The organism is Nostoc sp. CALU 1950 (genome assembly GCF_051172895.1).
GTDB classification, from domain to species: domain Bacteria; phylum Cyanobacteriota; class Cyanobacteriia; order Cyanobacteriales; family Nostocaceae; genus Nostoc; species Nostoc edaphicum_A.
This window is the reverse complement of record NZ_JBDNJQ010000052.1, coordinates 1-46,879: the sequence shown is the minus strand read 5'-3', so window position 1 is coordinate 46,879 and position 46,879 is coordinate 1. Positions and strand designations below refer to the sequence as shown.

The 46,879-nt window shown below is 41.2% G+C and carries 41 protein-coding genes; 20 read left to right on the top strand and 21 right to left on the bottom strand.

Translation table 11 applies throughout. From position 1 onward, the window contains the following. Positions 1–93: 93 nt before the first annotated feature. From ABF638_RS16065 to hemE, 4 genes are all read right to left on the bottom strand, one after another. The gene (locus tag ABF638_RS16065) at positions 94–1,692 is read right to left on the bottom strand and encodes a B12-binding domain-containing radical SAM protein (RefSeq protein ID WP_435023790.1); all 1,599 of its coding nucleotides are present in this window, start codon (positions 1,690–1,692) and stop codon (positions 94–96) included. Between the two features lie 155 nt (positions 1,693–1,847). Next, entirely contained in the window at positions 1,848–2,672 is an 825-nt protein-coding gene (locus ABF638_RS16060) for an Rpn family recombination-promoting nuclease/putative transposase (RefSeq protein WP_435023789.1), read from the bottom strand. Between the two features lie 3 nt (positions 2,673–2,675). Next, positions 2,676–3,641, bottom strand: coding sequence for an NAD-dependent epimerase/dehydratase family protein (locus ABF638_RS16055; RefSeq protein ID WP_435023787.1), 966 nt, complete (start codon positions 3,639–3,641; stop codon positions 2,676–2,678). A gap of 189 nt (positions 3,642–3,830) precedes the next feature. Next, positions 3,831–4,892, bottom strand: a complete 1,062-nt coding sequence (gene hemE, locus ABF638_RS16050) for a uroporphyrinogen decarboxylase (protein WP_435023786.1) — start codon at positions 4,890–4,892, stop codon at positions 3,831–3,833. A gap of 594 nt (positions 4,893–5,486) precedes the next feature. Between hemE and ABF638_RS16045 the strand changes: the two genes are divergently transcribed. After that, a complete protein-coding gene (locus tag ABF638_RS16045; protein ID WP_435023784.1) occupies positions 5,487–6,224 on the top strand; it encodes a hypothetical protein in 738 nt (245 codons plus the stop codon). 34 nt (positions 6,225–6,258) lie between these two features. Then, positions 6,259–6,882 (top strand): hypothetical protein, encoded by a 624-nt coding sequence (locus ABF638_RS16040; RefSeq protein WP_435023782.1) that lies wholly within the window; start codon positions 6,259–6,261, stop codon positions 6,880–6,882. A 54-nt stretch (positions 6,883–6,936) separates the two neighbouring features. Here ABF638_RS16040 and ABF638_RS16035 read toward each other — a convergent pair whose 3' ends face one another. The 4 genes from ABF638_RS16035 to ABF638_RS16020 all read right to left on the bottom strand — a co-directional run bounded on the left by ABF638_RS16035 (position 6,937) and on the right by ABF638_RS16020 (position 11,169). Continuing rightward, positions 6,937–8,256 (bottom strand): ABC transporter substrate-binding protein, encoded by a 1,320-nt coding sequence (locus ABF638_RS16035; RefSeq protein WP_435023780.1) that lies wholly within the window; start codon positions 8,254–8,256, stop codon positions 6,937–6,939. A gap of 18 nt (positions 8,257–8,274) precedes the next feature. Continuing rightward, positions 8,275–8,928: a glycosyltransferase family 2 protein gene (locus tag ABF638_RS16030; protein WP_435023778.1), complete on the bottom strand. Its 654-nt coding sequence runs from the start codon at positions 8,926–8,928 to the stop codon at positions 8,275–8,277. A gap of 129 nt (positions 8,929–9,057) precedes the next feature. After that, positions 9,058–10,026, bottom strand: a complete 969-nt coding sequence (locus ABF638_RS16025) for a glycosyltransferase (protein WP_435023776.1) — start codon at positions 10,024–10,026, stop codon at positions 9,058–9,060. A 36-nt stretch (positions 10,027–10,062) separates the two neighbouring features. Next, positions 10,063–11,169, bottom strand: coding sequence for a class I SAM-dependent methyltransferase (locus tag ABF638_RS16020; RefSeq protein ID WP_435023774.1), 1,107 nt, complete (start codon positions 11,167–11,169; stop codon positions 10,063–10,065). 558 nt (positions 11,170–11,727) lie between these two features. On the opposite strand from ABF638_RS16020, the gene ABF638_RS16015 reads away from it, so the two are divergent. Continuing rightward, complete coding sequence (locus tag ABF638_RS16015) at positions 11,728–12,507, top strand: class I SAM-dependent methyltransferase (RefSeq protein ID WP_435023772.1); 780 nt, start codon at positions 11,728–11,730, stop codon at positions 12,505–12,507. A 111-nt stretch (positions 12,508–12,618) separates the two neighbouring features. Here ABF638_RS16015 and ABF638_RS16010 read toward each other — a convergent pair whose 3' ends face one another. Both ABF638_RS16010 and dacB read right to left on the bottom strand, forming a co-directional pair. Next, positions 12,619–13,524: a S66 peptidase family protein gene (locus ABF638_RS16010; RefSeq protein ID WP_435023771.1), complete on the bottom strand. Its 906-nt coding sequence runs from the start codon at positions 13,522–13,524 to the stop codon at positions 12,619–12,621. 30 nt (positions 13,525–13,554) lie between these two features. Continuing rightward, positions 13,555–15,024: a D-alanyl-D-alanine carboxypeptidase/D-alanyl-D-alanine endopeptidase gene (gene dacB / locus ABF638_RS16005; RefSeq protein WP_435023769.1), complete on the bottom strand. Its 1,470-nt coding sequence runs from the start codon at positions 15,022–15,024 to the stop codon at positions 13,555–13,557. 213 nt (positions 15,025–15,237) lie between these two features. On the opposite strand from dacB, the gene ABF638_RS16000 reads away from it, so the two are divergent. After that, positions 15,238–15,843 (top strand): hypothetical protein, encoded by a 606-nt coding sequence (locus tag ABF638_RS16000; protein WP_435023792.1) that lies wholly within the window; start codon positions 15,238–15,240, stop codon positions 15,841–15,843. A 270-nt stretch (positions 15,844–16,113) separates the two neighbouring features. Here the strand turns inward: ABF638_RS16000 and ABF638_RS15995 are convergent, their stop codons facing one another. Then, on the bottom strand, positions 16,114–16,575 hold the full coding sequence (locus ABF638_RS15995) for a tellurite resistance TerB family protein (protein ID WP_420761815.1): 462 nt from the start codon (positions 16,573–16,575) through the stop codon (positions 16,114–16,116). A gap of 565 nt (positions 16,576–17,140) precedes the next feature. Here ABF638_RS15995 and ABF638_RS15990 point away from each other — a divergent pair. Further along, entirely contained in the window at positions 17,141–17,698 is a 558-nt protein-coding gene (locus ABF638_RS15990; protein ID WP_435023767.1) for a hypothetical protein, read from the top strand. Here ABF638_RS15990 and ABF638_RS15985 read toward each other — a convergent pair. Both ABF638_RS15985 and ABF638_RS15980 read right to left on the bottom strand, forming a co-directional pair. After that, positions 17,695–18,228, bottom strand: a complete 534-nt coding sequence (locus ABF638_RS15985) for a hypothetical protein (RefSeq protein ID WP_435023766.1) — start codon at positions 18,226–18,228, stop codon at positions 17,695–17,697. The genes ABF638_RS15990 and ABF638_RS15985 overlap by 4 nt on opposite strands. Before the next feature lie 334 nt (positions 18,229–18,562). Beyond that, on the bottom strand, positions 18,563–19,186 hold the full coding sequence (locus tag ABF638_RS15980) for an exopolysaccharide biosynthesis protein (protein ID WP_435023764.1): 624 nt from the start codon (positions 19,184–19,186) through the stop codon (positions 18,563–18,565). Positions 19,187–19,463: 277 nt separating this feature from the next. On the opposite strand from ABF638_RS15980, the gene ABF638_RS15975 reads away from it, so the two are divergent. The 3 genes from ABF638_RS15975 to ABF638_RS15965 are packed head-to-tail and all read left to right on the top strand — an operon-like array spanning position 19,464 to position 22,369. Next, positions 19,464–20,246, top strand: a complete 783-nt coding sequence (locus ABF638_RS15975) for an ABC transporter permease (RefSeq protein ID WP_435023763.1) — start codon at positions 19,464–19,466, stop codon at positions 20,244–20,246. Between the two features lie 6 nt (positions 20,247–20,252). Next, positions 20,253–21,566, top strand: coding sequence for a cytochrome P450 (locus ABF638_RS15970; protein ID WP_435023760.1), 1,314 nt, complete (start codon positions 20,253–20,255; stop codon positions 21,564–21,566). An 8-nt stretch (positions 21,567–21,574) separates the two neighbouring features. Then, a complete protein-coding gene (locus tag ABF638_RS15965) occupies positions 21,575–22,369 on the top strand; it encodes a hypothetical protein (RefSeq protein WP_435023759.1) in 795 nt (264 codons plus the stop codon). Positions 22,370–22,408: 39 nt separating this feature from the next. Here ABF638_RS15965 and urtE read toward each other — a convergent pair whose 3' ends face one another. Next, a complete protein-coding gene (urtE, locus tag ABF638_RS15960; protein ID WP_435023758.1) occupies positions 22,409–23,107 on the bottom strand; it encodes an urea ABC transporter ATP-binding subunit UrtE in 699 nt (232 codons plus the stop codon). Positions 23,108–23,232: 125 nt separating this feature from the next. On the opposite strand from urtE, the gene ABF638_RS15955 reads away from it, so the two are divergent. The 4 genes from ABF638_RS15955 to ABF638_RS15940 all read left to right on the top strand — a co-directional run bounded on the left by ABF638_RS15955 (position 23,233) and on the right by ABF638_RS15940 (position 25,545). Then, a complete protein-coding gene (locus tag ABF638_RS15955) occupies positions 23,233–23,376 on the top strand; it encodes a hypothetical protein (protein ID WP_435023756.1) in 144 nt (47 codons plus the stop codon). Then, complete coding sequence (locus tag ABF638_RS15950) at positions 23,377–23,877, top strand: DUF1772 domain-containing protein (RefSeq protein WP_435023755.1); 501 nt, start codon at positions 23,377–23,379, stop codon at positions 23,875–23,877. Positions 23,878–23,946: 69 nt separating this feature from the next. Further along, a complete protein-coding gene (locus tag ABF638_RS15945) occupies positions 23,947–24,570 on the top strand; it encodes a class I SAM-dependent methyltransferase (protein WP_435023753.1) in 624 nt (207 codons plus the stop codon). Between the two features lie 360 nt (positions 24,571–24,930). Continuing rightward, complete coding sequence (locus ABF638_RS15940) at positions 24,931–25,545, top strand: hypothetical protein (RefSeq protein WP_435023751.1); 615 nt, start codon at positions 24,931–24,933, stop codon at positions 25,543–25,545. A 1,211-nt stretch (positions 25,546–26,756) separates the two neighbouring features. Here ABF638_RS15940 and ABF638_RS15935 read toward each other — a convergent pair. The 4 genes from ABF638_RS15935 to ABF638_RS15920 form a co-directional block, all read right to left on the bottom strand. Further along, complete coding sequence (locus ABF638_RS15935; protein WP_435023750.1) at positions 26,757–27,176, bottom strand: response regulator; 420 nt, start codon at positions 27,174–27,176, stop codon at positions 26,757–26,759. Positions 27,177–27,453: 277 nt separating this feature from the next. Beyond that, positions 27,454–27,831 (bottom strand): response regulator, encoded by a 378-nt coding sequence (locus ABF638_RS15930; RefSeq protein WP_435023748.1) that lies wholly within the window; start codon positions 27,829–27,831, stop codon positions 27,454–27,456. An 82-nt stretch (positions 27,832–27,913) separates the two neighbouring features. Then, entirely contained in the window at positions 27,914–30,469 is a 2,556-nt protein-coding gene (locus ABF638_RS15925) for a PAS domain S-box protein (protein ID WP_435023747.1), read from the bottom strand. Beyond that, positions 30,466–32,319 carry a response regulator gene (locus ABF638_RS15920; RefSeq protein WP_435023746.1) on the bottom strand — a complete coding sequence of 618 codons (1,854 nt, stop codon included), beginning with the start codon at positions 32,317–32,319 and terminating at the stop codon, positions 30,466–30,468. The genes ABF638_RS15925 and ABF638_RS15920 overlap by 4 nt, the downstream gene beginning before the upstream one ends. Positions 32,320–32,831: 512 nt before the next feature. Between ABF638_RS15920 and ABF638_RS15915 the strand changes: the two genes are divergently transcribed. Then, positions 32,832–33,089 (top strand): hypothetical protein, encoded by a 258-nt coding sequence (locus ABF638_RS15915; protein ID WP_435023745.1) that lies wholly within the window; start codon positions 32,832–32,834, stop codon positions 33,087–33,089. Then, positions 33,079–33,504 carry a type II toxin-antitoxin system VapC family toxin gene (locus ABF638_RS15910; protein WP_435023744.1) on the top strand — a complete coding sequence of 142 codons (426 nt, stop codon included), beginning with the start codon at positions 33,079–33,081 and terminating at the stop codon, positions 33,502–33,504. The genes ABF638_RS15915 and ABF638_RS15910 overlap by 11 nt, the downstream gene beginning before the upstream one ends. Positions 33,505–33,567: 63 nt before the next feature. On the opposite strand, the gene bchB is transcribed toward ABF638_RS15910, so the two are convergent. Continuing rightward, a complete protein-coding gene (gene bchB, locus ABF638_RS15905; protein ID WP_181930833.1) occupies positions 33,568–35,094 on the bottom strand; it encodes a ferredoxin:protochlorophyllide reductase (ATP-dependent) subunit B in 1,527 nt (508 codons plus the stop codon). 567 nt (positions 35,095–35,661) lie between these two features. Here bchB and ABF638_RS15900 point away from each other — a divergent pair. Then, positions 35,662–36,354: a Uma2 family endonuclease gene (locus tag ABF638_RS15900; protein WP_435023743.1), complete on the top strand. Its 693-nt coding sequence runs from the start codon at positions 35,662–35,664 to the stop codon at positions 36,352–36,354. A gap of 376 nt (positions 36,355–36,730) precedes the next feature. On the opposite strand, the gene ABF638_RS15895 is transcribed toward ABF638_RS15900, so the two are convergent. After that, on the bottom strand, positions 36,731–37,813 hold the full coding sequence (locus ABF638_RS15895; RefSeq protein WP_435023742.1) for a DUF6745 domain-containing protein: 1,083 nt from the start codon (positions 37,811–37,813) through the stop codon (positions 36,731–36,733). Continuing rightward, entirely contained in the window at positions 37,800–38,093 is a 294-nt protein-coding gene (locus tag ABF638_RS15890) for a hypothetical protein (RefSeq protein WP_435023741.1), read from the bottom strand. Before ABF638_RS15890 ends, ABF638_RS15895 begins: the two co-directional genes overlap by 14 nt. A 503-nt stretch (positions 38,094–38,596) precedes the next feature. Between ABF638_RS15890 and topA the strand changes: the two genes are divergently transcribed. From topA to ABF638_RS15865, 5 genes are all read left to right on the top strand, one after another. Beyond that, positions 38,597–41,248: a type I DNA topoisomerase gene (gene topA / locus ABF638_RS15885; protein ID WP_435023739.1), complete on the top strand. Its 2,652-nt coding sequence runs from the start codon at positions 38,597–38,599 to the stop codon at positions 41,246–41,248. Between the two features lie 542 nt (positions 41,249–41,790). After that, complete coding sequence (locus ABF638_RS15880; protein ID WP_012410890.1) at positions 41,791–41,931, top strand: hypothetical protein; 141 nt, start codon at positions 41,791–41,793, stop codon at positions 41,929–41,931. Between the two features lie 7 nt (positions 41,932–41,938). Then, positions 41,939–42,406 (top strand): type II 3-dehydroquinate dehydratase, encoded by a 468-nt coding sequence (gene aroQ / locus ABF638_RS15875; RefSeq protein WP_435023738.1) that lies wholly within the window; start codon positions 41,939–41,941, stop codon positions 42,404–42,406. A 92-nt stretch (positions 42,407–42,498) separates the two neighbouring features. Next, positions 42,499–43,443 (top strand): ADP-ribosylglycohydrolase family protein, encoded by a 945-nt coding sequence (locus ABF638_RS15870; protein WP_435023736.1) that lies wholly within the window; start codon positions 42,499–42,501, stop codon positions 43,441–43,443. 246 nt (positions 43,444–43,689) lie between these two features. After that, a complete protein-coding gene (locus tag ABF638_RS15865) occupies positions 43,690–46,437 on the top strand; it encodes an HD family phosphohydrolase (RefSeq protein WP_435023735.1) in 2,748 nt (915 codons plus the stop codon). Positions 46,438–46,879 lie beyond the last annotated feature (442 nt).

The window sequence follows — 46,879 nt, the reverse complement described above, 5'->3', positions numbered from 1 at the left end:
CGCCGTCTCTACAAAAGACCGATTATTGTAGAGACGGCGATTCATCGCGTCTTTTGCCTTAACCGAACCGTATTGGGACTATTATCCATTACCTTAACTTACTGCTGCTTCAGCTTTTTCCTCAGCTTTCTCATTCACTAGCACATAAGGCTTTTCTACACCTTGTGCTAAATACTCAGCCAGCTGACTTTCAATTTCATCGCGGACAATTTGGCGATACTCTAGAAAATGCTCGTTGTGGGCACAAGCAGCGAGGTAATGCTCAAAAACTCCAGGATTCCGCTTGAGAATGCTAAACAAATGATGCCAGAATTTCCAGCGGGTTTCCCGTTTGATTCCTTGTCGCCAAATCACAATTAGCAACGCTTTCACAACTATCCACTCTGGCATTTTCGCTGGCGCTTTCCAACTTGGCAAACCCATCATCAAGAAACAGCGATAAGTGCGATCTAAGTACTGTACTGGGTCGTATAAAGTACAAAATGCCTCAATATATTCTCGTGCAAGTTCTTCCAGAGGACGGGTGGGCAGGAAGTTCATCAATGTTGTTTGGTTGATGTTGCCATCTTGATTTTCCCGTAATCGTCCTTCCTTTTTCAGGCGATGCCAAAGCGCAGTGTTAGGTAACGCTTGTAACATGGCAAAGGTAGTTGAAGGAATTGCTGCTTGTTCTGCAAAGCGGACAATGCGATCGCCTGCACCTGCTTTTTCGCCATCAAAGCCGATAATAAACCCAGCCATTGGGCGCAATCCCGCTTTGATGATGGTTTGCACTGCCTCAGTTAGAGAACTGCGAGTGTTTTGAAACTTTTTGGTCATTTGCAAACTATCTTCATCCGGCGTTTCGATTCCCAAAAACACCGCCGCGAAACCACACTCAACCATCAACTCCAACATTTCTGAGTCTTGTGCCAAGTCAATTGAAGCTTCAGTGTCAAATTTGAAGGGGTACTTGTGTTCTGCCATCCAGACTTTTAACTCTTTCAGCAACAATTTCACATTCCGCTTGTTGCCAATGAAGTTGTCATCCACCATGAACACACCCCGCCGCCAACCCAATTCGTAGAGGTAATCTAACTCTGCTAAAAGTTGTGCCGGGGTTTTGGTGCGAGGTTTGCGCCCGTAGAGAACAATAATGTCGCAAAATTCGCACTGGAAGGGACACCCACGCGAAAACTGCACCGACATCATGTCATAAGCATCCAATTCTAATAAATCAAAACGGGGTATTGGTGTATTTGTGACATCAGGTTTTTCTGTGGCGCGGAAAGTCCCAGATGTGTCTCCTCTTTTGATTGCCTCAATAAACATGGGTAGCGTGATTTCCCCTTCATCCAGAATCAGAAAATCTGCGCCAACATTTTCAACTTCATGAGGTACAGAGGTGGGGTATGGGCCGCCAACTGCGACTAGCTTGCCACGTTTTTTTGCTTCCTGAATTTGGTCAAGTAAATCTTGTTTCTGGACAATCATCGCGGAGAGAATTACTACATCTGCCCATGCCCATTCTTCTTCTGTTGCTGGGCGGATGTTGCGATCAACCAGCTTAAATTCCCATTCTTGGGGCAGAATCGCCGCCACTGTTACTAAACCTAGAGGTGGTAATAAAACCTTGCGATCGACTAACTCCAAGATTTTTTCATAAGACCAAAAGGTTTTGGGAAATATTGGATACATTAACAAGATTCGCATGTAGTATCAATCCTCACACTTTGATTGTTATCCCACTCTAACGAAAATAAAGAGTTATTGACTTTTTATTAAAGTTGTTTTATTTTGACATTGGTATTTTTACCTCAAATGGGATGGACTGGGGAGCAGAGAGCAGAGGGGAAAGAGGTAATTGTTCAATTACTTTCTTGCTGGTCTAGCCAAGTCACTAAATCAGATATTGATGAAATTCTGAGAATAGCTCTACCTAAAGCTTCTAGCTGTTCTTTGTTTAAAATTTTAACTCGCTCACTAGTTGACGAATCAACTTTTCCAAAGCGTTCATCAAGTAAAGACATACAGAATTTCAGGGCTTCTTTTTGTTCTCCCTTCTGCAAAATATCTTGATAAATAACTGATTCTTGCATAATATCCTCTCGTAAAAATTGCTGAATTAAATCTTTCTCAAACTTCAAACCTGCTAAAATCTCTGTATAAGCTGCAATATCCTGCCTAATTCTCCTATCCGAAATTTTAGCAACACTCTGGGCAACCTGCGATAATAACCCTTGTGGTGAGTCTGTTTGAGTTAATGGTGCTAAGGGTAATAATGCCGGATTATCGAGAAATAATGCCGAATCCTGTTCCCACATTCGGATAATTCGATAGCGATGGCTTGTAGTTTCACTGACGTATTCTTCAGTAAATGCGATTTCGTTATTTGTCTCTTGTAAGAAAATAACTACCTGCGTTACAGGAACTTTGTATTGACGCATCAATCTGACAAAATAATCCAACATCCGTAAAGAAATCGATGTTTTCGACCTTGTTGTTGTTTGAAATTCAAGGTGTAAAATGCGATTTTCTGTTTGCAGAAATGTAACAGAGTCAGCCCGAATTGGTTCAATACTTAATTCTGTTTTTAAAACTTTAATTTTTTGCGGTTCGACTGTTAGCAGCCAACGCGCAAAATCCGTAGGATAGGTTTCTGCTAATATTTTACAAACGTTGTCAAAAGCCACAGATTATAACCTATTTTTAGCCTTTTCAACACCACTATTTTTTAAAACATCGCTCATAGTTGCACAATAATTTGGCAAGCCGAAACTATCGGGATTGATGGATTTTTCATAAGTAAAATGCCGATAGTTCATGCAAAACCGATCCCAAGCGGCCATCCGAATACGGAACAGAACAATAATCAAATTAGCCAATGCTATAGATATGGGAATGCGAAAGTAAATCTTTTTGCCCAAATAAGCACAAACTTCTTTCACTGCTTGATTAGCAGTTAACTTTGCTTGACCTAAAACAAGCCGACGTGGTTGATCATTTTCGGGAGGATAATCGATTAAATATTGCACGACAGTGGCAATATCTCGTGCGTGAATAAAGTGAAAACTGCCATCTGCTTCCAAAAAGCGAATCACATTAATATATTTCGTCACTTCTGGAATGCCAGATGTGACAGCAGAATAGGGTTTATTCGCATCACCGCCCAATACTACAGTGGGAAATACTGTGGTAATTTTGGGTGCGATCGCTAATTTTTCTTTTTTCTCTAAGCACTCATATTTAGAACGGATGTAATCTGTCCCAATTTCTCCGGCTTCTTTTAATGGTTGATTATACCGATCCAAAACGCTAGCTGTGGAAAAATAAATCACCTGCTGGCAACGTTCTGGATCTAGCAGTTCGAGCAATTCTATTGTCTTAACGACATTAATATCAAATGTCTCATCACCACCCCAAGCTGTGGCTGTGAGTACCGCTGTATCAATTGTGGATAGCAAATCGGCAAACTGGTGAATATTTTGCATATCACCTTGTAAAACGTTGATACCTGAACGTACCTTGGTATCAATTTGCAGTTTGCTTGGGTTCCTAACTAGTAGATACAGTTCGTGATCTGTTTCTTTAATTAAGGCTTCTGTTAAATAATGACCTACACAACCACTTGCACCAGTCACTAAAATTCGTTTCTGGCTCATAGAAAATTTTTCAAAATTTAGGAGTTACAACTAAAGAGTTAAGAATAAAGTTAAAAGTTCCGAATCAGGAGTTATTAATAAAGTGAGGAGTTGGAAGTGAGGAGTTAAGAATAAAAGATAACTTTGCACCTCGCAACTGATAACTTTATAGTTTATAACTCCTGACTCATAACTCATAACTCATAAATCCTAATTCTTAACTCCTGCAAGATTAAGTTCCTTCGCCGTTTCAAAGAAGAAAGCGACATTTTCTTCGGGAGTTTCTGGTAATACACCATGACCAAGATTGAGAATATGACCCCAATTACCAGCTTTGCGAACGGTATCGAGAATGCGATCGCGGATAAACTGTTTAGAGCCGAATAGCACGCCTGGGTCAAGATTTCCTTGAACTTTCATTTGTTTACCCAATCTGGCTCGTGCGTCTGCCATATCCACAGCCCAGTCTACACTGACAATATCAGCGCCAGATTGTGCCATTCTTTCCAACACACCTGCACTACCGCTAACTAGCAAAATCAAAGGTGTATCGGGATGGGTTTGCTTGACTTGCTGGAAAACTCTCTGCTGATAGGGGAGAGCAAAGGTGTCATAATCTTGAGGACTCAATTGACCCGCCCAAGAGTCGAACATTTGGATAACTTGAGCACCAGAGTCAATCTGATAGCGGGCATAGATCGCGATCGCATCTGCTAATTTAGCTAACAGTTGATGCAATATCGTCGGATCTGAAAATGCCATGTTTTTGATGATGGAATAGGTTTTAGAACCTTTTCCTTCCACCGCATAAGCTGCTAACGTCCACGGCGCACCCACAAAGCCCAACACTGTTGACTTATCGCCTACTTCAGAACGTAGCGCTTGCAAAATTGTCTTGATAAATGGTAAAGCTGCTTCTGGTTCTAAGGGATGCAGAAGATCAATTTGTTCTTGAGTGCGGAGGGGTGAGTGAATGATTGGCCCCTTACCTTCGGCAATATCCATGTCAATGCCCAAACCAGGTAATGGGGTGACAATATCAGAAAATAAAATTACTCCATCTGGTTGGAAGGCTTTCCACGGTTGCAAGGAAACTTCAATTGCCACTTCTGGAATTTCCGAGCGATCGCGAAACGAAGGATACTTATCTCTTAGGTCTCGATATGCTTTCATATATCGTCCCGCTTGTCGCATCATCCATACAGGGGGACGATCTACTACTTCACCACGAGCAGCCCGTAAGAGATGAGGAGTCGTTGAATAAACACCCATTTATTATTTCATCCTACTTTATGCCACTGTTTAGCTTATCATTCTGGGATTACGTTTTTCCATTAGGTTATCAGGAAAAAGTGAGTGACTCCGCACAGTGGTTTGATTCGCTCTTTATCAATTTTGAGTAAGTTAGTAAATTAATAAAGCATTATTTGCAATCTTTCTTTACAAAATATCCTGTTCCAAATTGCATGGTTCTCAGCGAACACCTATAAACAGTAATTACCGCCAGAATGAAACGGAAATATTAAAGAGTTCGCAAAAAAGCTGTATTCAACCAAATTGTTTGTTGCGAAACATTAGATAACTAGTATTATGTCAAGAACTAATTGACGGATAAATTCCCTGTAGAGACGGCGATTTATCGCGTCTCTCTAACCGTCAAAATGAATTTATTTGACAGACTACTAGTACAACAAGGCAAAAATCAAAAAAAAGGGAGTGGTGAGTGGAAAATAGGGACTAGCGAGTGAGAAATAGGGTAAAACAAGAATCAATATTTAATTGAGGATTGGGCATTGGGCATTAGTTATTCTCCCCCTGCTCCCCTATCTCCCTGATATCCCTATTCCCTCACTCCCTTAACTTCCTATGCAAACTGACTCTAACAGTCCCGATCATCTTGCATCTGCTAATAATGAGCTTAATCCAGGAAAGTTTTTGATTCCGCGATCGCAGCGACAGAGCTTCTTTATTCAATTTACCTTAATGACCCTCATCGGATGGGTTGTGGGTGGCGTTGCCAGTATCGCCTTAGAGAAAATTATTCTTCAAAGTCTCTCATCTAGCGTTGCTATCCAACCACAAACCTGGAGCATTGTGGTCAGAAGTCTCAGTAACATTGTATTTGCCGTGATTTTTGCTTCTGACCAGAGCCTTGTTCTTTACCGATATTTACCAGGTATGCAGTGGCTATTTGCTACTACCGTTGGTTGGCTGATTGCCAATGGCGTTTCTACAGCCTGGATTAACTACATTTCAACGATTGCCTCATCATCTCCTGAAGATACTTTGATTTTAGGATTTTTGTCTGCGATCGCATATATCATCTCTGGAATTTGGCTAGGGATTTGCCAATGGCTGGTATTGAGGCGATATACAGCCAGTATTTGGTGGTGGAATTTTTTACCCTCAATCTCTTTTTTCTTGATTACTATTTTGGTTTGGTTGCTTTTCCTTATGCAAAATTTGATCCCAGAAACCTACCGAACTCCCATATTATATTGGAGTGGACAAGGGCTTACAGCTATAATTTTGGGAGCCATCCCAGCAATTGGTTTGTGTACATTGAAAAGAAATGTACATCGCAAAACTGAAGTTTCTCCCTGACTTTTGTCGATATATTCCATTAATTTTAATGTTTATGACTCGCCCGCGCATTCTCCAACCCGGTCAAAGTTATACATTTAGTAAGTATTTTGAATTACCATATACCCCAGCAGACATCTTGGCGGAACTGGGATGTAGTTACGAACGCGCATCGCTACAACTACCACAATATTCAGGCGTAATTGACTATTTAGAGTTTTTGCAGCGTTACTTACGGCGCAATATAATGCGCGTCAACCCTATCAGTGAGGCTGCAAAACGTGAAGTTTTAATTGCTCCTATTTTGTTGGAAATTTGCGACCAAACGCAAACTCAACTGAACATTGAATATCCCATTAATGTTAGCGAACAACTCAAAGGAAGTTTTGATTACTATATTTCATCTTCCAATTCACTGTTAGTAGTTGAAGCCAAGCAATCCGATTTAAGCCGGGGCTTTACTCAACTTGCAATTGAATTGATAGCACTGGACCAATGGACAGATTCTCAAACTCCAACTTTGTATGGTGCTGTAACAAATGGAGAAGATTGGCGATTTGGGATATTTTATCGCCAAGATAAACGAATCATGCAAGATATCAAACTTTATCGCGTTCCAGAAGGTTTGGAAGAATTAGTGCGAGTACTTGTGGGAATTCTTACGAATGCTACTAATTAATTATGTACTCAAGCCACTGCACCTCAGAGGATACCACGGGCTACCCAGTTTCATTTAATTGCTATCCCAAATAGTTTCTAAACGCTCTTGTGCTATTTTGAGTGCTTTTTCAGGAGACTCACCTAGCAATGTCGCCTCGATAGCTCGACCAAGACTGTCAGAAAGACGGCTATATCCAGCAATAATCGGTCGAGCGCCAGCCAGAGGAATTTGTTCCATAAACACTTTTAACCAAGGTTTTTGGTTGATGAATTGCTGATAAGCCTCACTTTGAGCAGCTTTAAGATTAACTGGTAAAAAACCGGTGCCGATACTCCATTCTTTTTGGAATTCTTCACTCAAAACATACGCTAAAAACTTGAGTGCGGCTTGTTCTCTGGCTGGTGTAGTCTTCATTACATACATATTTCCGCCACCTGTAACCGTAGCTTGACCAACATTTGCAGGTATAGGAAATGCGTCGTAATCAACTTTAGATTTAGTGATGTAAGTCCAAGGGCCCGTAATTTGCATAGCAACGCGACCCGCTATAAAAGCATCCTCTTCGTAACCCCGTTCTGGAGAAGAAAGCATTGCTGAACCATCTGTTAATAGCTGTTGCCAGAATTGTAAGGCTTTCAGCGCTCCAGGGTTCGTTAAATCCGGCTGCTTATTTTTTAATACTTCTCCCCCACCGCTCAATAAAAAAGGGAACCAGCTAAAAACAGTCCATTCTCCCTTTCCTAAAGGCAGTACAATTCCGTACTGTTCCGGTCGATTGTCGCCATTGCGGTCTATAGTCAGTTTTTTGGCAACTTCCCTCAATTCTTCCCAAGTCTTAGGTGTTTGCGTAATTCCCGCAGCTTTAAAAAGCTTAGGTCTGTAAAAAATGCCTATATTGCTTGTATACAATGGGGCTGACCAAAGATGACCGTCTAATTGCAATTCTTCAAGTAAGTTAGGGCTAATTTCTGACTTTATGGGCAATTTTTCCAACCAATCTTCTAAAGATATAATTGCCCTTAAATCTGCTAACTGACCTGTAATTTGTGGATAAAATGCCAGGATATCTGGAGGCGCATTACCCACAACCGCTGTTAATATTTTCGGCAATTGGGGTTGAGCTAAAAAGACAGATTCTACCTTTACATCAGGATGAGTCTGATTAAATTTGTCTACCAGTTTTTCAAACACATCCCGATTAGTAGGGGGATTGATTGCTTGCCAAAGAGTCAAATGAATTACTCCATCATCCTTCTGTCCTAGTCCCTGACAACCAGATAAAAATATAATAAACGAACTTAGGACAATCCCTAGAAGTAACATCTGCCAAATAGAAGCAATGACCCGGCGAGAATAATGGCTGATTTTGGATGGAAAAAGGATTATCTTCATGCCAGGTATTTAGTCAGATTAAGAAATATTCTCTAAAACACTTTTGGTAATACTAGTTTCTGCTCTTGTGTAAATATAAGTTTCGGGTTCGGTTACTTTTTCGGTTCTAAATATTTTAGCTGCCCGATACCAAAAGTCTGTATCCTCTCCATAAGCAATATTATTAAATCCTTTCACCTCAAAAAATACCTGTCTTTTCCCAAAAAATGTTGGCCCTAAAACACATTCTCGGAGATTAATTTTTTTACCTGGTTGAAAATAATCTGCAACCAAAATCTCTTCTTCTGTTGCGAATCCACCTTCAATCAAATCAACTTCTGGATTAGCTTTCATATATTCAATTCGCGCATCCAAGTGATTGACTTTGTAAGCATCATCACTATCCAGGAATGTTATATATTTGCCGAAAGATGCTTGAATACCAGCATTTTTAGCATACCATAGCTTCCTATTTTGATGTTTCAAATAGCGAATATTTTGAAATTGTTGAAGATAAGGATTGACAATTTCAAAAGTATTATCTTGGCTGCCGTCATCAACTATAATCAGTTCCCAATCTTTAAAAGTTTGAGCAATTACACTATCAATACAATTGTTTAGATATTTTGCTCGATTGTAGGTACAGAGGATAATTGATACTTCATAATTGAAATCAAAAACTACAGTTTCCATTGTTAAATCATCATCGTATTGTTAACCCAAAAAGCCCACTAACAAAAGAGGGATTTTTAATTATTGAGGAGTAAAGTATTAAGCTGTGTTGAACATAACAAACTTATTAGCAGGTTAAAAAATTACTCCTTAGCTGTGTAATTTTATAAATTCGTGCATAATATCATTATAATTATAAATTATCCGGCTAAAATCAAAGTTCTCTCGAACATATTCTAAAATTTCTTGGCGATAATATTGGTTTTTCTCAATCATCTCGCTAATTGTATCGGTAACAATTTGTTGAGCTTCTGGTGTGGTGTCAGTTAAAATATTATCTGGCAAAATTTTTATGAATTCTTTGTGATGTAAATTGGCGCTAGCAGATTCAGAAACAACAATACATAAGCCTGCTGCCATTGCTTCTAATACGACGAGTGGTGCTACTTCTCCTTCACTAATTAAAACTAAACAGCTATAATCTGTGAGCCGAGAATAAACTTGTTCTAAACTCCATACACCTAAATGTTTTGTCGTTTTTCCTTCAACAAAATCAGGATCATCTAGAGGACCAACAAAATCTATTCCAATCTTTCCATCTATGATTTTTGCCAGTAATTTCTGCTGTTTTCTTGGTTGAATCCAACCTAAACAAATAGCTTTATTATTCCCTTTATCTTGAAAACTTACTTTCTGAGTATCAATACCGTTCACTTGCACTGATATGTATCCAGAATAGCCTGCTTTCAGTAAAAAATCTTTTGTTAAATGAGAAAGAGCAATTATCCCAGGTGCATTGAAATAATGTTGATATGCTTCTCTAAATTCTTCATTCCATTTATCTGTTTTAAACAAATAACCATCATGGCAGGTAAAACAATACTTCTGTTTAAGGTTCCGATTAAATTCGCTCACAAAACTGTAGGCGTGTAAATGCACAAAATCATAATTATTATTATTAATATATTCTATGACTTCGTTAACATCTTTCTCGTTTATGATATCGGCTTGATGTCCAATTTTTTCTAAAAAGTTTTTGTATTCATTTATCACAGTTAAAACAGAATGTGATAGGGGAGGTTTAGGAATATAACCCCAAGCAACAAGAGCAATTTTCATAAATAAATAATTTAATTTCTCCTCACACTTTTAAATTTACTTTTCAGCCCAAATACAAGTTGCAACGGGATAATCTGGATGATAAGCATCTAGTTCTTCAGATGTTAGTTCTTCTACGGCTATTCCGTGGTAACTAGCTATGACAGTGGTAGGATTGCCATAGACATACAACTTCTGTTGTGAAAAGTTTCTAAACATCCAGGCGAAAGCATCAGGTAAAGGACGCCAATAATCAACAGGAGTAGCATGAACTCTAATCGCACTTGGCACCATTGCAAAACATTTACCACCAGGTTTTAGCCAAGTGTAAATGTTTTCCACTACCACCCAGGGAGCATAACAGTGTTCTAAGACGTTAAAAATTATCACTGAATCAAGAGATTCTGGTTTGATAACGGATACATCGTGAGCATCCCCAACTATATCTACTCCTGGGCCTGCTTCTAAGTTGAGAATCTGATATGATGCGCCTGGATTAATTTTATAAAAATCTTTATCTTTTGGTGTTCCTCCTATTTCTAAGATATTACCCCCGATTTGGGTTTGAATTTCTTCAAGAAATTTGCTGAGATAGTATCTATCGACAGGTTTTCCTCTTGTCAACCCAAAAGCTTGACAAATGGGAACTGCTTTTTTCAAATCACCCCAATCTATTGAACCTGTCGCAGGAGATAGGAAACCAAGGTTTTCTAAGTGTTCTACTAATTTACGAAAGTCTTCTATATTTTCAATAGATTCTAGGTCATCTTCTAATTTATATTTAGAAAATAATTGTGGCAGGACTTGGTAAGTTTCTCTACTTAATGAACCAAGTTCAAATTGCATTTCCTTTTCGATAAAACTCCGAAAGCCTTTACCAAAAATTGTCAGGCTGCCATCTGCTAAAAAAACGATCGCATCTTGAAGAAGTTGTTCATATTCTTCTAATTCCTGAATTACCTTATCTGCTGTGGAAGCGTATTTAACTTTTTGAAAGATTTGGTAAGCATTCTCTAGTGAATGTTCGTGAACGAATATTTCTAGGATTGTCAGCCACGATTTGGATGTAACAATTTCTGCTGTTCGCTGACTCCAAGCAAAAATTGCATATAACTGTGAATCTTCAATTTTTAAGAATACGTTAGGTACATATTGTTTGGGCATACAAGTAAATCACTCAAAAAATTTTCATAAGGAGGATGACTTAGGCATTATAAGCTATTTTGGAATCTATCTATACTGACAGTTCATAGATTATACAAAGAAGATTTTCTGTTTCTCTACACTAAATCTAGTACAGCTTGGTGGGGTAGATTCACATTTAGTAAAAGCCCTGCGTTGCTTGCCGCCATAGGCATCGCCTTACTTTCTCCCGCGCCTAGATGTCTCTAATTACCGCAGTGCAGCATTAGAGGATGTTTGAAAAGTTTCTCTCTGTAACTTTAGGCACTTTTGATCCCCCCTAACCCCCCTTAAAAAGGGGGGAACTGGAGTCAAAGTCCCCCTTTTTAAGGGGGATTTAGGGGGATCTAAAACTTTTGATACCGACAAAAGGACTTTTCAAACAACCTCTTAGAGGCGATTACCTTTTGCTGACATTGGACTTGATCTCAGTATTAACTATTGAACCATAGTGTGTTACTGTTAATCCTGCAATTACGTAATTTAATTGGTAAAGCTAACAAAACTAGTACATAATGAATCTTTGGAGAAAAAGAAATAATGACAAAAACTAATGAAGTTGTTCCAAATATCTCATTGTCTAGTTGGGACTATATTTCACCCGATTTTGAGGTAGTTCATCCTGATTCATCTTTCCCCAATATGATTATTGGAGACCTCAATAATTGCTATTGGTCTTATTTACGTCGAGAGATTCCCCATAACTGGTATGTGGATAAAGATGAGCCATTTATAGGGTTCCTGAATCGAGATGAGACGCATATTTTATATAACACAGCACTCAAATTTGCTGGAAAAAAAGCTTTAGAAATTGGTTGTTTGCGGGGTTGGTCTGCGTGTCATCTGGCATTAGGCGGAGTGGAATTAGATGTAATTGATCCGGCTTTAGCCAGAGAAGATGTTTATGAAAATGTAAGTACTTCTTTACGACTTGCTGGTGTTATCGACTCAGTTAATTTAGTAGCCGGTTATAGTCCACAAAAGGTAGAGGAGTTAGCTAAACAATTACAACGCAAGTGGTCATTGATTTTCATTGATGGCGACCATGAAGCACAGGCTCCACTCAATGATACGATTGTTTGTGAACCATTGGCAGAGGATGATGCTTTAATTTTGTTCCATGATTTAACTTCCCCTGATGTAGCACAAGGTTTAGACTACTTAAAGGAAAAAGGTTGGAACACAATCATTTACCAAACTATGCAAATTATGGGCGCTGCTTGGCGCGGAAATGCTGAACCAGTAAAACATCAACCAGATCCGAAAGTTAATTGGAAGCTACCAAAGCATTTAGAAGATTATTCTGTGAGTGGATTATGACTGTTTAACTAGTAGTCTGTCAAATTCATTTTGACGGTTAGAGAGACGCGATAAACGGTTAGAGAGACGCGATAAATCGCCGTCTCTACAAGGAATTTATCCATCAATTATTTAATCATGTGGATGCGCGATCGCTAATATTCCCGCATCCCCATCTAAAGTTACCTCTACACCCACTGGTAATGCTGCGTTCGGACTATCGTGGCCAAAAGGCAAATCAGAGACAATCGGAATACCCAAATCACCCAAGCGATCGCGCAATACTTCTTCTACACTAAAACTAGGCACTGTTGGCGGCGCTTCACAGCGAGTAAAACCCCCCAAAGCAATACCGCAGACTTTAGACAAAGCACCACTCAAACGCCACTGCGTCAGCATCCTGTCAATGCGATAAGGTGCTTCTGTAACATCCTCGAAGGCCAGAATTACACCATCCAGATGTGGCAAGATTGGTGTACCTAAAAGGTGAGTAGCCACAGTGAGATTACCTGGTAATAAAGTACCATTAACCACACCACCACCCCAACCGCAACCTTTCAGAGGGGTGAAAGAACTACCTTCTACCCAATCTAATAATCGCTGAATTGACCAATCTGGCTCATCTACCAAGGTCGTCAGCACGGGGCCGTGAACGCCTGAAATTCCTGCTGTATAAAGGCTCCATAATAAAGCTGTGATATCAGAAAAGCCTATAAGCCACTTGGGAAGCGCTGAGTTTGGCCAATTCCAATCTTCTAAGATACGGGTGCTGCCAAAACCGCCTCTGGCACAAAGGATACCACGACAATCAGGATCTTGCCATGCTGCCGCTAATTGCTGACGACGGTTTTCGTCTGTCCCAGCTAGATAACCCCACTTATCATCTATCTTGGGGATGATTTCTAGTTTATAGCCTCGCGATCGCCAAATTTCTATACTCCGTTCAAATGCCTCAAATTCTCGCAAAGCACCACTAGGGGCAATTACTCGCAGTAAGTCTCCAGGTTTCAGGGGCGGTGGTAGGATTTTAGCTGGCATGAAAAAAGTTAGGAGTGGTAAAGCATAATATTAACAACGTTGCAACTGCGTTAACAACACAACAACTTCATCTATTGCCTGTCGCACAACACTTGCAGGTTGCTCTGATTGATTCACAATAATACTGAAAACTAGCGGTTCATACTTCGGCGCATTCATATATCCAGATAGAGAAATTGCACCCGTTAACGTACCTGTTTTTGCTTGCACAATGCCCTCAGCAGATGTACCTTGAAAGCGGCCCTTCAAAGTTCCACTTTTACCCGCCACTGGTAAAGAGGCACGATATAAATATGCTGTTGGTGTTCTTGCTATTCCCCGCAAAGTTTGTACAAAAGCTTCTGGTGTCACTAAGTTACGACGCGATAAACCCGAACCATCCACTAAAATGTAATTTGCTGGATCAACTCCCAATTGAGTTAAACTCGCTTTGACAACTTCTAAACCTACATCAGCGCTAGTTTGATTTTTCACTCTGGGTTTTTTCACAGATAATGCTCTCAGCAGCGCCTCAGCATAAAGATTATTACTATTTAGATTTGTCTCTGCTAATAACTCAGCTAAAGGTGGCGACTCTACAAATGCTATTTCTTCTTGATTAACACCACCATTTAGTACTAATGTTTGTCCCAAGGTAATTTTTTCTGTTGCCAAAGCAGTACGGAACCGTCGTAAGAAGTAATAATTAGGATCAACTACAGGTAAATCTATTAAAGACGGTTCTGAATTTGTTGTTAGTTGTCCTTGAATTCGTAATATTGTTCCTGATAATTCGCGGGTAACATTGATGTAGCTTGGTTGATTTTGGGCAACGGTTACTGACTGATTAATTATCCGCCACTGTCTCGCTTCGCCAGCGTCAGTCCATACCACTTGTAAAGATTTACCTACAGCCTGCGGTATAAGTTTTAAGCTAAAAATATTTTGATTCAGAATAAAGCTGTTAACTGGTGCGCCATAGTCTGACTGCACATCTTCCCATTGCCAGGTGGGGTTAACAATATCACCTTGAATATAACTATCATCAGCTATCAATTGCTGAATTTGAGTAATACCTTTCTGTTTTAGCTGCTGTGCCAATTTTTGCAGTTCAGCATCACTTAAACTTGGATCTCCCCTACCGACAACACGTAAAACACCATTGCCATTCTGATAAACAGAGGTGCGAATCCGAAAATTAGCACCCAATTGCTGCAATGCTGCTGCTGTTGTCAGCAATTTGAGGTTAGACGCGGGAGTAAAATATTTCTGAGCATCTCGACTGTAAAGAGTTTGCCCGGTTGACAGGGGTTGTACCAAAATTCCCCAGCGCACCCGACTGAATAAGGGGCGATTGATTACAGCATCTATAGCTTTTCCCAGTTGGGTAGAGCAAATTGATTTTGTGGTAATTGTTGGTGCAACTGGAGTTTGTGCTTTCGCAATAGAACTAAATCCTATCTGGCTAGTCAAAAATATTAATAAAACACCTAGTGGTTGATTTAAAGTCTTAAGTCTCACCAATTTTCCTTATCCCAAAGATAGATATTTTGACTTTGCCAAAGACTTCTTTCCGGAGAGAGAAGTAATTGCTCAGTAAAGTTACTTAACTAGTATAGGGAAGATGTTCACATGTTTCATACGTGGGCGATGGCACAAACATAATTTATGGGACTACGAAATAGAAACCTAAATCAACCTGCATATACAGAAATACGAAATCGAGGCAACGGTGTGAGTACATTTTTATCTGGTGTAGCTGTATTACTCTCTACTTTGGCTTTAGGATGTAGCGGCTATGTAGCTTATGAAGTTTTTACGTTGCGGCAGACACTAAATGCTACTAATACAGTCAGTAGTACCATTCCCACTCAAGTGCCAAGTCCTACAGCTACAGCTACAACTTCTCCACAAGCAACAGTCTCACCATCCCCAGCTAGTGCTACAACTTCAGCAATTAGCCCTGGTCAATTTGTGCAGCCTGCTTTTGGCAAAAAGGCAGAAGTTGAATTACTTTCAGCAAAACGAATTAAAGATCCAGAAACTGGAAACCGTGATGTGGTAAATCTGCAAATGCGAATTCGTCGCCTTGCCACAGACGGAGTTGTTGGTGGTGATATTATATCGGTTGCTAGTACAACAGCCCGCAATCCTGAGACTAGCGTAACTTACAAAGGAGTTGCTCTTAATCGCTCAACAGGTAGCGTTTCTTTGTTCCAAGTACGCCCACAAGCCTCCGCAGATGCTTATATCTGGTTAAGAGTTCCCGATGGTATCAATAATTTGGACATTTTTGTGCCAGATACAGCTGCATTTAAAAATGTACCAATTTCTAATTAGTCCTCTATCGGACAATACGGTTCAGAAGACGCGATAAATCGAGACGCGGTAAATTCAGACGCGATTTATCGCGTCTCTACAATAAGGGTTTTTTTGCTCATTCTGAACTGTATTGCTCTATCAGATTAATTTTGATAATGTGCAAGATTCCCAACTTCTTCATGAAGTCGGGAATCTGAACAACTTAACTCAAACAAAATTATTTCATCCTCTAAATTAGCAACCCCAAATTAATGATGGTAGATGACTGAGGTTGCAATTCAATAAAGATTACTCCTCTTCCTCTTCTTCGTCTTCTCCGAACACTGCGTCTATAAGTTCTTGTGCGCGTTCGTCTGAAATTTTTAAGGCTTCCTGAAGCTCAGAGATATAATCTTGTTCTGCTTCGGGTACTTCTTCGTCAATTCCCACAACTAAGATAGCTGTGATGTATGCAGCTTCACGATAACCTCTATTGGGTAAGGATTCGATGGATTGGGCGATTAAATCTTCTGGTTCTTCTTCTTCAATCAAGCTGACGACTTTTTCGGTCAATTCTTCAAAGTCTTCTTCAGAGTAATCTTCAAATAAGTCAACCCGACCGAGAAATTCACTTAAAGCATATTCTTCTGTGGAAGAAATACCTTCACCATCAGCTGCTGCGGAAAATAACCCAAGGATTGCGATCGCAACTTCTGGTTCTAGAGCAACTGAACTAACACTACGGCCTTTGGGCAACTTGCGTTTAGACATAATTATCCTCTAAAAGTTACGTGATATTTCAGGAAGTCATATTTTGCGGTTTATTATGCTTCCTCGATTTATGATTCCCAAAATAATGCGGAAATATACATTGGAATGGATCTTTTTTTCATAAAAAATACGCAGAGAATATCTTCACCTGCGTATAAAAACGGTTAAGTCGCTTTTAGCGATCGAGGTTTTTAGTACTTGTGTACGCTACGTAGCTTAAAGGTATACGGTATCTTGGTAATGAAGCCAAAGCCTGGATTTACCACCCTTTTTAAGGGGTTAGGGGAATCTAAAAGTGCCTAAAGTCACAGCGAAGCACTTTTCAAACAACCTCTCAATGAAGTACTCAAAAAATGATCTGATAAAGATTCATTTTTGAAAAAATAGACCTATTGTATAAATAAAAATTCAGCAGACTGAAATGGTTGACATGTATAGTTTTGAGAGAGTATAAAATAGCACTTAATGCTGCATTTCAGCGAATCGCTTCTTCTATTAAATGCGTAATTTAATACTCAAACTGGGTATTACAAATAAGTACTTTAGATGGAATAGGTTTTTAAAGATGATTTTAAGTTTCAGAAATATCAGTGTTGTGTGCGCCGTATTTTTATCAGTCAGCGTTAGCAGCTTTCACAAGTCAGCCATAGCTACTATCAACAACCAGTCACAACTGATAGCACAGCAGAGTAAAACCCAATTACACCCAGTTTTTAAATCTATTCTGCCTAAATTAAAGCAAAAGACTCAGATTAAGATTTTATTGCCAAAGTTTATTCCTGAGTCGGATGGGGAAAATCCAATTTACGCAATTATAGAAGCTGCTACGCCAAAGAAGTACGATATTTTACTGGGTTTCAGTCCTGACTGTACGGGTGGAACTGCCTGTCGTTTGGGTGTGCTTTCTGCTGAAACAGTAACGCGCAAAACACCGCGCCTGAATGGTAAACGTGTATCCTTAGCTAAGGGTATTACTGGCTATTTTGTGGATTTTACTTGTGGTGCTAATTGTTCAGATGCTACCTTGACTTGGAGACAGCAGGGTGTGCAATATGTTGTTGGATTGAAAGCAGGCGATCGCACTTCTTTAGTAAAAATGGCTAATTCTGCCATTAATCCCTAGCTAACATCAGAGTTTGATTGTACTTCCCAGCGAAACAGCCGTGGCAATTGAGATACATCTATGGCGTAGTTAACAATCCACAGTACCAATTCAAAAACCAATAAATATCGTACCCACTGCAACTCGCTTGTAGAATCCAAAAGTGTCAAACCCTCATATAACTGCCAGAAGCGGTAAGGCAAGTATATATAAGGAACCATCACCCACACTACATTTTGCAACTGCCTGAGCGTTACTCTTTCAGAGATGATTTGCAGCCCTAGTACGATAAAATACCAACCAAGCACAGTTAACACACTGCGATCGCCCCACAATACACCCCACAATAGCATGACTACTAGTGGCAGCAATCCTCCTAGCAGTTGGACTGAGCCAAACCAGATTTTATACCAACCGGGAAATGGTAAAGGTAGAGTATAAGGCTTGGTGTTTTTCCATCCCCAGTTCACAACCACAATAAAAAGTGTGGCAATTACGAAAAAGACGAGATTTTCTAGGAGCAGATAGAGGTTGATGTTTATGGAAGTCATGAGGGTATATAGGAATCCGGTTTGATTTCTCAAATCACTTGCGTAGGTAGGCAATAGGCAATAGGCAATAGGCAATAGGCAATAGGCAATAGGCAATAGGATTTCAGAAGATTAAGGTGTACCGAATTTTTTTCAGAAATCAAATATGAGTCCTATATATAGCAATCCTATTTGAGTTAATGAAAATTATCATAGACGCGCAGCGTCTTGTCGGATGCTACCTCCAAACCTCCCAGAGGAGAAACAGAAAAGTTCAAAAATCAAAAAATCATTTAGGACTACTGTTATCTAAATATCTAAATTCCTGCCTCCTGCCTCCTGCCTCCTGCCTTCTTCAACGACCTAACCAAGTCTTGATGATGTCAAGAAGACTGGAACCACCCCAAACCAGTGCCACTAATATGGAAGTAGTTAAAACTGCCCCTAGCACACACATCACTAAACCACCCAGGCTAATAGCACCATCATCTTCCGATAAGCCAAAGCTAGTTACAAAAATTCCCATTGCTGGCAGGGTATTAGTTCCTGGAATGGGAATCATCATGGAAATTGCCATCAAGGCGATCGCTACACCAATGGTCACTCTACCTGGTAAAGTAGTACAGATATAGCTCAAACGAGGACGAGCGATCGCTTCAATTCTTTTTAACCAAGGAATCCCTGCCTTTAAAAACCCCTGAACTGTTGTAAGTTGTATAGGATGATTCATCATCCGCTTGGGTAGCCAAGGGATTTTGGCACCGGCAATTAGCTGTACCGCTAATAGAAAAATTAGGATGCCGAAAGGAGTTGAGTATCCCGGTGCTGGAACTGGCAAAGCGGAAGGTAAAGACAAAATAACTAGCAAAAATCCAAAAATTCTTTCTTTTGCTAACAGTAAAATCTCTGCCAAAGTTACTTTTGAGGGTCGTTCTTCCTCAAAAAAATAGCGTTGTAATTCGTTAGACAGTTTAGCCATAGATTACCAATATTCCGCAAAATTAAGTAAATAAATATACCAATCAAAAAGCCAGAGTCAGCAAAGACAATTGCTCATACCCCAAAATAGCCAAGTGATTGCATTAGTTCTGGTAAATCCAGATGCATAGAACTTCTTACCTTTCAACAGTAGATCCACAACATCTTAACGTTTAGCAATTTTCCTGAATAAAAAGTAATATTAAATTTACATAAAATTATTGTGTAATTTTGGGAAACGTAGTGACAGATAGCAGGTTTTGAGTTAAAGGTGCAAGATGCAAAGATATTTGAAAGTACTAAGACTATTTTGGAGTGCTGCGATCGCAGCTGAGTTGGAATATCGGATTAATTTTTTCATAGCTACCCTCAGCAGCTTGGGAAATCTTGCGGGTAGCCTCTTTGGATTATTCTTGTTTTACCGCACTGGCTATACTTTTAGTGGCTGGTCATGGGAAGCAGCTTTAGTAGTTCTAGGAATTTTTACCTTACTGCAAGGATTTTCTGCTACTTTTCTGGCGTCGAACTTAAATCGCATTGTCCGCCATGTCCAGGAAGGCACTTTGGATTTTATATTATTAAAACCTATCCGCAGTCAGTTTTGGCTTTCCACCCATACCCTCTCACCTTGGGGACTGCCGGATCTAGTTTTTGGTAGTATTATTATTGGCTACGCAGGTCAACGTCTGGGTGTAGGAATAGACGGCTATTTACTTGGTGTGCTGCCGTTATTGTTCAGCTTCGTGATTTTGTACAGCCTGTGGTTTATGCTGGGAGCGACGAGTATTTGGTTCGTCAAAATATACAACGTTACTGAAGTGTTGCGTGGTTTATTAGAAGCTGGAAGATATCCCATCGCCGCATATCCCACGGCTTACCGCTTTTTCTTCACCTTTGTAATGCCAGTAGCTTTTTTAACTACTGTACCAGCCCAAGCATTGTTGGGTCGGAGTGAAATTAGCTGGTTGATAGGTGCAGTAATATTAGCAGTAGTGCTGTTTTTTGTTTCTACTTGGTTTTGGCGGTTTGCGTTGCGGTTTTATACTAGCGCTTCGAGTTAACGAGATATGAAAAATAATCAAATTCCTCCTGGAAGCTTTGGTATACCTGTATTAGGTGAAACACTCTCCTTTCTTTTCGATCGTGATTTTGCCAAAAAGCGTTATCAACAGTATGGGTCTATCTTCAAAACCCATCTTCTTGGCAGACCAACTGTGGTAATGGCTGGGCCGGAAGCATTAGAGTTCGTTTTGTCAAGCCATATCGAGAATTTTTCTTGGCGGGAAGGATGGCCTAATAATTTCAAGACATTACTGGGTGAATCACTTTTTCTGCAAGATGGAGAGGAACATCGTAGAAACCGCCGCTTGATGATGCCGGCGTTGCATGGCCCAGCATTGGCAAATTATGTCTCAACAATGGAAGATATCACACGTAGTTATCTCCAAAAGTGGGAGAAAAAACAGGAGTTTACTTGGTTTCAAGAGTTTAAGCAGCTAACATTTGATATTGCTAGTCAATTGTTGTTGGGTACGCGTCCTGGCCCCGAATGTGTGCGCTTTAGCCAGTTGTTTGCAGCCATGACAAATGGACTATTTGCGATTAATCCGTTGCCCTTACCATTTACGAAATTTGGTAAAGCTATAGCAGCGCGGAATCAGATTTTAGAGCATCTAACTCAAGTAGTTAGAGAACGTCAGCAAAATCCAACTAAAGACGCTCTGAGTTTATTAGTGCAAGCCCAAGACGAAGAAGGTAACCGGATGAGTGAAAAAGAACTCATCGCCCAGTCGTTACTATTACTCTTCGCAGGACATGAAACAACTACTTCGATGTTGACTTGGTTGTGTGTAGAGTTAGCCCATCATCCAGAAGTACTCGAAAAAGCAAGAGTTGAACAATTGCAACTTGCAAGTCAAGGTGATTTGGATTTAGAACAATTAGGGAAAATGCCCTATTTAGAGCAGGTTTTGTGGGAAGTTGAAAGATTGCATCAACCTGTCGGAGGTGGGTTCCGTGGTGTGATTAAAGACTTTCAGTTCAATGGTTATCACGTGCCTGCTGGTTGGCAGTTATACTACTCAATTGGAGTTACTCACCAAATTGAAGAAATTTATTCTGAGCCAGAACTGTTTGACCCAGACCGTTTTAGTCCTCAACGGCAAGAACACAAAAAATATCCTTTTAGTTTAGTTGCTTTTGGCGGTGGCCCACGCATTTGTATTGGCATAGCTTTTGCCAAAATGGAAATGAAGATTGTTGCTGCTCATCTTCTACGTAGTTATCATTGGGAGATATTACCTAATCAAAGTTTAGAAGTAGTTGCTGTTCCCACTAATCGCCCTAAAGATGGGTTGCGGGTTAGATTTCAACCTCGGTAAAATGTTTTATGGCATCCCAAATAGACATAAACCTGCCTAACGGAGTTTTGCAACGCTTGCAAAATGTGAAAGATTTTGTGGGTGGAAGCGTTAACTCTCTAAGTAACTCAGCACAACAAGTTACGGAGTCTTTGAATACAACAACTGATAAAGCAATTGATACAGTTACAACAAGCTTAGAGCAAACTTGGCAAACTGCTGATAAATTTAAAAGTACAACATCGGGAGCAGTTAAAGATGTAATGGCATCTTCTGTAAGTGATTGGCTGACACAACACCCGATATTTTTTCGGTTAGTTCAAATACTAAGTTGGGCGACTAATCACCCAATTATTAGTATAGTGATTTTTCTATTTGCGATCGCTCTTATTTGGAGCATCATCAAAGCAATTGTCCGCTTGATTGAAACAGCTAGTTGGTCAATACTCCAAGTTCCGTTAAAATTGCTTCAGGCTTTGATTAAAGTTAGCTTTCTATCCTTAACTAAATTTGGCAGTTTTGCTGTTCAACAAATGACAGCGACTAAAACAACCGATAATCTGCCAGCTTTGTTACCTGAAAGCTTTCAACCAAATAAACAACAGCGATTAGCAGAAATTTCTGGTCGCTTAGAAGCAATTCAAAAGGAACAAAATGAGCTTTTACAAGAAGCAGCAGACTTGATTGCTTCTGACACTATTGATATAGACAATACAAAATTTATAATTCCGAATTCAGAACAAAAAAGTGGAGAAATTAAACCAGTTTATACTCCTATAGAGAAGCAAGCTACATCCGCCAGTCACATTCCAATTCAATTCTGAATTCTGAATTCTGACTCCTGACTCCTGAATTCTGTTTTCTTAAACAGCTAAAAAGCGTTGAATCACATCTTGGCTAAGTTCGCTAGTGGAACCGGAGGCTACAATACCACCTTTTTGCATGGCGTAATAGTAATCAGCCTGACGAACAAAGTGCAAATGTTGCTCTACCAATAAAACAGAAATGCCTGTGGTTTCGACGATGCGACGGACTGCGGCTTCAATTTCTAGAATGATGGAGGGTTGAATACCTTCCGTGGGTTCATCTAAGACGAGTAATTGAGGTTCTCCCATTAAAGCACGTGCGATCGCTAATTGTTGTTGCTGTCCACCACTCAAATCGCCACCCATCCGCGAAAGCATAGTTTTTAACACCGGGAATAAGCTAAAAACTTCCTCTGGAATTTCTGCTTTTTTTACTGGTTTGCGTCTAGCTTCCAACCCCAGCAGCAAATTTTCTTTGACTGTCAACCGGGGGATAATTTCTCGTCCTTGGGGGACATAACCAATTCCCAACTTTGCCCTTTGGTCTGGGGATTTTGAGTTGATTAATTCTTCAGCTAAGTTAATAGTACCGCTGCGGGGTTTGAGTAAACCCATAATTGTTTTGAGTAAAGTAGATTTCCCTACGCCATTGCGTCCAATTAGGCAAACCATTTGCCCAGATGGCACGCTTAAATCTACATTGCGGAGAATGTGACTTTCGCCGTAGTAAACGTTGAGGTTAGAGATTTTTAGCACTATAAATTACCTATATATTAAAATTTCACGCAGATACGCAGAGCAATGTTAGCCTCCTGACCGCAACAAACAAGTAAAACCTTCTTGTTCAAAAACATAACTAATTATACTGATGATCTCTGGCTATGATGCTCGGTGAGCAAAGCGATCGCACCATTCAAGTGTATAATAATGAGCAAGAAAAATATTTTTCAGGTAAGAAAGCTAAATCTCCAAAAGTATTAACAAGTAATTTTAACGATTTGTGGATTAGTAAGGTTACGAATTAGATGACAACTGCTGACCACTTACTTTTTGCATTGAAACTTTTCACTGCCTTGGGCTGCGGACTTGTGGCGGGAGTCTTCTTTGCCTTCTCGACTTTTGTAATGAATGCTCTTGCTCGACTTCAGCCAAGAGAAGGCATGTCCGCCATGCAGTCGATTAATATCACAGCGATCAATCCATTCTTTATGATGGCGCTCTTTGGAACGGCTTTGGCTTGCCTCTTTCTGGCGATCGCCTCGCTGTCAAAGTGGCATCAACCTGATGCTGTTTACTTACTAGTTGGTAGCCTACTCTATCTAGTTGGCACTGTTTTGGTGACGATCGCCTTCAATGTGCCGCTGAATGATGCCCTGGCGATCGCCAAACCAGATAGCACTGAGGGTACAGACTTGTGGGCTAGATATCTGATCACCTGGACGCTTTGGAACCATGTTCGGACGATAGCAGCGTTTGGGGCAGCAGCATTGCTGACGAGTGCGCTCTGTAAGCAAACAGTGCAATAGGAATGTTAAATATCACAGTAAAGGTAGGATAATTCTACTCATTAAAATGTAGGCATTTTTTGAGTCAATATGAGTGTTAAATCCGCATACGATAATTGGTCAACCACTTATGATGCTGATGAAAACCTGACGCGCGATCTGGATCAAATCATTACTAAAGAAACCTTAATGGGCTTGAGGTGTAAATCAGTCGTTGAAATTGGCTGTGGCACAGGCAAAAATACGTTGCTGTTATCACAAATTGCCCAAACAGTCTATGCAGTTGATTTTTCACCATCCATGATCGAGAAGGCGAAAGAAAAAGTGAATTCAGTCAACGTGATGTTCATTACCGCAGACATCACGAACCAATGGATTTGCAGCAACGAGTCTGCCGATTTGATCACCTGCAATCTTGTTCTAGAACACATCGAAGATTTGTCATTTATCTTTTCAGAAGCTTACCGTGTACTCCTTCACGGTGGATACTTTTTCATTTGTGAACTTCATCCATTCAGACAGTACCGAGGCACACAAGCTAATTTTCAAAGAAATCAAGAAGTGATTGAAATCCCAGCATTTGTGCATCATCTATCAGATTTTTTTAAGGCAGCGAAAAATCATGGTTTCCGGCTTGAGGATTTCAACGAGTGGTGGCATGAGCAAGACCAAAATAAACCACCCAGGCTTGTATCGTTCTTGTTCAAAAAGTGAAGACAATCTGGGCTACTCGACTTTATCCATTTTTTCGCAACGCGATCGCGATCGTAAAAACCTATATGGGACAATAGTGTTACTTTTTGACATTCGTCGATAATCTGTGACGTGGAAAAAGTATTTGCCAAAAAGCCAGGGTTTTTGCCGGATAAAGAAAACCGAGTTCTTAATTTTGGATAAAGTCGAGCTAAGTGATTCTTTATAGCAGCAGGTAAAATCTTATGCTCAGTTAGCAATTGAACATCTGAATACGGGGTGAAATAAGTCACGTAATTACTCAGTAAGCTAACGAATGATAAAGTGTAAGAATTCAGCACCTAGAAGTCAGAAGTCGTATTAAAAGGATTTAACAGAACTATGCCAATTAAAAAACCCATTAATCTTAATCAAGGAAGTTTCCTTAATCCCGCAGATAAAAAGATAGTTGTCATTTTAGATAGTGAAGATATTTTAACTTTAATCACGCAAGAATTAAAAACTCGTTATTCCCCAGAAACTCAAAAAATCCTACTTGAGCAAAGTTCCCAGTTGTTGCCTGATTTCGTGCTTCAAGAATTATTAAAGCGCCAAGAAGAGGTAGTAAACGTTAACCCAGATACCTTAATAGTGGTTAACTGTCAGCTAGCAGAGATAGAGGTCGATGACTTGGGATTTGATTTAAATGTCGAAGCATATTTTGTAATTGCAGATACAACAGGTCAAAATCAGTTTCGGGCTAATAAGATAGTCCTTTGGTCGAATATATGGGGTGATGAAGAACGTCTTGTTGAATTAGAAGATGAACTAGGTGAGCAATTCTGGACACATTATCAAATCCAGTTGCTTTTTGATGAAAAAGAGCATCCAACAATTGAACTGGAAGTATCACAAACAGATGATTATCCAGCGAGGTTAGAATTTTATCCATCACTGAAAATGTTTTCACCATCCATAGTTCCCTTTTCCACTTTAACCGAAAAGTATTGGGAGTAGGATGCATATTACAAGGGCATGGAGCATGGGGAAGAAGCTACCAATGCCCTACCTAAGCAACCTCGACCACCCACTCTTGGGATGGAGTTTCACGCCGCTTTGAATGAACATCGTCATTAGTCCTTTGTCCTCTCTCTGTAAACACAAATGACTAATGACGATGGATAACCTAATGAGTTAATTTGCGAGTTAAATGGGTAATATAAAAACAGCGATTTTGAGATTTCAAAATGAGTAAATTGCCTGTTTAACTAATGATGGGCTTTTTCTCGTCAAATTTAAACTACTCCTGTTCCTTTCTGAACTTAGGTTAGGCATCTCTTGCCAGCAGTGGCGGCAGAACCAGTAGGTTTCTTGTGAGCGAATGTGACGGAGCATTTGGTTTGAACAGCAAGGGCAGTTTGTCATAAAATTGTTGTTTTATTAAAAAAGTTAAACACAAATAAGTAGTTTGCTCTTGGCTTTACTACCAACAGTTTTAATTTATAAATAGAAAATAAAGAACTAATAAAGAAATGAAAGTAGTTAACAACTTTTAAAAAATCTCAACAGGCGCTTAATTTCCTGAGGCGTAGCCCATCGCAGGCATCGCTCACTCCCTAAGACAGTCTATAGGAATCCGTTTTGATTTCTGAACTGATTTGCGTAGGCAGGGAATAGGCAATAGGCAACAGTCAAGAAGGCTTCTTAGTTGTACTGAGTTTTTTCAGAAATCAAATATGAGTCCTATATTTATAAAAATGTTGGCTGAAAACCCGGAAATGAAAACCCAAAAAGTTTTTAGGTTTTAATGTCTTTCAAGTTGATCATCAAAGTCTTATGGGGGATAAATCCCCCACTGACTTATGGTGTTATCGTATTTTTTAGAACTTACGCATTGACAGAGATAGTCAACTGTGAATTAACGTGAGTTCGACAAGTCTATATTTGACCTCTCCCCCAGCCCCTCTCCGACGCCCAGAGGGGAGCAAAAAGCGGAATTTTTCTTGCTCCTCGCTTTCCGTTTCGGAGAGGGAGAGGTTCATCGAACTCACGTTGAATTATACCAATTCTCCAAAAGATACCTACGGATAATGACGCTCTTAAACGCAGACCGGAGATTGATCTGTTGCGAGATTATAGAGAATTGGTATTAGATGTAATATTTAGACGTAGAAATCACTGTGGCAATTCCAGTATTCAAGGTGACGTTCTGCTGCACACGTTTTTGTTTAATCCATTAGTGAAGTAAAATCCCAACCCAGCAGTTGAGCAACTTGAGCAGGGAGGGTAACTGGATTAAAGGGTTTGAGGATTACACCTGCAACTTGATACTGTTGCAAAATTTGCGAATCGAGCCATCGCGCTTTAGCACTGAGCAGAACTACAGGAATAGCTTGAGTTTCTGGATTATTTCTTAGTTTACTCATAAACTCAAAACTAGCCATGTCACGGATTGAAATATCTAATACAATCGCATCAGGACTATGGCGTACTGCATTCTGCAATCCTTCTAATGGAGAATCTGCTGTCACCACATCCCAACCAGCTAAATCTTGGAGGCAAAATTTTACTATCTCACGTACATTCAGTTCATCGTCAATGAGCAATATCGTTTTGCCTGTTATATTTACCTCCCCTAGCATATTCATGTCATTTCATAGACTTTTCCAGTGAGATAAATTATTTTTATCTGCAAACAAAAAATATATATTACAAAAATAAAAAACTAATAAAGATATAAAATTTGTTACAAATCTTAAAAAATAGAATTTAGGAGTCAGGAGCCAGAATGGGCTAAACCTTAGCTATCCGCTAACAGAATTGAATTCTGCGCGATCGCTGCATGAATAAATGGGTTTAAGTCCCTACTCATTGATTCTGACGCCTTCGCTCCTGAATTCTGACTTCTGAATTCTTCTTCAAGAATTAATTGTCCCACCCCAGAATCTCAGTAACTTCGTTGCAAATAGAGGTGGGTTCAAAGGGTTTGGTAATAATCCCGGCAATTCCCATCTGGGCGAAACGGGCGCGATCGCTCCCTTGGACTTTCGCTGTTAACAAAATCACTGGAATCCCTTGGGTTGTAGAATTTGCCTGAAGTTTTTCGTATACTGCAAAGCCGTCAATGTCAGGCATAGAGACATCAAGTAGAATGGCATCAATGGGTTCTGTCTGGGCGATTTTTAGTCCTTCTGCTCCTGATGCAGCAGTCAGAGTGTCCCATCCTCCCAAGTCTTCTAAACAAGCTTGTACTAATTCGCGGATTCGTTCTTCATCATCCACAATTAATAATTTTTTAGTCATTTGTCATTTGTCATTTGTCATTTGTCATTTGTCATTTGTCATTTGTCATTTGTTTTTCCTCCCCTGCCCCCCTGCTCCCTGCCTAATTTATCGGCAATGGCAGAGTGAAGAAAAACGTGCTGCCAACACTAAGAGTACTCTCAGCCCAGATTTGCCCACCGTGCTGATCAATAATACTACGACAGATTGCTAATCCCAAGCCTGTGCCGCCTTTGGTGCGAGAATCAGATGCATCTACTTGCTGAAATCTTCCAAAGATTGCTTCTAATTTGTCTGCGGGGATACCTCGTCCTTGATCCGCGATCTGGAAGAGTACGCGGTCTGTTTGCTGTTGGACACTCAGGGTAATAGTAGAATCAGCAGGCGAGAATTTAATTGCATTACCTAACAAATTGGTGAGCGTTTGCACAATGGCATCAGCAGCCGCCCAAACTTGAGCATTGCTAGGGTGGATCTTAAAAGTAATATTTTGCTGATTGGCGATCGCTTGCACACCCGCTACTGCTTGTTGAATTAAATCAGCTGCATTGCAGGTGGCTTTTTCTAGGACAGCGCGATCCGATTCTAAGCGTTCCAAATCGAGAATATCGTTAACTAGACGCACTAAGCGATCGCTATCAATGGCTGCAATCTCAATCATCCGCTTGAATTTGTCTGGTTTTTTGTCGTAGATACCAGTTTGGAGTAAGCCCAGTGCGGCGCGAATTGCAGTTAAGGGAGTGCGGAGTTCGTGACTAACGATGCCAATAAACTCACTCTTCATCAGGTTAATCTGCTCTAGTTCAGTAATATCTTCGGCAATCCCAGCAATCCGAACTACCTCGCCTAATTCATTTTTGATCCCAAATGCGCGATCGCGAATCCAACGGATTGAACCATCAGGGCGGATAATCCGATATTTTTTATCGTATTGCCCTGGTTTAAGCTGTTCAATGACTTCAGTTTCGACGCGCTGGCGATCTTCTGGGTGAATTGCATCTAACCAATTTGAATAGTTGTGATACAAGTCCTCACAATTTCTTTGCCAGATGGTTTGGTATGCGTTGCTCACATATAGAACTTGTTGACTTTGATTATCGGTCATCCAAAATACTGCTTGGATGTTTTCTGCCAGCTGACGAAACTTTTCTTCGCTCTCGCGTAAAGCTTCTTGAATGCCTTTGCGCTCAGTGATATCTTGGTGAACTGCAACCAGAACGTCGCCATAGTCGGGATGTCTGAATACAGAAGTCGTCACACTACACCAAAATGGTGTACCATCTTTTTTAAGATTCTGGACTTCGTAGTTGGCTTCAGTCTTTTGTAAGACGGCAGACAAAGTGGCTTGATTTACATCTTCAGTATTTACCGATTTGGTGACACTGCTCACAATCGAAACGTGCTGACCGTTGAGTTCATTAGAGTCATAGCCAAACATCTGCTCAAATTTAGGATTGGCATAGACAATGACTCCATTATCAATTCTCACTAAGCAAATGCCTTCCCCCATATTTCGGGTGATTACAGCCTGAAGCTCTAGCATTTGCGCCTGTTCTAAAAGTGTGAGTTGGGTTTGTTGCTGCTCTATCACTGTTTTTTGCAGGCGATCGTTCGTCTCTGTCAGTTGTGAAGTGCGTTCTTGCACCCGTTGTTCAAGTTCGGCATTTAGTTGTTGTAGATCAATTTCTGCCTGTTTGCGCTCCGTTAGTTCTATCTGTAACTGTTTAAACAAATCTGCTTGCTGGATAGCAATGCTTACTTGCGCTCCTAACTGCCGCAACAGAGTAATTTCTGAAGATTGCCACTCACGAGGAGCCGCACATTGATGAGCTGCCATTAATCCCCACAATTCATCTCCCAAAGAAATGGGAACGACGAGATTTGCCCTCACCTGAAGACTTTCCAAAAATTGAACGTGACAGGGACTAATTCCGGCAGTATAAATATCAGTTTTCGCAGTGACTAAGCCTTGTTTAAAGGGTTCGACGTTCTCTTCACCAATGCAAGGATCATGAATCTGGAGTGGTAAAAGAGCCATCCATTCCGGTGCAACAGACTCAATAACAATCGTTCCACCCCAACCTGGATAAAATTGGAAGATAGTGACGCGATCGCACTCCAGAAAATGCCGCACTTCATCGACAGTGGTTTGCAAGATATCTTGTAAATTCAGCGATCGCCGGATACGCTGGCTCATCTCCATCACTAAACGCTGTTGTTCAAATTGCTGTTGCAGCGTTTCTTGTGCTTGTTTGCGATCGTCAAGAGTCATCCGCAATTGCTCGGCATTTTCCTGAGACAATTGTTGGTTGAGTTGTTGAATTTTCTGTCTACTGTACTGAAGATTGCCAGTGACCAGGTTAATTATCAAGGCAACTAGTAGGAAAAGTCCTAGCCGCAATACATCTTCTGATTGATTAATCCTCAGTTGATATTGAGGGGAAATCAAGAAATAATCAATTGCCAGTGTGGAAAGGACAACTGTAACAACTCCTGGTCGAAAGCCACCATACCAAGTACTGGCGATGATAGCTATGTAGAAAAATGCACCAATAGTTCGAGAAATAAGCGGTTCTAGCCAGAGTGATAGGAAGGTGGCGATCGCAGTTGAGCCAATAGCAACAACGTAGTTCAATAATCGCGGATAATTTCTGATCATGCTTTACTTCTTCCTGCCTGAGAGCGCCAACGCGTTCTTTGAATGCGGCTCAGTACCCGTGTCACAAGTTCTGGCCCTAGCACTGGCTTGCTGATAAAATCATCGGCTCCGGCAGCAAAAGCTTGCTGAAGAAATTCTGCTTCAGTATGGGCTGTAACTACTAAAACAGGCAAATCTCCCCACTGGGCATCCTGGCGCACGACCTGGCACAACTCTAAGCCATTAACTATTGGCATTTCTAAATCTAGTACTACCAAATCTGGAGATGTTGCAATCAGCACCTTCCAAAATTGTTGTGATTGAGAGAGAGTTGTTACTTCCAGCCCCCAAGGAGTTAGTAACGCCGATAATCCAGCCAGTATTACAGGGTCATCATCTACGATTAAAACTTTGGCTTCGGAAGTTTTCGGTTGAGGTAAGACACGAGCGATCGCCTGAAAAATCTGCTCGGTTGTCGCCGGTTTATGCAAAAATTGTCTAGCTCCTAAACGGGATACTTTCAGTCGATCTACCAGGGTATCTCTTCCTGTAAAAACAATCACTGGGATATTTGGCGATCGCTGTACTATCTCGCTCAACAATACTAATCCATCTTCCTCTGTTCCAGGAAAACTCAAATCCAGTAAAACTACGTCAGGTGTTTTTAAGGAAAAAAGCGATCGGGCTGTTGCTAAATTTGGTGCAACCTTCATTCTGATTCCCCATGAGTCAGCTTCTGCCTGCAACTGCTCCGTCAGCATCGCATCATCATCGATGACTAACAGACGATAAGTTTGGTTCATCGGGATGCTTTGAGCAGTGGAAGTAACAGCAGGCTTGGTTAACTCTTGCTGTAATGCCGTTACCAGTTGCGAGAAATCAGAGATTTTATCTGGAGATAGCGAGGAATATTGAAGCAGTAAATGCTCTATTTTCCGTGCTAGCCGGGAACCCTCTGGATAACCAAATGACCCCATCGAACCTGCTAGCTTATGGGCTTCATGCAATGCCTGCTGATGTAAATCTTCATTAAAATTCCCGGCTAAAAGTGCAGTTTTTGCCCGATCTAGGACTACAACCTGTCCGGCAAAGGAATTACGAAATCGCTCCAGCACCCGATTTACAGAAGTCATATCTTTGGGGCCGGTTTTTTTCTTTCCATCTGGATTTGTTTCCATAACAGAGATGGAGTGATTAGGTGCAGGCTTGATGCGATAGCCCATACCATATACCGTTTCTAGAAATTCTTCTGCTAGCCCTACTGTTTTCAGTTTCTTTCGCAAGTCTTTAATATGAGTCGTAACTGCACTTTCAGTCGGTGCATCTCCAAATCCCCAGAGCCGATCTAGAATGACTGCACGACTAAAGATCCGATCTGGGTTTTGCAAAAACAATTCCAGCAGTTTGTATTCTGTGGCAGTGAGGGGAATTTCCTGCTCATTACAAGTTACTCTGCCGGCACTTGGATCTAAACAGAGATTTCCCCAGGTTAACGTGGATGATGAGATTGCCTCATTGCGTCGTAATAAAGAGCGAATTCTGGCTAGTAATGCTTCTGGGTTGAATGGCTTAATGACGTAATCATCTGCTCCGGCATCTAACCCAGCAACAATGTCTGCATTAGAATTTTTCCCGGTTAGCAACAGAATAGATTTACGGTAGCCTTGCGATCGCAGTTGTCGGCATAAGCTAATGCCATCCAGTTTTGGAATTAACCAGTCAAGCAAAATCAACTCATATTCAGTCGATAGTGCTAGTTCTAATCCAGCTTGTCCATTGCTTGCGATATCGATAGTATAACGATTTGCACTCAACAACTCGAAGAGTGCTGTACTCAGTAATACGTCATCCTCAACCAACAAAATTTTCATAAGTTGCATCCAAAGAAGATGCTTATGACACCTCCGCGATCGCAGCGCACACTATCTGCGTGGTCAAACTCCTGTGTAATTTTAATATATCGTTACAAACATTACAACAAGTTAATTATTTTTTTTGCAGTCTGATATTTTTTTTTACAAATCTTGATAAAAAGCATTCATATAAGATATGCTCTTTATGATTAAAAATCCCTAACTCGTTAACCTACGCCCCGACAGCTTCCTTCGCGGCGTACAAAACTTTAGCGTTGATTTCTTTGAAACTGCGATCGCAATTAAATTTATTAGTGATGCACTAGAGTTATATTCTGTTAACTGAAATTATTACTGAATAGCACGTACAAACTTATAATTCACATCTTACAAATAGTTGTGATTGTTCTCAAGCTAGACAAAGGCAGGCTTTATTCCACTTGTTATTTTGGCATATAATGAGATTATTAACATCTGATTGAAATACTCATTTGGAATGTTATTTTTCTCATTCGTAACTAGTGAATAAAATGGCTAAAACATTAACAATACAGTTGTCAGACGACTTAGAAAGTAAATTAACTGCTCAGGCGCAAAAACTGAATCTATCTTTAGAAGATTTAATTTTGCAATCGTTATCTCAATCAGCTAAACAGGAAAATATCTCAGAATTCGATCCAATTTTACCTTTACTAGGTACATTGAAATTTGATAATTTTGATGTAGGAGAAAACCACGATCAATATCTCCAGCAAACTTTGCAGCAGGAGTTAAAAATTGACGAATAAAGTCTTTATAGATACATCTGGGTGGGCTAATTTATTTATTGCAACTGAGTCCTACCATGAACAAGCAAAGCAGTGCTTTCAACATAAACGTCAGCAAAATCAAGCAATGGTAACAACTAATTATGTTGTTATTGAACTAGTGGCTTTGCTGAATAGCCCTTTACGCGTACCTCGTCCCCAATTATTTAAATACGTAGAAGCTGTCAGAACTGCTCCTTATATCAACTTGATTTATATTGAACCAACAATAGATTCAGCAGCTTGGGAGCTACTCAAAACTAGAGAAGATAAAGCTTGGTCTTTGGTGGATAGCACTTCTTTTATAGTCATGCAACAGCTTGGCATTAAAGAGGCATTAACCACAGATCACCACTTTGAACAAGCTGGCTTTCTCCGTCTGCTGAAGTCAGAATAAGTAATAATAAAAGGCATTCATTAAGATATGCCCTTTATTATTAAAAATCGCTAACTTGTTAACCTACGCCCCAACAGCTTCCTTCGCAGCGTACAACACCTCGGCATTGATTTCCTTGAAACCGCGATCGCGGGCAAATTTCTCAGTATTACGCTTCACTTTCCCGCGAACAAATCCCGGAATCTTATTCAATTCCGCTTGACCATCTTTTGTCCAATTCAAATCAGAATCAGCAGAAATTCCTCTAGTAATAACTTCTTTGGTATCATGACCACCGAAGATTTCTAATAGGTGATCTTCCATTCCCAAAGTGAAGGAATTGTAGATTAAATCTGTAATCTGATTTGTGCCTTCGTAACCCATAAATGGTTTGTAACCAATGGGGAAGTTTTGCACGTGGATTGGTGCAGCAATTACACCGCAGGGAATATCTAAGCGCTTACCAACGTGACGTTCCATTTGAGTACCGAAAATGGCAGAGGGTTCTACACGAGCGATCGCATCCCCAATTGCACCATGATCTTCGGAAATTAGCACTTCATCACAATACTCGCTCACCTGTTCGCGGAACCAATCGGCATCATATTTACAGTAAGTACCAGCCCAAACAACATGAATCCCCATTTCTCGCACCAAAATCTTAGTAATGGCGGCGGCGTGGGTATTGTCACCAAAGACCACAGCTTTTTTGCCAGTCAAGTTTTGACAGTCAATCGAACGGGAGAACCAAGCAGCCTGAGAGACATGGAGAGTTTGCTCATTGATGAAGTTTTCGTAGTCAACTTCTGCACCTTGAGCGTTAATTACCTGCTGAATCTTGCGAATACAACGGGCAGTTTCCACTACACCCATTGGAGTAATGTCTATATAAGGTGTGCCAAATTGTTCTTCCAGGTAACGGGCGGTAGTCAAACCGAGTTCACGGTAAGGCACCAGGTTAAACCAGGCTTGGGACATCTTTTTCAAGTCATTTACCGAAGCACCTTCAGGAATTAAGGTATTTACCTCAATTCCCAAATCAGCCATCAGCCGTTTCAGTTCGGTGCAGTCGTGATTGTTGTGGAAACCGAGGGTGGTAGTACCGATAATGTTAACCGAGGGCTTTGCTGTTTTGCCCTCTGGTAATTCGCCCCGTTTCCGAGCTTTTTCGATGTAGTATTGGACAATTTGATCCAGAGTGCGATCGGCGGCTTGCAGTTCGTTGTAGCGGTAGTGGTTTACATCCGCCAGCATTACGTCCCCTTTCGCTTCCAACTGCGCCCGTTCCACAAAGTTGTGTAGATCCTCTTGCAAAATACTGGAGGTGCAGGTGGGAGTTAACACAATCAAATCTGGGTGTTCCTCGGCATCCTTGCGGACGATGTTATCTACCACCTTCTCTTGGGAGCCGCGTGCTAAAACGTTGCGATCGACGACACTGGTTGTCACCGGAGTAAAATCCCTCTCCCGCGATAGCATGGAGCGCATGACGTTAAAGTAGTCATCGCCAATGGGAGCGTGCATGATCGCATGAACATTTTTGAAAGAACTAGCGATTCGCAGAGTGCCGATGTGGGCTGGGCCAGCATACATCCAGTAAGCTAATTTCATGTTTGTGTCTCCCTTTTCAACTCAAATAACTAAGTAAGTGGGCGTAAAAAAATATAAGATGGACTTCACCATCAACCCCTTCGGTGCGTATTTTACCGCCGTAGGCATCGCACAACTGCCGTTGACAGGGAAAGGGGAGTAGGATTAAAGCCAAGGAGAGATTGTTTGGAGAGAAGTCTTACATTTAATTCAGCCGATCTACTTATAAGTCTTTAATTATTAAATCGTTTCTGATTTTCTCAAACATACTGGCTGAAAAAAAATAAGGTTTGTTGCGGGTTTTCGGAGAGACGATATAGCTGAAATATAGTTACTGCTTGGGATACAGCTATCAATTTAAACAACATTACCTGTTTTTTTTGTAAAAAAATCTTAATATCTCAGTAAATTTGTTTATTAATTCTGAAGGTTTAAGTCCCCCGCTTCTAATAAGCAGCAGCTTTTGTGCCAGAGTCTAAACTACCGTTACAAAAATTAAGTACGAATTATTTTACTCTCTCCTTCCCTAGTCGGTTGCATTTTTACCTAATTCGCTAAGATGTACACAAGCTCATTTTCACAACAATTATGGTGAAAACACCCTCCCAGCCTTCGACAATTCCTCCTTTGGAAAATGGCGACAAACTCACCCGCTACGAATTTGAGCGTCGCTATAATGCCACCCCTAACCTGAAAAAAGCTGAATTAACCGAAGGGATTGTCTATATTATGCCTGCTGCTCTGCGTTTCCGAAGTCACGGTCAACCGCATGGTTGGATTTTGACATGGCTTGGTACTTACGAAGCTGCAACTCCTGGTGTAGCGTTGGGAGTTGAACCGACCGTCCGCTTAGACTTAGATAACGAACCTCAACCCGATGCTGTTCTGTTAATTCTACCGGAAGCAGGTGGTCAAACGCGGCTGAGTGAAGATGATTATATTGAAGGTGCGCCAGAGTTAGTTGTGGAAATTGCTGCTAGTAGTGCAGCTATCGATCTTCATGGCAAAAAACAGGCTTATCGTCGCAACGGTGTCAAAGAATATATTGTTTGGCAAGTTTTAGACCAAAAATTGACTTGGTTTTCTCTGGAACAGGGTGAATATCTAGAATTAGTACCTGACAATGAAGGCGTTTTGCGAAGTCGGGTATTTCCAGGGTTATGGTTAGCGGCGACAGAATTATTAGCAGGTAATATGCAGGGTGTCTTGAAGGTTTTACAAGCAGGTTTGCAGTCTGCTGAACATGGAGATTTTATCAAGAAATTAGGTAGCGATCGTTGAACAATTTCTAAATGGGGAAAGTCTCTTAGCTCGACTTTATCCATTTTTTGGCAACACTCAAGCTGACGCTGAAACCTTTGTCGGGCGGTAGTTTTACTTTTTTGATTTCACCGAGAATCAGTGACATCGAAAAAGCTTTTGCTAAAAAGCTAGGATTTTTGCCGTATCAAGAGAACCAAGCTCTGAATTTTGGATAAAGTCGAGCTTAGAGGTTGTTTGAAAAGTAGTTGGCTGTATCTTCGCACTTATTGATCCCCCCTAACCCCCCTTAAAAAAGGGGTAACCGGATCAAAGTCCCCCTTTTTAAGGGGGATTTAGGGGGATCTAAAAGAATTTGATACATCACTAAGAGCTATTGAAACATCCTCTTAAACAATTATGTTTGCACACCAAATTCCTCTGGATCTACACCCCAATTTACCCAGCGAATCGCTTCACGCGCTGAGTTGATATTCGGTGGAACTCGCAAGGCGTGAATAAAGCCTGTGCTAGGGCAAGCCATTTTTAATAAATAAATCGGTTCGATATCCACATTATTATCAATTTTTAATAGTGTATATTCTTGCCAATTATCTAATTCAATAGCTTGCAATTCTTCGCAAATTATAGCGTAACCGATACCCTCAATTAGTACTCGCCGTAGTTCGGTATTTTCCTCTGATAAAAGCCATTCAGCTTGCCATTGCTGCGGGTGGATTTTACCGTATTTTTCAGGCAAGGTTACGCCGTGGTAGGAGTAGAGGCTAAATCCATCAGCATACTTTATTGCGGGTTCACCTTCAGCGTGGAGGCGATTTTGATTGTCAAAAGATAATTTTTTAGGGCGATCGCATATCAAACAGAATCTTTCAAAAGGGAATATCATCCCTCCTAAAATCACTACTTCCTCTACCAATTTATAAATCGTATGGTTACATTTACAATTTATTTCTGAAATTAAAAAATCAAAAATCGCAGCAGTATATAACCAACCTAATGAAGAAATCGCTTTAGCTTCCACTTTTTTAGACCAAAGCTGCCAAACTATTTCAGATTGATTTAAGCCAAAAATTATATGTAATAAATTAAATGGATCTTCTCCAAAAAAATCTGTTTCTAGATTATCGTTATAAGCTAATAAGTGTTTTTCATAAAAAGAGGCGCTTGGCTGTAAAGATACTTGTATACTAAAGTTTTGTAGTTGAATTTTTACATAATCCTCTACAGAATCTACTAAATTACTTTCTAGCCGATTTTGAGATGAATTAAATAAGAGCATTTCGCTAATAGTCGCATTAGGGCTATTAGAAAATATAATTTCTGGAACTTTCTTTTCCAAAAGTGAGTACAAACTCTCAACAACTTCAGCCGCTTTTGCACGATTAATTCTCTCAGTTGAAAGTGCGATCGCTCTCCACTTGTCCCGATAAACTGGAATCAAAGCCTCTTGCTCAGACGTTAACTTTTCAATCAGCGACATAACGCCAACCTTCAGGCTCGTATTCTCGCTGAATTTTCACCATCCAGTCACCTTGGGGAATAGAAATAGCTTTATGCTCTTCATGAGCTAGCAATGCCGATTCTGAAAAAACACGTAAATAGAGTGTGCCATCTTTTTCAGATAATTCCGCTCTACCCTCAGTGATACGATGTTTATGACCCGTAACTTCGCCTTCTGCCAAAATTAAATGAGGTATTTTTTGTCCTTCAACCTGCTGCACAGGTAGTAAGATAACATCACCCTGACGAATTGGTTTCATGGTTTTGCTTTCTTGACATGGGTACAAATCCCACTTCGCTTTTGCTCTCAAGTTTGATTTAATTTTGGCACAAGCTCTATTAAAGTTGGGAATTGGGCATAAGGCATAGGGGATTGGGCATTGTGAAGAGGACAAGGAGAAAGACTTGTTACAAGTACTCACTCAAGTCCCCTTGTCCCCTTGTCTCCCTGTTCCTTGCTTTCTCATCTTCCATGCCCCATGCCCCATGCCCAATACCCAATTGGAATATTTTAAAAACTGTAGTCGCCAATTATGCGTTAGATAAGTTAAAGATTGAAATAGCTGGAAATTCAGACCCAGCGTACCCTCATTTATCCTCTGGGACAGACTGGGCCATAAGTTCAGCGGATTTTCTCCCAAGCAGGCAGTTTATGTGAGGATTAAATCAACGCCCTAAGCGTGACCTTTTATCTTGACAATTTGCAAAAGTTACCTCAATTTGACTGTTTGGCTTAGTAGCTCTTCTTTTTATTGAAATTTCCATGTCAACTCTCGTCATCGTCGAATCTCCAACCAAAGCTCGTACCATTCGCAACTACCTGCCAGCAGGCTATCGGGTGGAGGCGTCTATGGGTCATGTGCGTGACTTACCCCAGTCGGCTAGTGAAATTCCCGCTGCCGTCAAGGGGGAAACATGGGCGCAGCTAGGGGTAAATGTGGACGCCGACTTTGAACCGGTATATGTTGTCCCAAAAGACAAAAAGAAAATTGTCACCCAGCTGAAAGAAGCCCTCAAGGATGTAGATGAACTGATTCTGGCAACGGACGAAGACCGGGAAGGTGAAAGCATTAGTTGGCATTTATACCAATTGCTGAAGCCAAAAGTTCCCACTAAGCGAATGGTGTTTCACGAAATTACCCAAGAAGCGATCAAAAAAGCTCTGAAAAACTGCCGCAATATTGATGAGCAGTTGGTTCGCGCCCAAGAAACGCGGCGGATTTTAGATCGACTAGTGGGCTATACCTTGTCTCCTCTGCTATGGAAAAAAATCGCCTGGGGATTATCTGCTGGGCGAGTGCAATCTGTAGCCGTGCGACTTTTAGTCACTAGGGAACGCCAACGCCGCGCTTTCCATGAGGGTACGTACTGGGATTTGAAAGCCAGTTTGTCAAAGGAAAAAACCCCCTTTGCTGCCCAGTTGATCACATTGGGAGGAACCAAAATCGCTAACGGTAGCGATTTTGACGCCACGACCGGACAAATTACCGCAGGTCGCAATGTCTTGTTGCTCAACGAAGAACAAGCGGTAGCGCTCAAGGAACGCCTAACTGGGAAAACCTGGAATGTTAACGACATTGAGGAACGCCCAGTGACGCGCAAACCGTCGCCACCGTTCACTACCTCGACACTGCAACAAGAATCTAACCGGAAATTGCGCCTCTCAGCCCGTGACACAATGCGGGTTGCCCAGAATTTGTACGAGCAAGGGTATATTACCTATATGCGGACAGATTCGGTACATTTGTCAGATCAAGCGATCGCAGCTGCTCGGAGTTGTGTAGAAAAGCTCTACGGTCAACAATACCTCAGCCCCCAACCCCGGCAATACACCACCAAATCCAAAGGCGCACAAGAGGCGCACGAAGCAATTCGTCCAGCGGGTAGCACTTTCCGCACGCCCCAAGAAACTGCTTTGGGCGGTCGAGAACTTGCCGTTTATGATTTGATTTGGAAGCGGACAGTTGCCTGTCAAATGGCTGATTCCCGCCAAACTCAAATTACCGTGCAATTGCAAGTCGAGGATGCTGGATTCCGTTCTTCTGGCAAACGGATTGAATTTCCAGGATACTTACGTGCCTACGTCGAAGGTTCAGACGACCCAGAAGCAGCACTGGAAGACCAGGAAGTGATTTTGCCGAATCTGAAAGTGGGAGATCATCCAAATTGTACAGATTTAGAAGCAGTTGGGCACGAAACCCAACCGCCAGCTAGATACACCGAAGCTTCTTTGGTGAAAACCTTAGAAAGTGAAGGTATCGGTCGTCCCAGTACCTACGCCAGCATCATTGGCACGATCATCGATAAGGGTTATGCCCATTTGGTGACTAACGCTCTCATTCCCACCTTCACCGCTTTCGCCGTCACCGACTTGCTGGAAAAACATTTTCCAGACATCGTTGACCCCAGTTTTACCTCGAAGATGGAGCAAACCCTTGATGACATTGCCACAGGTGAAGCGAAATGGCTACCCTACTTGCAGCAATTTTATCTGGGAGAAAAAGGGCTAGAAACCCTGGTAAAAGAACGAGAAAGTCAGATTGATGCCACCAAAGCTAGGACTGTAGAACTGGAAAATCTAGATGCCAAAGTCCGCATTGGTAAATATGGCCCCTATATTGAAGTCGAAAATGGTGACGGAGTTATCACCGCTTCAATTCCCAAAGACCTGACGCCAGCTGATCTCGACCCCAAACAGGTAGAAGTATTGCTGCGGCAAAAAATCACTGGTCCTGACCAGGTAGGTCGCCATCCCGAAACTGGCGAACCGATTTATGTAAAAATTGGCGCTTATGGGCCTTATGTCCAATTAGGTGACAAAACCGACGAAAACCCTAAACCGAAACAAGCCTCCCTACTCAAAGGTGTCACCCCAGAAACCGTTACCCTGGAAATGGCTGTTGGTCTATTGGCACTACCCCGGACATTGGGAGTTCATCCAGTCACAGGCGGCAAAATCCAAGCAAGTTTGGGACGCTTTGGCCCTTATGTCGTTCATGACCAAGGTAAGGAGGGGAAAGACTACCGTTCCCTGAAAGCTGCTGATAATGTATTGGCAATTAGCTTAGAACGTGCATTGGAATTGTTATCCGAACCAAAAAAGGGACGCAGTTCCACCAACAGCAAGTCCAAGGCAGCCTTACGCGAATTAGGTACGCATCCAGAGGACGGGGAAACAATTAACATCTACGATGGCCCTTATGGCCCTTACATCAAGCATGGCAAAACTAATGTAAGTATCCCAGAAGGTCAAACAGTAGAAGATATAACCCTGGCTGAGGCACTGAACTTGTTAGCAGCTAAGGCATCGACTGGGAAATCGACTCGCAAAACGAGTAAATCAACGAGTTCCAAATCTAAGTCAACTGCTAAATCATCAACGACCACTGCGAAAAAAAAGGCGACAGAAGGCTAATTGTGAGTCAGGCAATTTTGGATTTTGGATTTGTTTCACTCACAAGAGGTTTTAGCATCGCTAGCATCTCGTAGAAAAGCGTTAGCGTTATCGGCAATCTAAAATCTCATTTTGGCACTCAAGAATTCAAAGTCCGACTCTTGACCAATATCACTAAGTTAAGATATAGCACTTGCCCTGACTGATTCTCAGTCTGAAGGTTGGGAACCAGTCAGGGAAACTCCACCAAAGGTAGCAACCTTCTCGGAATACATTCCCAGTCTTAAGACTAGGAACGAGGCAACACAAGCCTTTGGGCTTAACAAGAGTGCCATTCGACTCTTGACCCTTGATATCCATCCTTGATAGGATACAGTTCGGTAGGTTGCAAGTGTGATACTCTAAAAAGTAAGGGAAAACACAACGCTAAATTTTAGAAGTGGCTTATCTCCCAAATACGGGATTGTGTATCAGCCCGATTGGAAGCCAGAGGTGCGAAAATATACCATTTTCTGCGTACCTGTTAATCAAAATTGAGGTAGTATCTCAGGAGCGGTCAGTTCATGGACTATATAGAAAAGGTGCTGGAAAAGCTTAAGGAATTAGCTCGTAGGCTTATTGAGAGCCTATTAGGGCCAGAGGCTGAACCGGAACCGGAACTGATTCCGATTCCTGTAAACGATCGCTCGCGCCGCCGCCACTAAAATCACAGTGGTAAACTCGACGTTAAAACCCTTAAGCATTCTGGCATTGCATGGGCCAAACTTAAATTTGCTAGGACAGCGAGAACCAGGAATTTATGGTTCTTTGACACTAGCTGAAATTAACCGCCTGTTAGAAGAAGAAGCATTCAAGTTACAGGCGAAAGTTTTTCCTTTGCAGTCAAATCATGAAGGAATTTTAGTAGATACTATTCATGAGGCGTTAGGGCAATATCAAGGAATTTTGATTAATGCAGGGGCGTACACCCATACAAGTGTGGCATTGCGAGATGCGATCGCTGCTGTTAACTTGCCCACAGTAGAAGTGCATCTGAGCAATATTTACCGTCGGGAAGATTTTCGCCATCATTCTTACATCGCTCCAGTCGCGATTGGGCAAATAAGTGGTTTTGGCGTCCAAAGTTACTTGTTGGGCTTACAAGCTTTAGTAAATCATTTAAGAAAAGACGAAACGTAAAGAATGAAAAATGAATCGATTTTAGAGTTTAGATTTTGGATTAAATTCTTCAATCCAAAATCCAAAATCCAAAATCCAAAATCCAAAATTCTATGCGTTACTCTCCTATAAGTCGGTTTAAAGGTACTTTACTCGGAGCATTCCTGGGAGAAAGTTTAGCCTCTGGTAGTGAAATACAGTTTCAGGGTTACCTAGATTTAGGCAGAATGGCGGTTGTGGGTACCCAGAGTTTGATAGCATTGGGTAGATTAGATTTAGATGATTGGATAAGGCGTCAGCAACAAGAGTCTCCTCATTTACTAGAAACTGATGACATATCAATAAAAATAATTATTTCCACACTACCAGTAGCACTCTTTTTTCACGAAAATCCAATAAAGCTGCGACAAACCTTGTTGCGTGTGCTAAAAATCTGGGATGATGACCCAGTAGTAAGGGATGGAACACTAGCAGTAGGATATGCGATCGCTCTTGCCCTAACTGAAAAACTCGACCCCTTAACCCTTATCCCGCAAACGGTTTCTTTTCTCGGAGAAACACCGACATCAATACCAAAAAACTTATTAAGAGTCCAGAATTTATTACAACAAGGGGCTGGATTGTCAAGAGCGCAAGCTGAGTTTGCTAAGAAAGAAAAACTCAGTAACACTATTGCTATGGCGTTTTACTGCTTTTTAAGTACCTTGGAAGACTTTCGCCTTGCAGTTTTGCAGGCTATTGACAATGGCAATACTAAAATGCAAGATGCTACGCCTCTAATCTCACAGGCTACAGGTGCAATTACTGGTGCTTTATCAGGAGCATATAATGGTACAGGTGGAATTCCCGTAAATTGGCAAGTATTGCTCTTGCAGAGGAATTCTCCAGCATGGGGACTAACTAGCTTTTCTCAAATGTTAGAATTGACCGATGCATTTGTGGCGGTGTGGTCAGGAGTGTATGATCTTGCTCTAAATCCAACGGAGTTAACAGAGGAGGAATGTGAGGTGGCTCTGCTTTCAGTTTATGCAGCTCCTCGCGTTATTCGGTCGCGTTAATCTCAATTAACCAAATTAACAAGGGGCTTAAGTACCTTGTTAAAGGTAGGCAAACTTCTGCCATAGTGTACTAGTCTTATATACTAGAATTTTTCAGTAAACTCTCGGACTGATTCTGTAGGTAGCTATTGTGGTAAATCGGCAACAAAAAAGCCCAACCACCATAGTTGCAGCAGCCACAGAGAAAACTTCCCTGATGATTGTCCTTTTTTGAGCTATCAAAGTCGGCAATTGCAGGCAAAGATAATGAAAATGCAGCAATTTTTGCAGTTATTGACCCAGCAATTGACTAACTGGCGGCGACAGTACAAAGCACTACGCCGTAAGGGAAAGTTAATGAGAAGTCCCAAAAGCAAAAGCCATAGAAGGGAACTTATCAGGACTATGGCCACAAATGTATTCCTGTTTTTATCAAAAACCAATGAAAAAAGCGATCGCCGAAAACAAGAAAGAGCGCTCAGGTTAAAGGCAAAATCGGTCAAAACTAAGAGTGGTATTTATACAGTCGGTTTAGAATGGGTACATGAACAGCGTTCCTTGGTGATTTTAGCGATCGCTGTAGTGTCTCTCACAGGGGTTATTGGGTATAAATTATACAATCAAACTCAACTCCAAGTAGGAAGTCCCTCACCCCAGACATTTACAGCGCCCTACACAGCTAGCATCGAAGATCAGAAACAAACAGAAGCCGAGCGCAAAGCCATCAGTAAAAGCTCCTTACAAGTGTTGATGGTTAACGTGCGAATAAACGAACAAATCAAGGAAAAATTGCAACAATTTCTTGATGATGGCAACGAAATTCGCGCCGTTGCTGGAGCTTTTCCTTTTTTTGATCCTCTAGTTTTGTCCATCTCTATCCAGCATTACCTCCGCTCCTGTCCTAACTCAGAATGGCAAGCACTGCTATTGGCTCTAGAAAATAGTAAAAATCAGCAGAAGAAAGCAACAGGACAAACTACCACCTCATTCCGTTCATTATTGATAGCTGCTCCTAATCAAGAACGCCAGCCGCGCACAACACGACCTAAATCTGATTACCAGAGTCCAGAAGAGACACAGAGAGTTAATTTTTCTCAAAACACTAACTTTGCTCAAGCAAAAGCAGAGCTAGAATCTTACGGCGTCGCCACTTCTGAGAAAAACTTGTCTTTACTGATTGCCCAAATTTCCCAAGCCCGCCAAAAATTCACCCAAGCCACTACCAAACTTTTACAGTTGGAAAGTGTTAGCCCAGAAGCAGTATATGAGGAATCCCTCATTTTGGATTTGTCAGATGGTGAGTGGGAAAAAACACAAATCGGAATTTATCAGAGTATAGAGCGAATTCTTACCCAAGGTATCCCACTGGGACTACCACGAAATATCTTACAAGATGCGGTGAGCTTACAAGTGCAGACTTTTGTACCAGAATCCGCTGAACCTTTAGCAAGCAAACTGTTGTTAGCTGTACTCAAGCCGAATCTGCAAAATGATGAGGAACAAACGAGAGAAAACGCTCAAAAGGCTGCTGCGGGGATACCGCCGGTGATGGTGAAGGTACAGCGTGGTGAGGTGATTGTCAAAAAAGGAGAGCAGATTAGTGCATGGAACTTTGAGGTGCTGGAGCATTATCACCTAATTCGTCGTGAGGTAAAATGGCACGAGTTAGTGAAGTTAGCAGGCGTTATTGCGATCGCTATTGGCATTTTTGTCTGGGTAGAACGGCATATTGATTACGAATTGCGACAACGCGATCGCTTATTGGTGTTACTGCTGACTCTGAGTGTGCCAGGAGTGATCACACTAGGATTGCCATATACCACCTGGAGCGCCCTTGGTTTATTGTTGGGAAGTTTCTACGGCCCCACCTTGGGGTTGACAGTTGTCGGACTACTGTGGCCGATATTAGGCATTAGCTTGGATATGAGCAAGGCTGCCCTTTTAGCTGGTGTTGGGGGAGGAATATTAGGTAGTTACATTGCACAACGACTGCGATCGCGTGAAGAATTGGCATTATTGGGTATTGCGATCGCTTTAACTCAGGGCGGTATTTACCTGGCTGTTAAAATCTTAATTGGTCAAGCATTTGGTTCAACTTGGTATATCGTCCTCCGAGAAGCCGGATTATTTGCTTTATCCGGTTTCGGCTGGAGTGTTGTTGCTTTAGGGTTGAGTCCTTATCTAGAAAAAGTTTTTGATTTAGTTACCCCAATCCGCCTAGCAGAACTGGCGAACCCTAACCGCCCTTTATTAAAACGACTCGCTACTGAAACTCCCGGAACTTTTCAGCACACGCTGCTTGTCGCTACCCTTGCGGAAGCTGCTGCCAAAGAACTAGGCTGCAATGTTGAGTTAGTCAGGGCTGGAACATTATATCACGATATTGGTAAAATGCACGACCCTCTTGGCTTTATTGAAAATCAAATGGGGGGGCCGAATAAACATGATACAGAGATTAAAGACCCTTGGAAGAGTGCAGAAATTATCAAAAAGCACGTAACTGAAGGGTTGGTGATGGCGCGGAAACACCTTTTGCCGACAGCGATTCAAGCTTTTATTCCAGAGCATCAGGGAACGATGCTAATTGCCTATTTCCATCACCAAGCCCAGCAAATGGCTCAGGAAGATCCAAGTTTAACGGTAGACGACGCAGATTTCCGCTACGATGGCCCAATTCCCCAATCACGGGAAACTGGAATTGTGATGTTAGCAGATTCTTGCGAAGCGGCGCTGCGATCGCTCCAAGGGTCAGATTCAGGTAAGCGTCCCCTTCGCAGTGCGTCTCCCGCAAAAGAGGAAAAGCGATCAGTTAATGTCTCCACCGAACAAGCTTTAACAATGCTAAATAATATCCTGCGTGCCAAATGGCAAGATAATCAACTCGTTGATTCCGGCTTAACACGAGAAGAAATGTCACAAATTGCCCAGATATTTGTGGATGTTTGGCAGCAATTTCATCACAAACGGATTGCTTATCCAAAGTTGAAAGCTGGTAGTACTGCACGTAATTCGTAATGCGATCTCTCCGACTGGCTACACCTACGCATATCTGTTGGCGACCTAATTTAAAGGATGAAGCTGACAACCAATTATGTTAAAAAAAACAGTAACACGACCACGTAAAGAAGCATCTGTTGCTGTTTAATACCTAAGATTATTCGTACTTTTGCTAAGTCTCTGATTAACTCAGCCCTGCTGGGTCAAGTCGCTTCGCTCCAATTAAAAATTAAAAATTAAAGACAATTAGTGGGGGCTTGAAACCACCACTAATTGAAGACCGCTAAATTTTCAATTTAGCGGGGGCTTGAAACCCAGAATTAATTAATTCAAAATTATTTTCACTCTTCTCTTCATTTTGAATTTTGCATTTTGAATTCAAAAAAGGTCATTTTGTATGGCTTAGTCTAAGAGGATGTTTGAAAAGTTTCTCTCTGTAACTTTAGGCACTTTTGATCCC

What these genes read in the sequence shown, in the direction of transcription:
- ABF638_RS15985 (WP_435023766.1), bottom strand. Translation starts at nt 18,228, where the DNA reads ATGACTTCCATAAACATCAACCTCTATCTGCTCCTAGAAAATCTCGTC.
- ABF638_RS16015 (WP_435023772.1), top strand. Translation starts at nt 11,728, where the DNA reads ATGACAAAAACTAATGAAGTTGTTCCAAATATCTCATTGTCTAGTTGG.
- ABF638_RS15935 (WP_435023750.1), bottom strand. Translation starts at nt 27,176, where the DNA reads ATGAATATGCTAGGGGAGGTAAATATAACAGGCAAAACGATATTGCTC.
- ABF638_RS15975 (WP_435023763.1), top strand. Translation starts at nt 19,464, where the DNA reads ATGCAAAGATATTTGAAAGTACTAAGACTATTTTGGAGTGCTGCGATC.
- ABF638_RS15930 (WP_435023748.1), bottom strand. Translation starts at nt 27,831, where the DNA reads ATGACTAAAAAATTATTAATTGTGGATGATGAAGAACGAATCCGCGAA.
- ABF638_RS16010 (WP_435023771.1), bottom strand. Translation starts at nt 13,524, where the DNA reads ATGCCAGCTAAAATCCTACCACCGCCCCTGAAACCTGGAGACTTACTG.
- ABF638_RS15980 (WP_435023764.1), bottom strand. Translation starts at nt 19,186, where the DNA reads ATGGCTAAACTGTCTAACGAATTACAACGCTATTTTTTTGAGGAAGAA.
- ABF638_RS15895 (WP_435023742.1), bottom strand. Translation starts at nt 37,813, where the DNA reads ATGTCGCTGATTGAAAAGTTAACGTCTGAGCAAGAGGCTTTGATTCCA.
- hemE (WP_435023786.1), bottom strand. Translation starts at nt 4,892, where the DNA reads ATGGGTGTTTATTCAACGACTCCTCATCTCTTACGGGCTGCTCGTGGT.
- ABF638_RS15940 (WP_435023751.1), top strand. Translation starts at nt 24,931, where the DNA reads ATGCCAATTAAAAAACCCATTAATCTTAATCAAGGAAGTTTCCTTAAT.
- ABF638_RS16040 (WP_435023782.1), top strand. Translation starts at nt 6,259, where the DNA reads ATGACTCGCCCGCGCATTCTCCAACCCGGTCAAAGTTATACATTTAGT.
- ABF638_RS15870 (WP_435023736.1), top strand. Translation starts at nt 42,499, where the DNA reads ATGCGTTACTCTCCTATAAGTCGGTTTAAAGGTACTTTACTCGGAGCA.
- ABF638_RS15950 (WP_435023755.1), top strand. Translation starts at nt 23,377, where the DNA reads ATGACAACTGCTGACCACTTACTTTTTGCATTGAAACTTTTCACTGCC.
- ABF638_RS15900 (WP_435023743.1), top strand. Translation starts at nt 35,662, where the DNA reads ATGGTGAAAACACCCTCCCAGCCTTCGACAATTCCTCCTTTGGAAAAT.
- ABF638_RS16055 (WP_435023787.1), bottom strand. Translation starts at nt 3,641, where the DNA reads ATGAGCCAGAAACGAATTTTAGTGACTGGTGCAAGTGGTTGTGTAGGT.
- ABF638_RS16030 (WP_435023778.1), bottom strand. Translation starts at nt 8,928, where the DNA reads ATGGAAACTGTAGTTTTTGATTTCAATTATGAAGTATCAATTATCCTC.
- ABF638_RS16020 (WP_435023774.1), bottom strand. Translation starts at nt 11,169, where the DNA reads ATGCCCAAACAATATGTACCTAACGTATTCTTAAAAATTGAAGATTCA.
- ABF638_RS16065 (WP_435023790.1), bottom strand. Translation starts at nt 1,692, where the DNA reads ATGCGAATCTTGTTAATGTATCCAATATTTCCCAAAACCTTTTGGTCT.
- ABF638_RS16025 (WP_435023776.1), bottom strand. Translation starts at nt 10,026, where the DNA reads ATGAAAATTGCTCTTGTTGCTTGGGGTTATATTCCTAAACCTCCCCTA.
- ABF638_RS15970 (WP_435023760.1), top strand. Translation starts at nt 20,253, where the DNA reads ATGAAAAATAATCAAATTCCTCCTGGAAGCTTTGGTATACCTGTATTA.
- ABF638_RS15880 (WP_012410890.1), top strand. Translation starts at nt 41,791, where the DNA reads ATGGACTATATAGAAAAGGTGCTGGAAAAGCTTAAGGAATTAGCTCGT.
- ABF638_RS15915 (WP_435023745.1), top strand. Translation starts at nt 32,832, where the DNA reads ATGGCTAAAACATTAACAATACAGTTGTCAGACGACTTAGAAAGTAAA.
- ABF638_RS15945 (WP_435023753.1), top strand. Translation starts at nt 23,947, where the DNA reads ATGAGTGTTAAATCCGCATACGATAATTGGTCAACCACTTATGATGCT.
- bchB (WP_181930833.1), bottom strand. Translation starts at nt 35,094, where the DNA reads ATGAAATTAGCTTACTGGATGTATGCTGGCCCAGCCCACATCGGCACT.
- ABF638_RS15965 (WP_435023759.1), top strand. Translation starts at nt 21,575, where the DNA reads ATGGCATCCCAAATAGACATAAACCTGCCTAACGGAGTTTTGCAACGC.
- ABF638_RS15990 (WP_435023767.1), top strand. Translation starts at nt 17,141, where the DNA reads ATGATTTTAAGTTTCAGAAATATCAGTGTTGTGTGCGCCGTATTTTTA.
- ABF638_RS16035 (WP_435023780.1), bottom strand. Translation starts at nt 8,256, where the DNA reads ATGAAGATAATCCTTTTTCCATCCAAAATCAGCCATTATTCTCGCCGG.
- ABF638_RS15920 (WP_435023746.1), bottom strand. Translation starts at nt 32,319, where the DNA reads ATGAAAATTTTGTTGGTTGAGGATGACGTATTACTGAGTACAGCACTC.
- ABF638_RS15955 (WP_435023756.1), top strand. Translation starts at nt 23,233, where the DNA reads ATGATGCTCGGTGAGCAAAGCGATCGCACCATTCAAGTGTATAATAAT.
- ABF638_RS15925 (WP_435023747.1), bottom strand. Translation starts at nt 30,469, where the DNA reads ATGATCAGAAATTATCCGCGATTATTGAACTACGTTGTTGCTATTGGC.
- ABF638_RS16045 (WP_435023784.1), top strand. Translation starts at nt 5,487, where the DNA reads ATGCAAACTGACTCTAACAGTCCCGATCATCTTGCATCTGCTAATAAT.
- topA (WP_435023739.1), top strand. Translation starts at nt 38,597, where the DNA reads ATGTCAACTCTCGTCATCGTCGAATCTCCAACCAAAGCTCGTACCATT.
- ABF638_RS15995 (WP_420761815.1), bottom strand. Translation starts at nt 16,575, where the DNA reads ATGTCTAAACGCAAGTTGCCCAAAGGCCGTAGTGTTAGTTCAGTTGCT.
- ABF638_RS15865 (WP_435023735.1), top strand. Translation starts at nt 43,690, where the DNA reads ATGAAAATGCAGCAATTTTTGCAGTTATTGACCCAGCAATTGACTAAC.
- ABF638_RS15890 (WP_435023741.1), bottom strand. Translation starts at nt 38,093, where the DNA reads ATGAAACCAATTCGTCAGGGTGATGTTATCTTACTACCTGTGCAGCAG.